The following is a 57671-nucleotide window of genomic DNA, read 5'->3' on the forward strand; positions in this document are numbered from 1 at the left end:
CCGTTGTCACCGACCCGTTGAAGAAGGATCGGAAATGGGCACAAATATTCAGAGAAGTCTAACAAATAAACTTACAAATTAGGGATTTACTCACTATGCAAATCAATGCACAATCAGGCATCAACGCGGCTTTATTCGATGTTCAAACGAAAAAAAACACAGCGTTAGAAAAACAACCCTTACCAGCGGCGCAAGACAAAGTCACTTTGTCAGCTGAAGCATTAGCACTGGCAAGTGGTGGTGGTCAGGTACAAACTTTAGGAACAAGCTGGCCAAAATGGCCAACTATTCCAGCCTAATAAGTTGAGGTTTGCGTGCATGATATAAAAAAGCTGGCTTTCAACCTTGTTGTAATACTGCTTTGTGGGTTTTTTCTGGCTGCCACTTTTATCTTGCGTGACGAACAGCTTCATGTTTCTGCTGTAACCCTAGTATCGATATTTGTGATTGCATTTTTGTCCAGAGATAAAAATGCAATCTATCCCATTCTTGCCATCGTACTTTTTATCCGTGTTGCTGAGTTTTTGCTGGGGTTCTTATTAATAGATTCACTGGCACTGACCTATTTGCTAATCACCGGTCTGGTGGATTTACTTTTTGCATTTTTACTGGTGCATTATCATATGGACCCTGCGCTGCATAAGATGTTGAAATCGCAGCCGCAGCGTGGTCATTACCCTCAGGTTTATCTGATTGCTTTTCTGCTGGCGTTTTCGTCTTTATATCATGTACTTGGCTCAGCCGAGCTGATGATCCATTTGATGGATAAAACCGTTTTTGGCGAAAACGTGCCGTTTTTCTTTAGCACTGGCCCAATGGTGGCAATTGTTATCCGGTTGCTCGTTGATTTAACGGTCTGGAGTTTATTGTTGGCACCAGGCCGTATTCGTTTACCTGCCAGGGTGCAACGCTGGCTAAACCCTTAAGTCCAACGGTCATTTTGCCGTTCTTGGACTAAAGTAGCCTTATAAATCAAAAATTTCCGCTGTATTTTCGGTTATGCTTGCAGCTTCTGGCCATGGTTTTTTCAGGAGCGGTTTATGTCTCATCGCGCTTATCTGTTTTCTCTTCGGATTGGTCATGCCTTACGCGACACCGCGGCAGAAGGTTATGGCCGGCAGCAACTGACAAAAGATCTGCTGGCTGGCCTAACGGTTGGCATTATTGCCATTCCTCTGGCGATGGCACTGGCTATTGCCAGTGGCGTGCCCCCGCAATATGGCCTTTATACCGCTATTATCGCCGGTTTTATTATTCCGTTATGTGGTGGATCACGTTTTAGTGTGTCCGGCCCTACCGCCGCTTTTGTGGTGATTTTATATCCGGTGGCACAAAAATATGGTCTCGGTGGCTTGCTGATTGCAACTGTCGGGTCTGGTGTATTGTTGGTGATGATGGCGATGCTGCGGCTTGGCCGTTTTATTCAGTATATTCCCGAAGCCGTGACCCTTGGCTTTACCGCTGGCATAGCTGTAGTAATAGCTACTTTGCAAATCAAAGACTTATTTGGGTTGCAGCTGGCAACTATGCCTGAACACTATATCGAAAAATTACATGCACTGATGCTCGCGGCCGACACGGCCCATTGGCCCAGTATGCTGGTGGCGGCTGTCACCTTATTAGTGATGTTTAAATGGCCTGCACTGAAGTTGCCGGTGCCGGCACATTTACCGGCTGTACTTATTGGTACCCTGACCGCATTGCTGTTGAACTGGTTTGAGTTACCGGTGGAAACTATCGGCAGCCGATTCCAATACACCATGCAAGATGGCAGTAGCGCCAGTGGTATTCCGGATATGTTGCCAAGCTTTAGCTGGCCCTGGCAGCAACCCGGAGCCGATGGCCAGTTATTGGCCTGGAGCTCGCAGATGGTGAAAGATTTGCTGGCCGCTGCTTTTGCCATGGCGATGTTGGGGGCAATTGAATCTTTATTATGTGCTGTGGTGCTCGATGGTATGACAGGTCGGCGTCATAGTGCCAACAGTGAACTGCTGGGGCAGGGTATTGGCAATATCATAGCGCCATTTTTTGGTGGTATTACTGCAACTGCGGCTTTGGCCCGTTCTGCCGCTAATGTTCGGGCTGGTGCTCAGTCGCCGGTTGCGGCCATGGTGCATGCATTGGTGGTGTTGCTCGCGTTGTTGTTATTATCCAAATGGCTGGCGTATTTACCGATGGCGGCGATGGCTGCGTTGTTATTAGTGGTGGCCTGGAATATGAGTGAAGCAGGCAAAGCGCTGCACCTGATCAATACGGCACCACGCAGTGACATCTGGGTTTTTACCGTGTGTTTTTCCTTTACCGTGCTGTTTGACATGGTGATAGCCATTACCAGCGGCATCATTATTGCGGCGCTGCTGTTTGTCAAAGAAGTGGCCGAGATGACCAAAGTCACAGACGTGACTGAAAGCCCAAAACTGGTGCCGGAAAAACTGGCGGAAGGTCATAAAATATTTCGCATCAGTGGCCCGCTGTTTTTTGCTGCGGCCGACCGGGTGTTTGGTGAGTTGTCGCAGTTGAGTAAACATCAGCAAAGTGTGGTGCTGCTGATGGATGGTGTGTCGTTGCTGGACGCCGGTGGTTTGGTGGCGCTGGATAAATACATCAGTGCCTGTGACAAAATGAACTGCCATATTATGCTGGTGGATTTACAGTTCCAGCCTCTGAAAACCCTGGCCAAAGCGCGGATCAGGCCGGTGGAGGGGTTGTTGTCGTTTTATCCCACCTTGCATGAAGCTTTGCGGTTATTACCGAAAAAGGAGCTGCATCCGGAGCATAGTTTGCAAAACACCCTAACCGAATCAGGGCTTTAGTATTGGTCTTTTCCTGCTGATCACAGTCTTTGTTGTGATCAGCAGGTTTGATGCTTGGCTCTGATACATCCTCTATCTGTTCAGTTTAATCCGAAGTGGCCTCTGATACTGGGCTGATTTATCCCATTCTCACTGCTGTTTTTTTAAAAACAGCAACTGCTGATCTCCCTGGCAACAGATCGAAAATTCATTGAATTTCAGCTAGCCTTAGCCGCAGGTAACAAAGCTTGCCTCTGTGCTGTTGCTTTTAGTGATTAATTAATATTAATTCAAAAAAACAGCATAATAATTCTTGAAAGTGCATGATTGACCCAGTACACTGGCCGCAGTTTGTCGCGAAGCCAGTTTTATTTTCGCTTTTTTTGGAGATCGACCGCTGATGTCGTCTGTAGTGTCTGACAAAACCCAAATCCGTAGTGCAGTGCTTGGTGCTGCAGGTTATAGCGGCGCCGAACTTTGTGCGCTGTTAACCAGAAATCCTCACTTTGAGCTCTGCTTTGCCTACGCCTCTGCCGGCCGCAAAGCAGAGCCTTTTTCTTCGTTATACCCGCGCTTCCAGCAGCAGGTAGATGTGTTGGTTGAGCCCTGGACAGATGCCGAAATTGCCCGCATCACAGGCAAAGTTGACGTGGCTTTTTTAGCTTTACCGCATGAAGCCAGTGAAGAAGTAGCGCCAAAATTAATGGCAGCCGGCATTGTGGTGGTGGATTTATCCGGCGCCTTCCGCTTAAAACAAGCGGATTTATATCCAAAATATTATGGTTACGAACATCAGCATCCGGCACTGTTAAATGAAGCTGTTTATTCACTGATGGAATGGCTGGATAAACCATTACCTCAGCTGATTTCAGTGCCGGGTTGTTACCCAACCGCCTGCTCTTTGGCTTTATTGCCTTTGTTAAACGCCGGTTTAGTGGCCGATGGTTGTATTCCGGTGATTAACGCCACCAGCGGAGTGTCTGGTGCTGGCCGTAAAGCGGCTTTAAACACATCATTCTGTGAAGTAGGCCTCAATGCCTATGGTTTTTTTAAACACAGACACAGACCTGAAATTGAGCAGAATTTAGGCCGTAAAGTGGTGTTCACGCCCCATCTTGGCAATTTTAAACGTGGCATTCTGGCCACCAGCGTAGTGACGCTGAAGGCTGGTGTGACGGCTGAGCAGGTCAAAGCTGCTTTTGCACAGGCTTATGCCAATAAACCGCTGGTGCGGTTAACCGCCACCTCACCTAATGTAGCCGATGTGGAAGGTTCGCCATTTTGCGACATTTTCTGGCAGCAGGATGGCGAGCAATTAGTGGTGGTTTCCGCTATTGATAACCTGCTTAAAGGTGCCGCAGCCCAAGCGATGCAGGCCGCCAATGTGAAGTTTGGCAAGCCGGAAACTGCAGGTTTATTTGCCTTTGAAAAAGCAGGAGCACTGTGATGAGTGCTCAAACCCAACACAACGCAAAGACGCCGCTGGTATTAAAAATGGGCGGCCGGCTGCTGCAGGACAATAATGCGTTAGATGCGTTATTAAAAGTGGTGGCACAACTTTCCAGCCAATACCCAATAGTGCTGGTGCATGGCGGTGGCGACCAGGTAGACAGCTGGCTGGCAACTTTTGGTTTTAGCACCCAAAAAATTGATGGTCAGCGGGTATCACCTAATGAGCAAATGCCAGTGATCGCCGGGGCTTTAGCTGGTGCTGTGAACTGTTTAATGGTGTCACGGGCGCAGCTGCAGGGGTTAAAGGCTGTAGGTTTAACCCTGGCAGCAGGGCAAAGCCTGAAGTTTGATGTCAACGAAAAACTCGGTGCCGTTGGTATTGCCAAAGCCAACGACGCTACTTTGCTGAACACCTTGCTCAATCAGGGTTTTGTGCCTGTGTTTAGTTCTATCGGCCAAAGCGACAACGGCGATTTACTGAATGTAAACGCAGACTTAGCTGCCGCAGCTATTTGCCAGTTGGTGCAGGGGCAGCTGGTGTTATTAACAGACGTGCCGGGCATTCTGGACGCTGATGGCAAGCTCATCAGTGCTTTAGATGGTAATGCAGCGCAGGCGTTGGTGGACAGCGGTGTCATTAAAGGTGGCATGAAAGTAAAACTGGATGCTGCGCTTGAAACTGCCGCTGCACTGCGACGATCCATCGTTGTTGCCGGCTGGCAGCAACCAGAAGATTTATTAAAACTGATGCAACAACAAGCAGTAGGAACCTGCATCAGTGAATAAGGGGCTATATCGTTGTAATAACAGGCCCTCAATCCCACTGAAATCCGCTTTCACGAAGGTCTGAATCATCGGCCTTCGGGCCGATTTCCCCAATAAGGAAGCCGCAGCGCGGTCAGACAGTGTGAGTTATGAGTCAATTAAAACAGCTGTTATGTTTAGCTGAACTGGATCAACAACAATTAGCGGGCTTGCTGGATTTAGCCCAGGACATTAAACAAAACCCCGCCAACTACAGCAAGGTGCTTCAAGGCAAAAGTATTGCACTGTTGTTTGAAAAACCAAGTTTGCGTACCCGCGTTAGTTTTGATGTGGGCATCAACAAACTTGGTGGGCACAGTGTGTATCTGGACCAGCAAAACGGCGCTATGGGCGTGCGTGAGTCGGTGGAAGATTTTGGCAGCAATCTCGCCTGCTGGACCGATGCCATAGTGGCGCGGGTGTATTCGCAGCAAACGCTGATTAAACTGGCGCAAAGCAGTAAAAAACCGGTGATTAATGCACTGAGTGACTTGTATCACCCTTGTCAGGCGCTGGCGGACTTACTGACGTTAAAAGAGCAGTTTGGTGATGTCAGCAAGGTGCATCTGGCTTATGTTGGTGATGGCAATAATGTCTGTCATTCGCTGATGTTAGGTTCGGCCATTATGGGCATGACATTAACTGTGGTCACACCGCCTGGTTTTGGCCCTGATGCCCATGTACTGCTAAGGGCACAGGCGCTGGCACAACAAAGTGGCGCTAAGCTGACGCTGAGTCAGCATGTGTCTTCGGCGGCCGGTGCTGATGCACTTTATACCGATACCTGGATGTCGATGGGCAATAAAGCCGATCCGGCGCAGGTTGAAGCGGCTTTTGCCCCTTATCAAATCAATACGGCTGTGATGCAGCGGTTGGGCGTAAAGAACTTTATGCACTGCCTGCCGGCTCATCGTGGTCACGAAGTCACCAGCGAAGTGCTCGACAGTGACTATTCTTTGGTGCTGCAGCAGGCGGAAAACCGTATGCATGCGCAAAATGCTGTTTTAGTAAGTTTATTTGCCTGAGGCCGAACATGAATAATGCAAAACAAAATGTGAAAAAAGTAGTACTGGCGTATTCCGGTGGTTTAGATACTTCGGCCATAGTGCCCTGGCTTAAAGACAACTACGACTGTGAAGTGATTGCTTTTGTTGCCGATGTGGGCCAGGGCGCTGAAGATTTAGCCGGTGTGGAAGAAAAAGCCATTAAATCCGGTGCCAGCAGCTGTTATGTGGTGGATTTACGCGAGCAGTTTGTTAAAGAAGTGATTTACCCAACACTGAAAGCTGGTGCAGTGTACGAAGGCCAGTATTTACTGGGCACTTCGATGGCGCGGCCTATTATTGCCCGTGCTCAGGTGGAGCTGGCGTTAAAACTGGGTGCTGATGCTCTCTGCCACGGTTGTACCGGTAAAGGGAATGATCAGGTTCGTTTTGAAGGTGCTTTTGCCGCACTCGCGCCACAGCTCAAAGTGATAGCACCATGGCGTGAGTGGGAATTTAATTCCCGTCAGTCGCTGCTGAATTATCTGGCCGAAAAAAACGTGCCGACCACAGCAACGGCCACCAAAATTTATAGCCGTGACGCCAACTTATTCCATATTTCACACGAAGGCGGCGAGCTGGAAAACCCATGGAACGAGCCGTCTGAGCAGGTCTGGATGTGGACTAAATCGCCGGAGCAGGCGCCGGATAAAGCTGAATATTTGGAGCTGAGTTTTGAAAAAGGCGAATTAACTGCGATTAACGGTAATGCAGTAGGCGCAATCGAAGCCATTGAACAGCTGAACGCCATTGGCTCTGAGCATGGTGTTGGCCGTATCGACATCGTTGAAAACCGTTTGGTGGGGATGAAATCCCGTGGCTGTTATGAAACACCGGGCGGCACCATTATTGTGGCGGCACTGCGCGCGCTGGAATCCCTGGTGTATGACCGCACTTCATTAAAGTACCGTGAAGAAGTGGGTTTAGAAGTAGCGCAGCTGGTGTATGACGGCCGTTGGTTTACCCCACTAAAAGACGCGTTATTTGCCGCTTCCAATTCGCTGGCGGAACAACTGACCGGTGATATTGTGGTGAAACTTTATAAAGGTCAGGTGACTGTTGCCAAACGCCGCTCGCCAAACAGCCTGTATTCCGAAGCTTTTGCCACTTTTGATGGTGATGAAGTGTATAACCAGAAAGATGCTGCCGGTTTTATCCGTTTGTATTCTCTGGCCAGCCGCATCCGGGCGTTACACACCAAGTAAGATTGCTTCGGCGAGCTTAAGTGAAGCAGCGGTTTCGGCCGCTGTTTTTATACTCAGCATTGTGGAGAGTACAAGATGGCCATGTGGGGCGGACGTTTTCAGGAAGCCAGTCTGGATGAGTTCCGGGCTTTTAATGACTCATTAAGTTTTGATTATCTGTTGGCGCAGCAGGACATTGCCGCGTCGCGCAGCTGGGCTATTGGCCTGGCCGAAGCTGGTATTATCACTTCCGAGGAAGCAGCTTTATTGGATGGTGCTTTGGCTGAACTGGCGCTTGAAGTTGAAGCCAACCCAGAGCTGCCGCTGCAAAGTCAGGAAGAAGATATTCACAGCTGGGTTGAAGCTAAACTGGGTGAAAAAATTGGCCATGCCGCGAAAAAGCTGCATACCGGCCGTTCGCGTAATGACTTGGTCGCCACTGACTTAAGGTTGTGGAGCAAGCTCAATGCCGGTTTAGTGCGTGATGCCCTCAAATCTGCTATCGGCGCTTTACTGGCATTTGCCGATAAACATCAGGCGCTGGTGATGCCGGGTTTTACCCATTTGCAACGGGCACAGCCGGTGATGGTCAGTCACTGGGCTTTGGCTTATGTTGAAATGTTTCGCCGCGATTTAAGCCGGCTGGACGATGCTCTAAAACGGATGGATGTATGTCCGCTCGGTTGTGGTGCCCTGGCCGGCACCGGCGTCTTGCTCGACAGAGTCACACTGGCACAACGTTTGGGTTTTGCCGAAGCGGCGCGTAATAGCCTGGATGCAGTGTCGGACCGGGATTATGTAGTAGAGCTGTCAGCAGCGGCCAGTTTGTGTTTAACCCATTTGTCGCGTTTATCTGAAGATGTGATTTTCTTCTGCTCCGGCGAAGCTGGCTTTTTTAAACTGGGAGATGCTATTTCTTCCGGCTCTTCGTTAATGCCACAAAAGAAAAACCCAGATGTATTTGAGCTGCTGCGTGGCAAAACCGGCCGGGTGCTGGGGCATTTAGTGGCTATTTTGCATGTGCTCAAAGGCCTGCCGCTGGCCTATAACAAAGATATGCAGGAAGACAAACAAGGATTTTTTGATCTGATGTCTACCTGGCAACAATGTTTATTGGTGCTGGCCACCGTGCTGCCGCATTTGTCGGTGAATGCCGGCCAATGTCGCCGTGCCGCTGAGCTTGGCTACAGCAATGCCACAGACCTTGCAGATTATCTGGTGAGTAAAGGTGTGGCCTTCCGTGATGCGCATGAGCTGTCCGGCGAGCTGGTACTCAAAGCTTCAGCCCAGCAAAAACCGCTGGAAGCTTTGTCACTGAGCGAATTGCAGGCAGTGTCAGCACTGATTGGTGATGATGTGTATGCTGCACTCACCATCGAAGCGGGTCTGGCGAAAAGAGCGGCCTTGGGTGGCTCATCACCACAACAGGTTGCGGCTGCACTAAAGGCCGCACAAAATTGGTTTGCGGCGTTATAAAACCCGGTAACCGCAGGAAACAAAAAACCGGCATTGATGCCGGTTTTTTGTTTCCTGCGGTTGCTGCTAAAAGCAACATCCCACTAAAAGGCCTGATGCTTTAACGGAAAATATCAATTTCCGCAGGTTTTTGCTGATCTGCAGGTAAATCAGGATTGGTAGGCGCGGCATATTGAGTCGGTTCAGTGCCCTGGCGGAAAAACTCAAAACTGCTGCTGTTGTCGGTGGCCTGGCTTAATAAACCGGTTTTGTTGTCAATCCGCACCGACACTATACCCACAGGAGCGGGCGGGAATTTTTCCGGCAGATCTTTTAGCGCCAGTTCTGCAAAGTTTTGCCAAACCGGCAAAGCAGTGCGGGCACCAGACTCACCACCGGCAACCTGATCCACACCCAGATTGCTGTTCCAGGCAGTTTTACCCAGCACACTTTCAGCGTCATCAAAACCAACCCAGCTGGTGATCACCAGATCCGGGGTAAAACCGGAAAACCAGGTGTCTTTCACATCATTGGTGGTACCGGTTTTACCGGACAAATCACGGCGTTTTAATGCCCTCAGATTTTTGGCGGTACCGTCCCAGCCGTCACCACCCCAAATGGCGCTTTTCATCGCTTCGGCAATTAAAAAAGCGTTTTGGGCAGAAATTACTCTGGGGGCAAACTCAGCTGTGGCTTTTATTTCAGCTTCGGCTGGCGCTGCATTGTCTGTATCAGCGGCCTGGGCCGCTGCCTGCAATGTGGCTTCGGCTTGTGCTACTGCCGCGCAGTCATCACATACCTGTACCGGCTTATGCTCATAAATCAGATTGTTCTGATCATCCAGAATTTTGGTAATGATATAGGGTTTAACCAAATGACCACCGTTGGCAAACACGGCATAACCAGTCGCCAGTTCCATCGGCGTTAATGAAGCTGAGCCCAAAGCCAAAGTCTGGTTGCGTGGCAAATCCGATTTATGAAAACCAAATTTAGCTAAGTGATTGATGGTGTTATCAATACCTACTCCGCTGATAAGTCGCACCGACACCACGTTTTTTGATTTAGCCAGCGCCTCACGCAAGCGGATAGGGCCGTCATAAACGTCAGGTGAGTTTTTTGGCCGCCAGGCGGTGCCTGAACCTGCATCCCATTCATGGATGGGGGCGTCATTAATGATGGAAGCCAGGGTATAACCATGCTCCAGCGCCGCCGAATAAATAAATGGTTTTATATTTGACCCTACCTGACGGTTGGCCTGAGTCACGCGGTTAAACTGTGTTAAACCAAAACTGTAACCACCAACCAATGCCCGCACCGCACCATCATTTGGATCCAGCGCCACCAGCGCACTACTGGCCTGAGGCAGCTGGCTTAACCGCCAGTTGCCCTGTTGCTCACGCACATAGACCAGCATACCTGGCGCCAGGATCTGGCCGGCATTTTTCGGTGGATTGGCCTGACGCTCATTGCTGATAAAAGCACGGGCCCATTTCATACCGTCCCAGCCCAGCTCAATTTTACGGCCACCGGCCAAAGTTAAAGCGGCTGACTTTTGCTGCACTGCTGTGACGACCGCAGGTTGTAATTTTTCAATGGCATCCTGCTCATCCAGATAGGCCAAAATGGCTTCATCCGACAAACGTTTATCTTCAGTAAAACTAAAACTACCGTCCGGGTTGTCTTGTTTAGTGGCAGGCCATACTACGGCTACGGGGCCACGGAAACCGTGGCGCTCGTCGTAGTTGTGCAGGTTTTGTTGCAGTGCAGCAACAGCACGGGCCTGCTGCGCAGAATTCACCGTCGTAAATACCTGAAAGCCTTTGGAGTAAGCTTCTTCTTCACCATAAGTGTCCACCACTTCCTGGCGCACCATTTCGGCCAAATAGGGGGCTGAGGCGGTAATTTGCGCGCCATGTAATTTGGAAACAATAGGGGCCTGCACGGCTTCATCATGTTGTTGTTGAGTGATGTAACCCACAGTCAACATCCGGCCCAGCACTATATTACGACGGGCGCGGGCACGGCTTGGGGAGCGTACCGGATTTAATACGGAAGGTGCCTGTGGCAGGCCGGCAATAATAGCGATTTCAGATAAAGTCAGATCCTGAATGTTTTTGCCAAAATAAACCTGAGCTGCAGCGCCAACACCAAAAGCACGTTGACCCAATTCAATCCGATTCAGGTACAACTCCAGAATTTCATCTTTGGTCAGCAGCTCTTCAATATGAAATGCTAAAAAGATTTCTTTTATTTTGCGGATTATTTTCTTTTCCCGGCTGAGGAAAAACAATCTGGCTAACTGTTGGGTAATAGTGCTGGCACCCTGACTATAATCGCCAGTGGTAGCAACCACTGTTGCAGCCCGGAACACGCCGATCAGATCTATGCCCGGATGTTCGTAAAAACGTGCATCTTCGGTTGCAAGTACCGCCTGGATCAATAAAGGTGGTATTTCATTGATCTTCAGAGGGATCCTGCGCTTCTCACCAAATTGTGAAATCAGCTCACCGTCCTGGCTAAATACGCGCATCGGCGTTTGCAGCCTGACATCTTTGAGTGTTTCCACACTGGGCAGGTCATCTTTCAGATAGATATAGCTGCCAAATATCAAAGTTACGCCAAGGATCGCGCAGCTGAGGGTGATAATTACCAGTTTTTTAAGCCAAGACACTGAATAGCCCCAATTTTTACTCCCATTTACCAAAATAGGCTGCTAGTATAAATTTATTAGCAGTCGTTAAAGCGCTTTAGATCCGTTTTAAAAACGACTAAGCTAGAAATCAAAACCATAATAATCATAAATTTGATACGGCCGCAGGAAGCTATGATAAATCGCCTGTTTCATACAAAAAACCCTTTAATTCTGGGGGTAGACATTGGTGCCCACACCGTGAAGGCTGTATTACTCAGTCAGCATGGTCCGCATTATAAAGTAGAAGCCTTTGCAATTGAACCTATGATTAAAGGATCGATGAACGAGCGCGAAATCCAGGACATCGAAGCCGTAGGCAACGTCATCAGTAAAATCCGCAAAAAGATTCCAAAATCAGTGAAGTTTGCTGCTGCTGCAGTGTCGGGTTCGACCGTGATCAGCAAAGTTATCTTTATGGATGCAAATTTATCCGATAACGAACTGGCCAGTCAGATTGAAGTTGAAGCTGATAGCCTGATCCCATATCCGCTCAGTGAAGTGAGTATGGATTTTGAAAAACAGGATTTAAATCCAAACGACCCGTCTAAAGTAAACGTGTTGCTTAGTGCCGCCCGTACTGAAAGTGTGCAAACCCGCGTCAGTGCGCTGGATCAAGGGGACTTTACCGCCAAAGTTATCGATGTAGAAAGTTATGCGTTAAGCCGCGCTGCTGAACTTTGTTATAAACAGCTACCCAGTGATGCCAAATCCAAGCTGGTTGCTGTGGTGGATATCGGTGCCACTATGACCTTACTCAGCATCATGGAAGGTGGCAAAGTGTTATACACCCGTGATCAGATGTTTGGTGGAGAACAATACACCCGCAGTATTGTTTCTTATTATGGTAAAACTTACGAAGAGGCCGAGCAGGCCAAAGTGAATAATGATTTACCACCCAACTATACCTTTGAGGTGCTAGCCCCGTTCCAGACCATGTTATTACAGCAGGTCAGGCGTGGTATTCAGATGTATCTGACCACTTCAGGGCGTGACAATATCGATTATCTGTTGATTTCAGGTGGTACCAGTTTAATTGAAGGTGTGGATAAGTTACTCACCGACGAGCTGGGCATTCACACTGTCGTGGCTAATCCATTCTTAAATATGGAAACAGCGACTTCAGTGGACCGTGAATTACTCAATCAGGTTGCCCCTCAATTGATGGTTGCCAGTGGTCTGGCGTTACGGAGTTTTTCGACATGGCATATATAAACCTATTGCCGTGGCGTGAAGCGCAGCGGAAACAACAACAAACACAATTTATGACGATGCTCAGCATGGCGGGCATCTTGAGTTTTGCCGCAGTGTTTGGGTTAAGTGCAGTGTACAGCGCCAAAATTGAAGGTCAGAACAGTCGCAATGCGTATTTGCAGGGTGAAATCACCGTACTGGAACAACGTATTGTTGAGATCCGCGAGCTGGATGAGAAAAAGAAAAATCTGCAAAAGCGGATGGAGCTTATCACCCAGCTGCAAAGCAGCCGGAACCTGGGTACCCAGATCATGGATGAAATTGCTGCCGTGGTGCCTGCCGGTGTGTATTTATCCAATCTGCAAAAACAAGGTCCTTCATTGCTGCTGGTGGGTAAAAGCGAGTCGAACAACCGTTTGTCTAACATGATTCGTTCTGTTGAAAGTTCTGAGCTGTTAAAAGATCCGTTGCTGGAATTTATAGAAGCGGGTAAAGACCAAAGCCAGATCCTCAGTGATTTTAAAATTCATCTGACGGTAAAAGGTTTTGAAGCGGTGCAGGGTGAAGCCAAACCGGCGGCTGTGAAACCGGGCACTCCAGCACAGGGGACAGCAAAATGAGCATGAATTTTAATCTGGACGAGCTGAACAACCTTGATATGTCGGATATGGGCTCATGGCCCTTAGCCGGTAAAGTCATTGTGATTGCGGTGTTGTCTATTCTGATTGCCACTTTAACTTTTTTCCTGCTGGTTGATGACAAAATCACCGCACTGGAAATTTCAGAAGCGAAAGAACAAGAATTACGTCAGGTATACAGAGTGAAATACGCCTCAGCGGTGAACCTGGAACTGTATAAAAAACAAATGGTAGAAATGGAGCAAACCTTTTCTTACCTGTTAAAACAGTTACCGGCCACTCATGAAACTCCTGGTTTGCTGGACGATATTACCTATGCTGGTACTTCTACCGGTTTAACTTTTGTCAAAATCAACTGGTTGCCTGAAATCGAAAAAGACTTTTACACCGAACTGCCGATCAAAATTGACGTGGTGGGTGATTACCACCAGTTTGGTAACTTCGTCAGTGAAGTTGCAAAACTGCCGCGTATTGTGTCTTTGCATGACTTCTCGGTCAGTACAGACAAAGAAGAACGTCTGGTGTTTAACGTGGTGGCCAAAACCTACCGGTACAAGGAGGCTCAATAATGCGTCGTTCCTTACCGGTATTAATCAGTTTGTTTTTGTTGCAAGGCTGTTATGATGATTTGACCGATATTCAACAGTTTATGAATTCAGTCAAAGCCAGCACACCGGCAAAAATACCGCCGCTGCCTGAAGTAAAACAGTTTGTGCATATCAGTTATAAATCAGCAGACAGCCGCAGCCCGTTTAGTGCGCCACGGCCTGAAGCTGTACAGGAAAAATATGCGCAGATCCAGGACTGTCTGAGTCCGGATCCGTCCAGGCGCAAAGAGCCGTTAGAAAAATACGCTCTGGATAATCTGAAGATGCGCGGCACTTTGGGTGATCAAGACGATATCTGGGCTTTGATTGAAGCTTCGGACAAAACGTTACACCGGATCAGTAAAAACAATTACCTGGGCTTGTTCCATGGTCGTGTGATTAATGTGGATCCGGCGCAAGTGGAATTACTGGAACTCATTCCTGATGGTGCAGGTTGTTGGAAAGAACGAACCACAGTACTGCAGATGGCTGAACCAGCAGCTGTAGCCAGCAAATAAGGTATGCGAGAGAAGCATGGAAAATACAACTAAAACAATCAAAAAAGTACCAGCCAGCCGTCCTTGGTTACTGGGTTTGCTGTTGCTGTCTGCCTCTCCGGCGATGGCAGTTCCGCTGCTGTACGATGTTCGTTATAACCCGTTAAGCACAGGCGAAACTGAAATCGAATTTGTGTTCGATGAAGATTTACAGGCTGAGCCTTCAGTGCAGGTGTTAAACGATCCGTCACGGATTGAGCTGACCTTCGACGAAGCCGATTACGAAGAAAAGCTGGCTGAAGTGGTGATTGATAAAGCCGGTGTGCAAAAAGCCAAGTCTGAATTTTATAACGAAGGTTTTAAAACTTCGGTTTATCTCGATTACCTGAAGCTGTACCGCACCCGCGTCAAAGGTAACGTGTTTTATCTGCAGATTTCTGACAATCCAACCGAAGCTGGCCCGGGTCAGACTGCGGATGTAACTCCTACCTATATCAACAAAGTCAACGCCATCGATTTTCGTCGGGGTGAAAAAGGCGAGGCCCGGGTGCTGGTGTTCTTAAAAGAGAATACTGCTGCGGTCGACGTTTCTGAAAAGCTCGGCAAAATTGTAGTTGAATTCCACAACACCGACATTCTGGAAGAGTTGTTATATCAGCTGGACGTGATGGACTTTGGCACTGTGGTGAAAGGGATCGAAACCTTTAAAGAAGGTGCGTTAACCCGCTTGGTGATTGAGCCGACTGAAGCCTTTAAGTTTAACTATCAGCAAGTTGACAACATTTTCAGCTTAAGTGTGGAAAAAGACGAATCTGCCGTTGGTTTTATGGCCGGCGGTAAAGAATACAAAGGCCGTGCTATCTCTTTAAACTTCCAGGATATTCCGGTTCGTACCGTGCTGCAGATCATCGCCGACTATAACGGTTTTAACCTGGTCACCAGCGACTCGGTCAACGGTAATATCACCTTACGTCTGGACGGTACCCCCTGGGATCAGGCGCTGGATATAGTACTGAAAGTACGTGGTCTGGATAAACGTATGGATGGCAACATTCTGATGGTGGCGCCAACAGACGAACTGGCAGAACGTGAAGCCAAAGAGTTACAGGCCCGCAATAAAGTGGAAGAGCTGGAAGCTTTATACTCAGAATTTATTGCAGTGAACTATGCCAAAGCGGCTGACTTAGCCAACCTGTTGAGCAATAAAGACGCTTCATTATTAACAGCCCGTGGTGTGGTGTCGGTAGACGACAGAACCAACACTATCCTGTTAAAAGACACCGCCAAGGCCATTGAAAACGTACGCCGTTTAGTCGAGCGTTTAGACGTACCGGTAAAACAGGTGTTGATTGAATCCCGCATGGTCACGGTCAAAGACAGCGTGGCGGACGAACTGGGTATTCGCTGGGGTTTTAACGACCAGCAGCTTACCAAAGGTGTAGGTGGTAGCTCCGAAGCGGCCAATGATCTTGCCAACGGCGTGATTCCAGGTCTGGGAGACAGATATAACGTCAATCTGCCGTTAAATTCAGAGTCTGCCGGCCGTATTGGTTTCCATATTGCCAAGTTAGGCGACGGTACGCTGATTGATTTGGAACTGTCGGCACTGGAAGAAGAAAACAAAGCGGAAATTGTGGCTTCACCCCGTATTTCGACAGCCAACCAGAAAAAAGCCCGTATTGAGCAGGGTGTGGAAATTCCATACGTACAGTCAGCATCAAGCGGTGCTACTACAGTGGAATTTAAAAAGGCGGTATTAAGCCTGGAAGTAACACCTCAGGTTACACCGGATAACAAAATTATCCTGGACCTGGTGGTGACGCAGGATACCGAAGGTAAAATTGTACCCACAGCAACAGGTAACGCTGTGGCCATTGATACCCAGCGCATTCAGACTCAGGTGCTGGTAGATAACGGTGAAACCATAGTGTTGGGTGGTATTTACCAGCAACAAACGGTCAATACTGTGCAAAAGGTACCTTTCTTCGGCGATATTCCATACGTTGGCGCAATGTTCCGCCGCTCACTGGATAAAACCGAGAAGAAAGAACTCCTGATTTTCGTCACGCCAAAAATTCTGACTGAAAACAAATAAAGTCTTGCTCTGAGCTTCACAGGACCCAGCCGGGTCCTGTGAAATTTAGCTTGCTAAGCTATCGGCAAAACTGACATAATTCAGCGCTTCAAATTTTCGTGGGAGCTTTTAGGTCCTGACATCAACCCTCATTTAGTTAGCTGATTAGCATTACGACATATGGCAGAGAAACGCAATATCTTCCTTGTTGGCCCTATGGGCGCAGGAAAAAGTACCATTGGCCGTCATTTAGCAGAAATGCTGCATCTCGACTTCTACGATTCAGATCAGGAAATTGAGCGCCGTACCGGTGCCGACATTGCCTGGGTTTTTGATTTGGAAGGCGAAGAAGGCTTCCGCATTCGTGAAGAAAACGTCATTGAAGACCTGACCGAACTGCAGGGCATAGTCCTGGCAACTGGCGGTGGCTCGGTGTTGAGCAAAGAAACGCGTAACCGTTTATCAGCTCGTGGCATTGTAGTTTATCTGGAAACGCCGATTGAAAAGCAGGTTGCCAGAACCCAGCGGGATAAACGCCGCCCGTTATTACAAACTGAAGAAGCACCACAACATGTGCTGGAACGTCTGGCTGCTGAACGTAATCCGTTGTATGAAGAAATCGCCGATTTCACTATCCGGACTGACGAACAAAGCGCCCGTTCTGTTGCCAATCAGATTGTTGAACAACTGGGTTTTTAATTTTTCCAGCTAAGGGGACTGTCGATGGAAAAAGTTGCCGTTCAACTTGGCCAGCGCAGTTACCCGATAGTGATTGCGCCTGACCTACTTACCAGTGCGCACCAGGTGCCGGAGCTGTCGATGCTCTGGCGCTATAAAAAAGTTGCGATTATCTCCAACCCTACGGTCGCTACTTTATACCTGCCACAAATCCGAACCTTGTTTGCCGGCCAAACCGTCAGCGAAATTTTGCTGCCCGATGGCGAAGCTTATAAAAATCTGCAGTCTTTTGAGCAGGTGAATTCATTTTTACTGGAACAGCGCATGCCGCGTGACGCACTGTTAGTCGCGCTTGGTGGTGGGGTGATTGGCGATTTAACAGGTTTTGTTGCTGCCTGTTATCAACGCGGCACCGCATTTTTGCAGATCCCAACCACTTTGTTATCGCAGGTTGATTCATCAGTGGGTGGCAAAACAGCCGTCAACCATGCACTTGGCAAAAACATGATTGGTGCTTTTCACCAACCGCAGGCCGTGCTGATCGATACCCGCGTTTTAGCCTCATTACCTGCACGAGAATTCAGCGCAGGTATGGCTGAAGTGATTAAATATGGTTTGCTTGGTGATGCGGCCTTTTTCAGCTGGCTGGAACAACAACAACAAGCCATCCGCCAGTTGCAGGAACCGCAGCTTAGTCAGATGATCCGCCACTGTTGTCAGATGAAAGCCGATATTGTCAGCCGGGATGAAACCGAGCAGGGCGAAAGGGCGTTATTAAATCTGGGTCACACCTTTGGACACGCCATTGAAGCCTGGTTGGGTTATGGTGAGTGGTTGCATGGTGAAGCTGTTGCCGTTGGTATGATGATGGCATTTGAACTTGCTGCCGCCCGCGGTTGGGTGCAGTCTGATGATGTTGCCAGAGTCCGTGCATTATTACAGGCTTTTGCCTTACCTGTTGCGCCGCCGGCCGGTATGAAGATTGCGGACTTTATGCCTTATATGAAAACAGACAAAAAAGTAAAAGACGGCCATATGCGCTTTATCTTGCCAAAAACGCTTGGGGTCGCCATCATCGTTGACGATGTCACAGAAACAGAATTACAGCAGGTTTTTGCCGGATAAATGTCTGAATTACAACAAAAGTTAACTCATATGAAAGGCTTATTGCCTTCACAGCGGCAGTGGCTGGAACGATTGGTATTCCAGCTGGAGTTTAATCCTTATCAGCGTATTCATATGGTGGGCGGGCCAGGCACCGGCAAAACCACCTTAACGCTGGCCATTGCCGACTTGTTATCCAGTCAGTTTAATCTGGCTTTGATTAAAGCTGAACCTGAGTTAACCGCCGCCAGAGTGCGCCAGCATGTGCTGGAGCATTGGTTTGGTGTCTGTAAAGACGCCACTAAATCTATGTTGCAGCTGGTGGGCGACAGAGAACTGACAGAGCCACTGGCGTTAGTGATTGACCAGGCTGAATATTTGCCTGAAGAACTCTGGGCTGAACTTGCCGAATTGCCTTGTCTGGTGATTGCAGCTACCGAACATCCGGCTGAGGCCGCTGAACTAAATCTGCCGCTGCCGGCGCTTGGTCTGGAAGACGCTCAGCTGCTGCTCGAAGGCAGTGGTTTAAACACCCTGACGGTTGCCGATCGGATGGATACTGCGCTTGGCAATATGCATGTCTTGCTGGACCCTTCATTAGCCCGCCGCCAAACACCCAAAACTGAAGTTAAAACAGCGTCGCTGGCCAAACCTTTATTGGTATTTACCGGCGGCATGGCGCTGATAGCTGCTGTGGTATTTTTCTGGTTCTGGACCGAACAACAGCAACAGCCAGCCGGTTTGGGTGAGCTGACTTATCTGCCGGAAGAACAAGAAGTTGCACCTGCACCAGTGGCAGCAACTGCTGTGCCTGCAGCAAATAAAGCTGTGGTGGAAAAGCTGGTGGGCGAACTGGAACAGGTGGGCAGTAAAACTGCATCGTCCAGCGCTGCTGGTATGGCAAAACCTGTTGATTTTGCTGCCGCTGAGCAAGGGCAGGCTGTAGCCACTGAGCAGCCTGCAGTTGAACCCACAATTGAAACGCCAGAAGAGCCAAAGCTCAAAGAAAACACTTCAGCACAGGCTGAAGATAACAGCCCATCAGTGGTAACAGAGCCAGCTCCAGCCCAAAATGAACAGCCGGAGACAATTCCGACCCAGGTGCCTGATTTAACTCAGGGCAGTGCCGAACAAGCGCAGCCTGAAACAAAGCCTGAGCAGCAACTGGCCGCTGAGGCCGAGTTATCTGTTGCCGATGAAATGACCGAAGAAGTCAGTGGACAGCAACAGCGCAGCACCGAGACTTTGGCAGAGCCCGTCGCTGAGCCGGAAGAGGATTTAGCGGCACAAGCCCAGGCAGAACTGAAAAAAGCATCTGCGACCACCCAGCCAAGTGCCGGTGGTTATGCCTTCCAGGAGTCTGAGTTATTGTCGATGTCTGGTATGGCACTGCAGCTGGTAGTGTTTTCAAACGAAGCGGCATTAAAGTCGTTTTTGGCCTCAGAGCCATCTTTGCAAACCTATACCTACCAGCGCACCAAAAATGGTCAGCGCCAGTTGGTGGTGGTGATGGCGCCTTTTGCTGATGCGGTTGAAGCCAAAGCCCAGATATCCGCTTTACCCAAGGCGTTGCAACAGGCTTTTGTCAAACCACTGGCCGATATTCATAGTGAAATCAGTGTTCAATAAGCAGGCAGGTTCACTTTGAATAAAAATCCGGTGAAAAAGCAGCGCGCTTTTTTAAAGTGGGCGGGCGGCAAATATAACCTGATGGAAGCTATTGTCGGGCATTTGCCGGAAGCTGATGTACTGGTGGAGCCTTTTGTTGGTGCAGGTTCGGTGTTTTTAAATACCAACTATTCCCGTTATCTGCTTAATGATATCAATGCCGATCTCATTCATTTGTATCAGTTTTTACAGCAAAAACCACAGCAGCTGATTAGCGACGCCCGTTTATTATTTGCCGAAAGTAATAATGAAAAATCGGCATTTCTGGCGTTGCGCCAGCTGTTTAACCAAACAGCAGATCCTTACCAGCGTTCATTGTTGTTTCTGTTTTTAAATAGGCATTGTTATAACGGTTTATGCCGTTATAACCAGTCAGGCCTGTTTAATGTGCCATTCGGCAAATATAAAAAACCTTATTTCCCTGAAGCTGAGCTGGAAGCTTTTGCTGAAAAAGCCAGTAGAGCGACATTTGTTTGTATGGACTATCAGCAGTTGTTTGCGCAATTGCCGGCGAAGGCTGTGGTGTATTGCGACCCGCCTTATGTGCCTTTGTCAAAAACCGCCAGTTTTACCTCTTACGCCAAAAACAGTTTTAATCTGGATGATCAGGCCGATTTAGCGAATTTGTCGGAGCAGGCGCAGCAGCGTGGTCATTCGGTGCTTATCAGTAACCACGATACCAGCTGGACGCGCAAGATTTATCAGGGTGCTGAATTACATTCGATTCAGGTGGGGCGTTCCATCAGCCAGAAGGGCAGTACCAGAGGCAAAGTGACCGAGCTGTTTGCTTTGTATAAAAGTAGTGCAGGGCGCTGAAAGGTTCAGACTGCTAGTCTAAAACCAGTTTGACTGTGATGAGCAGCACAGCGACAAACAACAGCGTCGTAATAATACCGGCCACTATATAAGGCACAGGACTGCTGCTGTTGAAGTCTTGTTGTCGTTGTTGTTCAGATTGCACACCAATCAAAGCGCCCGCCACAGCCTTAAACACTTGTTTCAGGCTGGGTTGCTGTTTCATGATGCTGATTTGTGGTGGAAACGGCTGAGCAATTCGAGTAAATCAATAAAATGGAATTGGGTTGAGCGGCTATGGCCACTGAACCAGGACGACCAGCTCGGTTGTGGTGCCTGATCACATTGTACTGTGATGTGCTCGATGCCTTGCTCAGAGATTGAAATGATTTTATTGCACGACGCAATATGGGGTTCACTTTGTGCCGGCAATAACAACACCACTGCGCTTAATCCAAGCAACAGGCCGGTAATTTTGATTAAAGTTGGTGTTTTCATCAGTCGCAGATCCATCGGTTGACTGGCGAATAATACAGCAGTGATACAAATTGAACAAGCCATTGCTATGTTTTCCCAGATAAGGGAACTGAAAGCCAGGCTGCATCTTTAACACCTCTCAGCAGCAGCCGCGGCTGGCGCTGCTTTGAGGCGTTTGATCGTGATATCAGAAACTTTTGGTCAGGGTTGCAACCAGACGGCCATCACACAAATTACATTCAGCCGAACTGTCGATATCAGTGTCGGCATATTTTAACGACAAAGAGGTACCAAGCAGCGTGGTGCTGGCGCCAATGCTCCAATCCAGATAACCATCCCCTGAGACAGGGCCAGCCGCCAGGAAAGTGCTGTACTGGGTGTTGTTTTCAAACTGGTTATAAGATGCGTGCAGTTGCAGCGTCAGATTATCGAGCAGTGGGTAGTTATAATCGGCTGAATAATAATAAAAAGTGTCCACATCAGTGCCGAAATAATCGTTGGAATAAGCCAAGCCAAGCGTCAGATCTTTATAAATAAATTTGCCGTAAGCTTCATAAAAATTAAACTGGTCAGTGTCGTTATTGCCATTGGGGTAACGGTACTGCATCACACCCAGATCGGTGCTCCATTCTTCAGACAACTTGCCTGTCCAGCCGGCCAATAAATCCAGCTCCATCGAACCCTGACCAAAACTGATATTTGAGCCCCAGGTGGACAGGTAAAAACCATTTTCGGCGCTTAACGTCAGGCCACCCTGTAACGCCATACCTTCATTGGTTTGCGAAATACCCCGGAACAAATAATCGGATGTCAGGCTGACATTGCCACTGAGAGTAGGCTCAGCCTGGCTGGAAAAACTTTGGCTTGCCAGCAGCAATAATGCGCAGGTTAGTGCAATAGGAAGTGGCTTAGTGAACGGTGTTGCAGTTTTTTTCATGAGATTTGCCCTTGTCTGAAAGTATCACCTTTGGCTATTCCATTTTTATGCCACAGAAAAATGTTTATAGGATTCAATGCTCTAGTTTAGCTGCTTATTGCACAAATGCTGCCACTGCGCTGATTTGGTGCGTAATTGCCTGTTTTATGGGCGCTTTGTGACAGGCAGTGGCTGCTTTGACAACACAAATCGGTTACATTAAGCGCCAATTTTATTTGCCATAAGCGGAGATAAGTCTGATGCAACCATTTTGGCTGGCGCCTTCAATTTTATCGGCTGATTTAGCCAGGCTGGGTGACGATGTAGCGCGAGTGCTCAGCGCAGGCGCTGATGTGGTGCATTTTGATGTGATGGACAATCACTATGTGCCCAATCTGACTTTTGGCCCTATGTTATGCAGCGCTTTGCGCAATTATGGTATTACCGCACCTATTGACGTGCATTTAATGGTGGAACCGGTGGATGCACTGATCCCACAATTTGCCAAAGCCGGTGCCAGTATTATTACCTTTCATCCGGAAGCTTCCAGACATATCGACCGCAGCCTGCAGCTCATTCGCGAACAGGGTTGTCAGGCCGGTTTAGTGTTTAACCCGGCAACGCCTTTAACCTACCTTGAACATGTGATGGACAAAGTGGACGTGATTTTGCTGATGTCGGTGAACCCTGGTTTTGGCGGTCAGAGTTTTATTCCGTCAACACTGGATAAACTGCAAAAAGCACGGCAACTGATTGATCAAAGTGGTTTACCGATCCGTCTTGAAGTAGACGGTGGTGTCAAGGTGGACAATATCGCCGAAATAGCCGCTGCCGGCGCCGATATGTTTGTGGCAGGTTCGGCCATTTTCAGTCAGCCTGATTATGCCGCTGTGATTGCACAAATGCGCGCTGAACTGGCCAAAGTTGCCCGTTAAGCACACTGTAATTTCAGTGGCTGCAGGGTATAATCGCGACAATTTTTTAGTTTGATCCCAAGGTTTGGATCATCAGCAACGGATTTTTTATGACAGCAAGCAAGAAACCCATTGTATTAAGCGGTGCTCAGCCTTCGGGACAGCTCACTATTGGTAACTATCTGGGGGCTTTACGGCAGTGGGACCGCATGCAGGACGATTATGACTGCCTGTATTGTATTGTTGATTTGCATGCCATTACGGTGCGTCAGGAGCCAGCTGCCCTTCGCAGTGCATCACTCGATTCTCTCGCGCTCTATCTGGCCTGTGGCATAGACCCACAGCGTTCAGCGGTATTTATGCAGTCGCATGTGCCTGAACACAGCCAGTTAGCCTGGGTATTAAACTGCTACACCCAGTTTGGTGAATTAAGCCGGATGACGCAGTTTAAAGATAAATCTGAGCGTCATAACAATAACGTTAATGCCGGTTTGTTTACCTATCCGGTGTTAATGGCCGCTGACATTCTGTTGTATCAGGCCAATCAGGTGCCGGTTGGTCATGATCAAAAACAACATCTGGAACTAGCCCGTGATGTTGCCATGCGCTTTAACGCCTTGCACGGTGATGTGTTTACCGTGCCAGAGCCTTATATTCCGCCTGTGGCTGCCCGGGTGATGAGCCTGCAGGAACCAACCAAAAAGATGTCAAAGTCGGATGAAAATCCGTGGAACTTTGTTGGTTTGCTGGAAGATCCAAAAATGATCAGCAAAAAGTTTAAAAAGGCGATGACAGACTCGGAAGACCCACCAAGGGTGTATTTTGATATTGATGCCAAGCCGGGTGTTGCTAACCTGCTGAGTATTTTGTCCGGCGTGACCAACAAGTCGGTGGAAACTCTGGTAAACGAGTACGAAGGCAAAATGTACGGCCATTTAAAAACGGACGTGGCTGATGCGGTGATTGCGCTGCTGGAGCCAGTGCAACAACGTTATACCGAGATCAGGCAGGATCAGCAGCTGATGAATGACGTGATGCGTGCCGGCGCTGCTAATGCCCGTCAGCGCGCAGCGGCAACTTTAGCCAAGGTGAACGAAGCCGTAGGCTTTGTGATGCCATAACAGGCTGATGAAGCAATAAAAAAGGAGGCTAAGCCTCCTTTTTTATTGCTTAAAATCAGTGTCAGAACGCATTAACACCGGGCTATTCCAGGCCATTGCAGGGACCTTAGCTGCCGTGCTTTTTGGTTATTCTTTTGGCCTTTTGGTTTTATCCCAGACTTTAGATTCATTACCCTGCCATAAACGCACAATGTTCTGCCGGTGCCGGATCACAATCAAAATACTCAGCATCAGCACAGGAATGGTATATAAAGGTTTGATAAACCAGGTAAAAATGGGAGCCAGGCTCACTGTTACAACAGCGGCAAATGATGAATAACCTGTGGCGCCGACCAGAATCATCCAGGTGGCAATTAATAAACCCGCCAGATCAAGACCTATGGGCATCATAGTGCCAAAAGCGGTGGCAACAGCTTTGCCGCCCTGAAACCCAAAAAATACCGGATAAATATGCCCCAGGCAGGCGCAGATAGCGATCATGCCCAGATAAAAAGCTTCAATGCCGAGAAAATAAGAACCCCAGACCGGAATAGTGCCTTTAAGCACATCAAACACCAGCACCAGCGCAGCGGGCAGGGTGCCGCCCAGGCGCAGCACATTGGTGGCACCGGGATTGCCGGAGCCATGACGGCGCGGATCAGGCAGCCTGAACAGTTTGCTGACAATAACGGCTGATGAAACCGAACCGCACAAATAAGCAGCTATCATCATCAGGCCGATACTGGTTGTTATCAATGGATTTCCTCAACACCTGGTTTTGCGTTAAGATCGCGTCGGATTTACGAAAGCGGTCAGATTATCGGCTTTTTTACGCTTTGCCTATCCGACCAGCCTACCTGAACCCTAAGATAACGCAATGCGGAAGCCAATATAATGGATATGGTATTTATAAAACAGTTACAAATCGATACGGTGATTGGGGTTTATGAATGGGAAAAAACCATCACCCAACGTCTCGAACTGGATTTGGAACTGGCCACTGATATCCGTCAGGCCGCTGCTGGCGACGATATTCGTCTGACGCTGGACTATGCCGTGATCAGTGAAAAAGTAACGGCGTTAGTTTGTGCACAACCGCTTGAACTGATTGAAACAGTCGCTGAAAAAGTAGCTCAAATGTTATTAACCGACTTTGCCACACCAGCAGTGCGGGTGCGGGTTTGTAAACCGGGTGCAGTGCCTGCTGCCGCCAATGTCGGTGTTGAGATTCGCCGGGGCGCCTGGTAATGGCGCAGATTTATATTAGTGTTGGTACCAATCACAACAGAGAACATCATATCCGGATGGCGGTGCAGGAGCTGCAGCAGTTTTTTACCAGCCTGCAATTGTCGTCCGTGTATGAAAGTGAAGCTGTCGGTTTTAAAGGCGATGCTTTTTACAATATGGTTGTTGGTGCCCAGACTTCACTCAGTGTTGCCGACTGCGTCGCTGTGTTTAAAGCCATCGAAGACCGGCATGGCCGGGTACGTGGTGGTGAAAAATTTTGTGGCCGCACCCTCGATCTGGATTTATTAACCTACGATCAGGTGATTTGCCAGCAACCGGTAGAATTACCCCGGGGTGAAATTACCGAAAACGCCTTTGTGCTCTGGCCGCTGGCCGAAATAGCCCCGACAGTGCTGCATCCGGTATTGGCTGTCAGTTATCAGCAGCTGTGGCAACAATATCAAAAACAGCAAAAAATCTGGCCTGTGCCTTTTCAGTTTTAGCCCTGCTGTCATCTATTAAGACAGCGACAACGTAAACAGGAGGTTTCGATGTTAAGGTGTCTCACAAATAGTTACAAATCTGTATTAAAAACATCCAGGCGGCTGTCTCGAGTTTGACGACGAGCTATGGTATTTTATACAGCTGTTTTAAAGAGAATTATTGTTATTTCTCTGCCTGAATTCTTTTAACGTTCGACATAAGCAAACTGGCGACCCGAATGAAAGCACTTAAATCTATCCTGATTGCGTTTGGCCTGCTGCTATTGGTATTGGCAATTGTTGCCGGTATCAAAGCTGAGCAGATTTTTACCATGATCAAAAGTGGTGAATCTTTTGTCCCCCCTCCAGAGTCTGTCAGTGTGTATCAGGCTAAGCTGCAAAGCTGGCCACAAACCTACACTGCCATCGGTACAGTGGAAGCGGATGAAGGCATCACTATTTCAGCCCAGGTGCCAGGTAAGGTAAAACGTATTGCCTTCCAGAGTGGTGCTTATGTGCAGGCTGGCGAAGTGCTGGTTGAACAGGAAGCGGTCAACGAAAAAGCCCAGCTGGATGCCGCTCAGGCCAGATTAAAGCTGGCACAGGCCAGTTACCAGCGTCTGGTAGAACTGCGTAAACGCAATATCGCCAGCCAAAGTGAGCTGGATACTGCGGTACAGCAGGTTGAGTCGGCTAAAGGTGATGTGGATGATTTGCGCGCCACCCTGGAGAAAAAACAAATTCGTGCGCCTTTTGATGGCCGGGTGGGTATTCGTCAGGTCGATTTAGGCACCGACTTACAGGTGGGCACTGCCATAGTTTCGCTGCAAGCCACCAACAGAGTGCGGGTGAATTTTCCGGTTCCACAAGGTTGGCTGTCACAAATCAGCCGTGGTTTAGAGGTCAGCGTGGCCGTTGGTGATGCTGAAGGTTCTGTTGTTTCCGGCAAAATTACTGCTATTGGTACTGAGATTAACCCAACGACCCGCAACGCCATAGTGCAGTCTTCATTAGACAATGCCGACAATAAACTGATGCCGGGCATGGCGGTGTCAACCACAGTAACTTTAAGCGAGCCGTTACAGGTGTTGGCTGTGCCTTCTACCGCCATTATCTATGCACCTTTTGGTGACACAGTTTTTGTCGCGGACAAAGATGAAAAAACCGGTGCGCTTAAAGCCAGACAGCAGTTTGTGCGGTTAGGCCAGTCCAGAGGTGATTTTGTTGAAGTGCTGGATGGTATTAAAGCCGGTGAAAGTGTGGTCAGTGCCGGCGCTTTTAAACTTTTTAATAATCAGGCGCTGGTGATCACCGACCAACCAACGCCGGAATTTAAAACAGAGCCAACACCGGCGGACAGTTAAGCCAATTTGCTGCAGACACTGCCATTTTTTCAGGTGAATAATGAATATTACCGATATTTTTATTAAAAAACCGGTGCTGGCCATAGTGGTCAGCCTGCTGATTTTATTGGCCGGTTTTCAGTCGCTCAGCAATTTGTCGGTGCGTCAGTATCCGCGCAGTGACATTGCTGTGATCAAAATTACCACTGTTTATGTGGGAGCCAACGCTGAACTGGTGCGGGGTTTTATTACCACGCCGATAGAGCGGGCTATCGCCTCAGCTGGTGGTATTGATTATGTGGAATCGCAGAGCACTATGGGTGTGTCCACCATCAGTGCTCATCTGCATTTAAACTACGATCCGCTTAAAGCCATGACCGAGATTACCGCAAAGGTGAATCAGGTGCGCGGCGAGTTACCGCCAGAGGCCGAAGTGCCTTCCATTGCCATCGAAGCGGCGGACAGCCAGTTTGCGTCGGCTTATTTAAGTTTCAGCTCGGACATTCTGGAACAAAACCAGATCACCGAATTTTTAACGCGCTCGGTACAACCGCGGTTAATTGCGGTTTCCGGTGTACAAAAAGCGGAAATCCTCGGTGGCCGTACCTTTGCCATGCGCATCTGGTTAAAACCGGAAAAAATGGCCGCTTATAACATTACCCCAACCGATGTACGCCAGGCGCTGGCCAATAACAATGTGCAGGCTGCTATTGGCACTACCCGCGGCTCCTACACTCAGGTGAATTTAAGTGCCAATGCCGACATGAACAATGTGGAAGACTTCCGCCGTTTGGTGGTGCGTCAAAACAGCGAAGGGGTGGTGCGGCTGCAGGATATCGCTGATGTGGTACTTGGGGCAGACGATTATAGTGTAGAAGTGAACTACTCCGGTCAGACCGCGGTGTTTATGGGTGTTTTTGTGGCGCCCAATGCCAATAGTCTGGAAGTGATTAAAAAAGTCACCGAAGAGATGGAAGCCATCAAAGCCGAATTGCCGGCGGGTTTAAGTGGTGAAGTGTCCTACGACGCCACTAAATATATTCAGGCTGCCATTGATGATGTGATTAAGACCCTGGCCGAAACCCTGATCATTATCATTATTGTGATTTTCCTGTTCCTGGGTTTTAGCCGCTCTGTGCTTATTCCGGTGATTGCGATACCGCTGTCGCTGATAGGCGCGTTATTTATTATGAAAATCTGTGGTTTTTCGCTGAACCTGCTGACGCTGTTATCAATAGTTCTGTCGGTGGGTCTGGTGGTGGACGACGCCATAGTGATGGTGGAAAACATTGAACGCCATATCCAGGAAGGTTTAAAACCCTTTAAAGCTGCCATAGTGGCGGCGCGTGAACTGGCCGGCCCCGTGATTGCGATGACAGTCACACTGATGTCGGTTTATGTGCCTATTGGTTTGCAGGGTGGTTTAACCGGCACCCTGTTCCGCGAATTTGCCATTACGCTGGCCGGTGCTGTAGCCATTTCCGCTGTGGTGGCTATTACCTTATCGCCAATGATGGCGTCCAGAATGCTAAAACCTCACACTGAGCTTAAAGCGCCTTTGTCGAAAATTTTTGACCGTTTTAGCGTGTTTTACAGCCGCAAACTGAATCAGACGCTGCAAAACCGCTGGGGTGTGTATTTGTTCTGGATTGGTATTACCGCTATGACCATTCCGCTTTATAGCATGTCGGCCAAAGAGCTGGCACCGACAGAAGATCAGGGTGTTATTTTTGGTATTGTTGATTCATCGGCCAATGCCACTATTGACCAGTCGGCGTTTTATGGCAAACAGGTGAATCAGGTATTTATGAAGGTGCCTGAAACCGACTTTACCTTTCAGATCAACTTCCCAACCGGCGGTTTTAGCGGCATGGTGGTGAAACCCTGGGGTGAGCGTGAGCGCACTACAGCGGAAATTTTGCCTTCAGTGCAGGAAGAACTCAGCAAAATAGCCGGTGTGCGTATTATGCCAATTACCCCGCCGGCTTTACCTGGTGGTGGTCAGTTCCCGGTGGAGTTTGTCATTGCTTCTACCGCCGACTCGCGCGAAATTTACAATTATGCGTTAAAGATGCAGGAGCTGATGACTAACAGCGGTATGTTTGCCTTCCCACCTATGCTGGATATGAAAGTGGACCAACCTGAATATCAGCTGCATATCGACCGCGAAAAAGTGGCCGATTTAGGCCTGGATATGCGCACCGTCACTCAGGATCTTGGCACCTTATTGGGCGGTGGTTATGTCAACCGCTTTAATATGGCTGGCTTAAGTTACAAAGTGATACCGCAGGTGAAAAGGACAGGCCGTTTAACGCCGGATGATTTAAGCAAACTTTATATCACTGGGCCGGATAACAGCATGATCCGCTTAGATCAAATTGCCACTATGACCCACAGCACTGTGCCGCGTAGCATCAACCGGATGCAGCAGTTAAACGCGGTGAAAATCAGTGGTGTGACGTTAAAGCCGCTGGATGAAACCCTGAGGTTCCTTGAAGCTGAAGCGGCAAAAATTTTGCCATCAAGCTACACCGTAGATTACACCGGTGAATCCAGGCAGTTAAAACGTGAAGGCAATACCTTCCTGCCGGCCTTTTTAACCGCTTTGATGATGATTTTCCTGGTGTTAGCGGCGCAGTACAACAGCTTCCGTGACCCTGTGGTGATTCTGGCTGGTTCAGTGCCGCTGGCGATGTTTGGCGCTCTGGTCTTTACCTTCCTGAAAATCCCGGCGCCTATTCCGCACTTTACCGATGCTTTTACCAGCACGCTGAATATCTACTCGCAGGTGGGTTTAGTGACTTTGGTCGGCCTGATTGCCCGCAACGGTATTCTGGTGGTGGAATTTGCCAATAAACTGCAGGAAGAAGGCCTGAGCAAAATTGAAGCTGTGCGTCAGGCCTCTGTGCTGCGTTTAAGGCCGGTACTGATGACCAGTATTGCCACAGTGGCCGGTCATACCCCGCTGATTTTTGCCGAAGGTGCAGGTGCTGAAGCGCGTAACTCTATTGGTATCGTATTAGTGCTCGGCATGACCATAGGTACCATCTTTACCTTGTTTGTGTTGCCATCGATTTATGTGCTGCTCGCTAAAGATCATCAGGCTGATCACGTCAAAGAAGAAAAACTGCAGGCCGATGCGGTGTAACAGCTGCACTTCAGTTGTAACCCAATAAAAAACGGAGCCGTCAGGCTCCGTTTTTTTATTGGGCTTTTTTCCCCGCACACCGTTTTTAAATGTAATTTTATTGCGCTTCAGGTAGTGAATGGTCGCCCGCAGCTTTCAGCGCCTGCATGCTGTGACTGATGGCATCCAGCCTGGCCTTTGCCACTGCGCTGCGCATGGCCTCGCCCTGAAAACCTGCTGCGACCAGCGTTTTAATATCCACGGTTTTGGCGGCATTTGCCAGGGCGCGTAAATAATCCGCCTGCGGATAAGACGCCTGTTCAAAACCGGTGCGGCCGCGCAAATCGGCGATACAACACAGCAACAACAATTCCAGCCGCTCCGGTTTGCGCCATAAATCAATGCCATCAAACAGCTTTTGGATGGTGACAGGGCGCAGCTCCAAAGCTTTGTGTACCAGCTGATGGTATTCACTGGCCAGCAGCGCTAGATCCCGGCAGTCGTTGGGAATACGCAGACGCTGACACAGGGCGCTAATCTCTGGCAACCCCAACACTTCATGGCCGTGGTGTGACGGCCAGTGCTCTGGTGGAGTCACGCCCTTGCCGAGATCATGGCACAAAGCGGCAAAACGTACGTCCAGCCGCTCCGACAGTAGCGAAGCCTGCTGCAGCACCAGCATACTGTGAATGCCGCTATCAATTTCCGGATGCCATTTTGGCGGGTTGGGGATGCCCCAGAGTTTATCAAGTTCCGGCATCAGCACGGCCAGGGCGCCCACTTCATGCAGTAACTCAAAATAAGCAGCCGGTGTTTGCTCCAGCAGTGCTCTGGACGTTTCCTGCCATACCCGCTCCGGTGTCAGATGTTGCATCTCACCCTGCGCCACCAGCTCGGCCATCAGTTGTTTGGTGTCGTCAGCCACGCTAAAACCCAGCGGAAAAAAACGGGCATAAAAACGCGCGACTCTGAGCACCCGCAGTGGATCTTCAACAAAAGCCGGCGACACGTGGCGCAACAGTTTTTGCTGTAAGTCCTGCTGCCCGCCATAAGGGTCAAATAACTCACCGCTTTGTTCATCAAGCGCCATTGCATTAATGGTTAAGTCGCGGCGCATTAAATCCTGTTCCAGCGTCACATCGGGCGCAAAATAACAGGCAAAACCGGTATAACCCTGGCCTTGTTTACGTTCAGTGCGGGCCAGCGCGTATTCCTGCTTGGTTTTGGGGTGTAAAAACACTGGAAAGTCTTTGCCGACACTCTGATAACCTTGCGCCAATAATTGTTCCGGTGTGGCCCCGACAACCAGATAGTCGTTGTCTTTTACTTTCAGGCCCAATAACTGGTCGCGCACTGCGCCGCCCACAAGATATATCTTCACATGCTTTCCTGACTGCGGTTTTTTTGCCATTATAACCGGCCAGCAACAATTGTCGCGTCAGTCACAGTCAGGATGTTATGTACACCGGATTTTTTGGCCTGAACAGCCAGCCGTTTTCAATCGCGCCCAACCCGGAATTTATGTATTTAGGGGCCCGTCATACTGAAGCTTTGGCGCATTTGCGTTATGGCCTGGGTGATGCCGGTGGTTTTGTCTTGTTAACAGGCGAAGTCGGCACCGGTAAAACCACAGTGTCGCGCTGTTTAATGGCAGAGCTGCCGGAAAAAACTCAGGTGGCTTTTATTCTGAACCCGACTTTGTCTGAGCTTGAGCTGCTGGCTGCTATTTGTGATGAGCTCAAGATCCGTTATAAAAAAACCGACGCCAGTTTAAAAAATCTGACCGACAAAATTACCGCCAAATTGTTAAAAAACCACGAGGCGGGGCTCAATACCATTTTAATTATTGACGAAGCGCAGCACCTGCAACCGGCTGTGCTGGAGCAATTGCGGCTTCTGACCAATCTGGAAACCAACACCAAAAAGTTATTGCAGGTGATTTTAATCGGCCAGCCTGAGCTGCAGCAGCTGTTGCAGCGCCAGGACTTACGCCAATTAGCACAGCGTATTACCGCCCGTTACCACTTAATGCCGCTGACATTAATGGAAGTGCAACATTATGTGCAGCACAGGTTGCAGGTGGCCGGTTGCAGCAGGCCGGTGTTTACCGACGGTGCACTGAAAAAATTATTTATGTTATCCGGTGGTATTCCACGGCTGGTGAACCTGATTTGTGATCGCGCTTTGCTGGGTGGTTATAGTCAGCAAAAAGCTTTGATAGACGCAGCGCTGGTGCAACAAGCGGCGGCGGAAATTCTGGCGGTGCGTAAGACTGAGCCAGCCAAAACCACGCCCTGGTGGTTCTGGGCGTTACTTTTTATCGGTTGTATCGGCCTTGGCGCTTTGCTTGCCATTGGCCTGGACCTTGGGCTGAATGCAGTACCGGGTTCCGGCCTGAATAAATCTGGAAGTTAACTGATGTCGTTATTGATGGAAGCGTTAAAACAGCAACAAGGTCAGCAGCCGATGCCAGCTCAGCCTGTTGCTTATTCTCAGCCAGCGCCAACACCCAATGCACAGGGCTGGAAAATGCTGGCTTTGTTGCTGTTGGTGCTGGTGGGCTTATTAGCTGGTTTTTTACTGGCGCAATATCTGCAAAAACCGCCAACAGCGCCGGTTGCCGCTGTGGTTCCACTACAGCCAGCCAGCGCCGGTCAAATTTTGACTGATTTATTGACGGTGCCGCCAGGTTCTGCCAGCACACAGGCCGATAGCAGTGCGGATGAAAGCCGCCTCGATGACAGTGCTGATCAGAGCAGCGAAGAGCCGCAACTGCTGGTATCAGCACAGCCGCGCTCGAAGCGACAGACGCAACAAGGGCTGGATGAACAGGTGGCTCTGGTGGCTGGTGAGCGCACTGCCCCGGAACCTCAAAACGATGTTGTGGCTACAGACTATGCCGACGAATTTCAGGCCCAGCCAGAGATGGCAGAAGCCAGCCTTGCTGACGAAGTTGCCCCTATGGCGCAACCTGAGCTCAGTGCCAATGAAGTGTCGGATGAACTCAAAAGCAAATTTGCACTGGCGCTGGAAGAAACAGGCTCAGCGCCAAGACGGCAGTCGGTGACAGAGCATGCGGCGCCGGCGCGCGATATCAATAGTCTGGATGAGCTGTTAAAACGGCAAATTCCACCCTTGCGTTTTGAAGCCCATGTCTATGCCACTGAACCCAAACAGCGTTGGGTGAAAGTAAACGGCAAAGATTTACAGGAAGGGCAGTGGGTGACAGCCGATATTCAAATTAAAGAAATTACGCCGCAGTATGTGTTGCTGCAAACCGGCCGGCAGCTGTTTAGTGTGGAAGCGCTTAGTGAATGGTCGTACCGTTTACCGGGGCGTTAATTCGGGTTATAGATAATGCTGTAACTCCAGCTGATATTTTTTTAAGTCAGCGCAGGATTCAATCACTTCTTCACTTTGTTTACTTAAATCCAGCAGCTTGGCCGGCAAATGATGTCGGTGCAGGCTGTGGTAAAACAGTTTTAGCTTGGGTTTATCCGGATGCACACTGTGATTTTCCAGTACCAGCCCAAGCTTGCCAGATTTAAGCCGCACCACAGTGCCAGGGCTGTACAGGCCCACACATTGCAAAAACTCGCTACAAAGTTCGCTGTCCAGCGTTTTACCTTCGGCTTTTTTCAGGCTGGCTGCGGCCTGTAATGAATTTTTTCCCGCTGCTGTCAGCTTGCTGTAGCTGTTCACAATAGCCAGCATTTTGCCACCCAGGCTCTGCTGCTGCCCAAGACTTAAACAATGTTCCTCAATCATTTGTAAAAGTTCAGCCGGGCAATCCTGCTGTTGCTGCAACATCGGAATGCTGTAGCTGGCAGCATCAGAATCCAGATAAGGCTGGTTTGGATAGAGCAGCTGTAAATGCAGAGCGCCGCTGTCGTGCAATAAAGCGCCCAGTGTATAAAGCTGAGCTTGTTCTACCGGCAATTTGAGCCTTGCGGCAAAAGCTGCCATTAAACAGGCACAGCTTAAACTGTGCTGCAACAAGGTGTCATTCTGTTGGCTGACCTGCTGCAAAAATAACAAAGCCTGACTGTTGCGTTTGGTGCTTTCCAGCAAGCGGTTGCTGACGCTCGACAGCTCATGAAAATCCAGCTCCTCCTGCTCTAACAGTTTGGGAAAACTGGCCTGCAGGCTATGTGCACTGGCGCTAAAAGCCAGTTCAGCTTTATTAATTTCCTGCTCAAAACTAATGCGGGGGGGCTTTGGAGGTGCCGGGGTTTTTGGCTCTGCCGGCGTTTCTGTTGGTGCAGCGGCAGGCGGTAATTGTTTGGCCGGGTCGATGGCAACTTCCAGCACGCCTTTTTGTTTGAGCAAAGCCAGAGCTTCCGGGCTTCGCACCCAGCCCGCGTCTTTCACCACAACGTCGCCGCGCTGCCGGGTCACCGACACCACATAACTGCCCAGTTGAAGTTCATCAATGGCGACCCGTTGCAATGCCATGATGCCGCTGTCCTTGAATAAAAAGAAGAATTTTGCTGAACATAGGCTGCTTCAGCCTGAAATGCAATGACCTGCAGGGGGCTTGCTGAAAAAATTCCGGTCCGTGGAATTTTCCTTCTGTATCAACGGCAATTGCTGCTGCATTACCGCTGTACCATAGATCCCTGTATATCACCGCCAATTGCTCCTGCATTGCCGGTGTACCATAGGTCCCACTATATCACCGCCAATTGCTCCTGCATTGCCGGTGTACCATAGGTCCCTCTATATAAAAAAAAGCCCGAAGCAAATGTTTCGGGCTTTTGGTGTTGATGCAGCCGGGCAATTGCCCGGATTGATTAACCGGCGTTATCGCTCATGGTCATTAATGAGGCATTACCGCCTGCCGCTGTGGTGTTTACAGTGACAGTTTTTTCGGTGACTAAACGATGCACTAAACGCTCGTCGGCCGGTGTGGTAATCAGCGGCGAAATAGCGCCGTCACGGGCGGCAATCAGCTCACCGGTCAGGGCTTTGACTGCACTGCCAGCTTCGACAATAGCTGCGGCGATGATGTTGTTGCTGATCAAGGCCTTGAGCTGCGACAGCTTCACCACGGTAAACAAAGTTGGCGTCAGACCAGCATTGAGCAGCACTTTACGGCAAGCATCGGCTTCAGCAACAAACTGATCTTCCACCGCTACTACCACAGCGTTACCTGTTGCCAGCGCCGTCATCAGGCTCAGCATCCAGTATTTAAAGCAGGCGCTTTCATCACGCACTGCCGCCACTACACCACGGGCTTCCAGGAACAATTGGTTTGATTCACCTGTAGGTCCTGGCAAAGTCAGTGGCGCGGCCAGCTGCTTTTCAATGTCATTGAGTAAATGACGGGCCGACTGGATCACCTGCTCTAAGTCTTGCTCTTGTTTCACTACCACTGAGTTAGAAGCCAGCTGCGCCAGGAACTGACGAATAACAGAGCTGCGGCTATTGATATCGAGTGCTGCCCAGGCCGGTTGGGCTTTTTTCGCTTGTTGCAGTGTGCTGTGAAGCGCAGCGTCGTTGCTGCTGGCACTTAACAGGGCCTGGCGTTTGGCATCGGCCAGCGGCGCTTCAGTCACGTTCAGGTTGTCTTTCACCAGACGGCTTAAGTAGAAAGGACCACCGGCTTTCGGGCCAGTGCCTGACAAACCACAACCCCCAAATGGCTGCACGCCAACCACAGCACCAATCATATTGCGGTTGATATAAATGTTACCGGCTTTTACTTCACGGGCGACTTGCTGCGTCACTTCGGCAATACGGCTGTGCACACCCATGGTCAGGCCATAACCTGTGGCGTTAATCTGCGCTATGACGTTATCGAGCTCATCAGCCTTAAAGCGGATGATGTGTACCACAGGGCCAAAAACTTCGCGCTCTAATAAGCTTAAGTTTTTGATTTCATACAAACGTGGTGCAAAGAAAAAGTGGCCTTCGCCTGTTGGGGCTTTGCAGGCGTAATGCAGCGTTGCTTTACCTTCCAGGTATTGCACATGATTATTCAGGCCGGTTAAGGCTTTTTGGTCAATCACAGGGCCAACGTCAGTGCTTAAAAACGCCGGGTCGCCTACATGCAGCTCCTGCATCGCACCTTTAATCATGTGGATAATTTTATCGGCCACATCTTCCTGCAGGAACAACACCCGAAGCGCGGAGCAGCGCTGACCGGCACTCTGGAAACCTGAAGACACCACATCGTCCACCACTTGCTCCGGCAGCGCAGTCGAGTCAACAATCATACAGTTCTGACCACCGGTTTCGGCAATCAGCGGCACCGGCTCACCACCACGTTCGGCCAGCTTACGGGCAATCCAGCTGCCGGTTTCGGTAGAACCTGTGAACATCACTGCCTGAATACGGCTATCCGGCACAATATGCTCACCCACAGCGCGGCCAGGGGCAATCACCAGCTCCACCACACCTTGTGGCAGGCCGGCTTCACGCCAGAGCTCAATAGCTCGCACCGCAATTAAACTGGTTTGTTCGGCAGGTTTAGCCACAACTGTGTTACCTGCGGCAACAGCGGCCGACACCTGGCCTAAGAAAATCGCCAGTGGGAAGTTCCATGGGCTGATACAAAGCACCACACCACGGCTGTGTTGTGGTTTTGCGAACATTTCTTCAGCGCGGGCTGCGTAATAACGGCAAAAATCAACGGCTTCGCGCACTTCAGCCACGCTGTCGCCCACAGTTTTACCTGCTTCTTTGACACAAATGGCAATCAGCTCGTCACGGTTGGCTTCCAGTGCATCAGCCAGTTTACGCAGGCTGTCAGCACGTGCTGCCACCGGTGTTGCTGTCCAGGCCGGGAAAGCAGCTTCTGCACTGTCCACCAGCGCTTTCATTTGCTCTGGCGTGGCGTGCTGGTGATAACCAATAATTTCGGCGTGGTTGGCCGGGTTACGTACCGCTTTGGCACCTTCAACCGCAGGCTGAGCCGTTGCTTTGGCCAGCCAGTTATTCAGGTTGTTACGCAGTGGCGTTAACGCATCAATTTCTGTTAAATCAATACCTTTAGAGTTTTTACGCTCGCTGCCATAGAGGTTAACCGACAGCGGAATTTGGGTATTACGTTTTTGTTTCCAGCCACGCACAGTTTCCACCGGATCTTTGAGTAAAGATTCCACCGGAATGTTTTCATCGACGATGTTATTCACAAACGAGCTGTTGGCACCGTTTTCCAGCAGGCGACGGACTAAATAAGCCAATAAGTCGGAATGTTCACCCACTGGCGCGTAAATACGGCACGGCACTTTATCGTCGGCGACCACCTGGTCGTATAACGCATCACCCATACCGTGCAGGCGCTGGAATTCATAACCGGTGCGATCCGGTGCCATTTCTAAAATAGTGGCGACTGTGTAGGCGTTGTGGGTAGCGAACATTGGGTAAATGCTGTCGCGGTATTCCAACAACTTGCGGGCACAGGCCTGATAAGACACGTCGGTTGAAGGTTTGCGGCTAAATACCGGGAAATCGTCATGGCCTTCGGTCTGACTGATTTTTACTTCAGTGTCCCAATAAGCGCCTTTTACCAGACGCACCATCAGTTTACGGCCCACTTTCACCGTCAGCTCGCGCAGCCATTCCACTAAATGAATACAACGTTTGGAATAAGCCTGAATGGCCAGACCAAAACCTTCCCAACCGGCTAAGTCGGCATCTGAGAACACGGCTTCAATAATATCCAGCGATAAATCCAGGCGGTCGGCTTCTTCAGCGTCCACCGTAAAGCTGATGTTGTAACCTTTGGCGGCCAGAGCTAACTCTTTGAGTTTTGGCACCAGTTCGTTCATCACGCGGTCGCGGTGTGAAAATTCATACCTTGGGTGAATCGCCGAGAGTTTGACTGAAATGCCAGGGCTTTTAAAAGGCCCACGATTTTGCGCGGCTTTACCAATGACGTTAATGGCCATCATGTAACTTTGGAAATAACGTTCGGCGTCGGCCATGGTGCGGGCGCCTTCGCCCAGCATGTCGTAAGAGTAGGTAAAACCTTTGTTTTCCAGCTCAACAGCACGTTCTACCGCTTTGTCGATGGTGGTGCCCATCACAAACTGGGTGCCCATAATCTGCATGGCATAACGCACCGCCTGACGAATAACTGGCTCGCCTAAGCGGCCGCAGGTGCGCTTGAGTAAACCAAACTGGTGTTTTTTCTGCTCGTCACTGTAGTTCACCAGCTTGCCGGTTAGTAATAAACCCCAGGCTGAAGCATTTACAAACAACGACTCGCTGTTGCCTAAGTGTGAGCTCCAGTCGCCTTGCGATAATTTGTCGCGGATCAGGCGATCGGCAGTATGGCTGTCTGGCACGCGCAATAAGGCTTCGGCCAGACACATCAGCACCAGGCCTTCTTCGGTGGATAATGAAAACTCATTTAACAGCGCGTCGACGCCGCCTTTGCCAACCTGGGCTTTACGGATATTCACCACCAGCTGGCGGGCTTTTTCCCAGGCGCGTGAGCGGGCCTGCACGCCGATGTCGGCCAGCGGTAATAACAAATCCAGTACTTTTTCTTCGTCAGCGCGGTAAAAGTTGCGCAGAGTTTGGCGCAGCGGGTTGGTTGCGGTCAGATCGCCGTTAAATAACATAATAATGATCCCGGTTGATACAAAAATAAATGCTGCATTCTAGTGAAAACACAGCCGTATTTGGTGGTTTAATTCCGGCTATAACCCTATATAATTCGGTTTAACTACTAACTAACCAGAAAAAATACGGTTATGACCCAATCTGATAAAACCAGAACACTCGACAGGATAGACCGCACAATTTTAGACACTCTGCAAAAGGATGGCCGCATTTCCAATGTGGAGCTGGCCAAAAGAGTGAATTTAAGCCCAAGCCCTTGTATTGACAGGGTGCGCAAGCTGGAGCAGGAAGGTTTTATTGAAGGCTACGGCGCTAAGTTATCGGCCTCTAAACTCGGTATGGGCACAGCGGCTTTTATTCAGGTGACGCTGGACCGCACCACAGGCGCTGTATTTGACCAGTTTCGCGACGCAGTGGTGAATATTGCCGAAGTAGCCGAATGCCATATGGTAGCCGGCGGTTTTGATTATCTGCTGAAATTGCGCCTCTCCAGCATGGAAGCCTACCGCGCCGTGCTTGGCCGTATTGTTGATTTGCCGGGTGTGTTACAAACCCACACTTATGTGGTGATTGAAAAAGTAAAACAGGACTCGGGTTTGCCGTTGTAGCTTTGCTTTTTCGCGGGTGCAGGCTGACTTTCGGTGCGAACCGGCGCAGGCTGTTGATTTTTTCACTGTCTGCTGTTGTGCGACCTGCTGGTCGTATCGACTTATTTAATGCCTGCGATATGGCGCTTAGGCGGGGTTTCGCCTCTTTCGGTTTGATGCTCTTATGTTAAATAAGGATGGGGGGCTATCAGAATAGACCTGAACCAGACAGATGCTGCTTTTGCTGCTTTGTAAATGCAATAAAGTTGCCAGCTGTGGTAAGTCGCCAAAAACTGATCGCTGAGTTTACTGCACAATATACAGATCAAAAGTCAAATTTAAGGACAACGAATAAGTTTTTAACTTCAAAGTGTTTTACTACTATTGATATATAAAACAATTACTTAAGTAAAAACCAGTGCAGGAAACCAGGATTAACCACCCACACCGGCAACGGAAAATAACAATGCTGCTTTGTGGCACGCTCAGAGTGTAGCGACCACTGAGCTGTGATGTTAAGGGATCATGCCACAACGCCATACCCGCACTGTTTTTGTTTCGGTGCGACAGTTGGTTTCCACAGTTCTGGTTTTTGTTTGGGTGTCTATTCTGTCTGAGATCAGCGGAATACTCCCGCTATACCAACCTGAACGAAATGAAGTTTCGTTGTAGTTGTTGTAACTCCGGGCCCAGTACGTTTGAAAAGCAGTTTTAAAATCGCTGGCAGGGCAGCTGCTGGTTACTGCCAACACTAAATTGCTGCTGGCGTTCATAAAATAGTCGGTTCCATGCACAGGCGGGTACCACAGATAATCATTGACACTTAAATCTATCCGTCCGCTATAACCACAGTGCCTGTTAGATTCGGTATAAGTTTCAGTAATATAGTCGCAAACCCGAACCTGTCTTTCTTCATAGTCCCAGTAACCGCCACCACCAGGACAACTGGGGGCAGCAGCAACATCAGCCAATAAAAAGGCCAATAATCCGGCCGCAATTTGTATTTTTTTCATGGTTTCTCCTGTTGGTGTCATTACAAACCAGCTTGTTTTAACTGGCTTTCACTAAACACTGAGCGCAACTGCTCAAGCGCTTCGTGATTGGTTCTGATAGGGCTTGGCGCATAAGGGCTTACCGACGTGCCCGGCAGAATCTCTTCGGCGGCGGAAAAAATGGCAGGTGAAAGTCTGGCTATCTCCTGGCGCTGGAACTCATCGAGTTGACCTATCTTGTTTAACCTGGTGCTCAGTTGTTGTGCTTGCTGCTGAATGCGCACTTGCGCTTGCGAACGTTCATATCGCAGGTAGTTTTGATACTGTTGCGGGCTTAGTATTTTTTTAAGTTCTTCGTTGTATAGCTGGCCGCTTTGCTGCGCCTTTTGCAGATAGTCTGCATTCAGCTGCTCAGCATCACCTTGTGGTTGCCTGGCCAGTTGCTGCAGTTCATGCCAGCTTTGTAAATCAGCTTTGGTTTTGGCTTGCAGCAGCTCACTGAGTTTGTTTTGTTGTTCAGCGTCCAGGCTTAGCATGCTGCCAAGCTGACTGACCGCCGGAAGTACGGCATGCAAATAAAGGCTGTCTTCAAGCTCGGCCATGCCGGATTTTTGTGTTGTTCCGTTATCTGCAGCAGTGTTTTGCGTGACTGCAGCGGCCCCGGCTGAGGCTGCGGTGTTGGTAGTAGATTTAATGTCTACAGCTGGCTGACCGGCAAACTGTGGTTCTGTATCGCGACTTGTAACATTCTGCTGTGGTGAACTGCTCTGAGCAGGACTCAGCGCCTTGCTTTGGAACTGTTCTGCGCCGGCAGCTGTGGAATTGTCGTCAAATAACTGTAAAGCGAACAATGTCAGCAATGAACCACTGGCAAAGCCTAAAAAGCCTGAAAGGATAGAATTCACAAATAACCTCTTGCTGTAACTGAGGGGCAAGTTGCACCACAACGGCTATGTAGCCTTGACTCTGATAAACGGCAGAAAACACTAACCGCAATCAGTGATTTACAAATAATTTACTATTAATAAATTTGTGATATTAAATTGATAATTTATGATGGCGTGCAAAACCGCAGGTGCTGACAGGCTCAAAAAGCAGAGCAGAACCACAACACACAAAAGCTGAATGCAAAAAGCCGAAAAGAAAAAACAACAATGTTGTTGCCCTGTGCAAAGTGACAGGCGGAGCGGTGAAACTGTTTAAAAATAATCAAGATTCAGGATGCAAAATAGGTGTGTAGGTGGTTGCTGTAACTTAACAGCAAGATGATGTGTGAATGGCATCTGTGGCGCGGATTTGGTCTCATCGGATAACGCACTCCCTATTCTGGTTTAAGAGGGTGAGTCCAAAACAAAGCGGTGAATCATCATACAAATAACGTAAAATCGCGGTCAGGTTTTGCATTTTGTCTTTTCTGGCCAGATAGCATCAGGCAGGGAACAAAACCTCACTTTCATATTTTTCAGCAGCCTAAGATTGGTGTATGGCTGCAGGTGCTTGGTATAAGGAAATCAGATGTATCAGGGTAGTTGTTTATGTGGGGCTGTTGTTTTAGAAGTCACGGCGGGTATTCAATCTATTATTCATTGTCATTGTTCAAAGTGCCGGAAAAGCAGTGGCACTGCTTACGCAACAAATGGTTTTATTGCTAAAAGTGCGCTTGTGATTAAACAAGGGCAAGAACACATTCGGTATTATGAAATGACGCCCGGCAAAAAGCGGCATTTTTGCAAAGTCTGTGCTTCGCCAATTTTTAGCAGCAATGAGGCTGCCCCTGAATTGTTAAGGTTAAGGTTGGGCATCTTAGACTCTGATATTGCTGAACGTCCGATGTCACACAACTTTGTATCTTCCAGCGCCAACTGGGATGATCTGGACGCAATATTGCCAAGATACGATGGTCATGAGCCAGGACGCACTCCCGGAACCTGAGCCGCATTCACCATAGCGCCAGTAACTGTGGCCCGGGGCTTTGGGCGGGTACCTGGCCTTTTTAACAGCAATAAAATCAGGCCAGCAAACAAACCTGTTGCTGCAAGGGCTGGCTGATGCCGGCTTCAGCCGCCTTGCTCGTTATGTTGTGAACACCTGACTAAAAACTTAATAATTGCCCTTCGATACTGCTGTGAATTTGTTCCTGTGCCAGTCGTTGTTGCCAGCTTTTGCTGATGGCGGCCAGCTCACCACTTTGTTGTAACTGCTGCGCTGCCTGTTGCCAGCGTGCGACTTCGCTGGCCGGGCTTTGCCGCGACATTAATAACCAGACTTCAGTTTCAAAAAAGTGCAGCGCAGCCCGGTATTGCTCAGGTGCCAGCCCGGCTTCGCGCAGCAGGTATTGCATGCCCTGAGGTTCAAAAGCAATAGCATTTAACCTGCGACTGCCAAGCCTTGCCAGATTCTGCGCATGGCTGGATGAGCTTTGTAAATTGGTAAAGCCCTGCGCCAGCAGCCATTCTTCCCGCACATCACCCCGCACCACCCCAATACTTTCCAGTGCTCTGGCGTCATTCAGATGCTGCAGTTGTTGTGGGTCGTCCCTGTGCATATACAACACCCATTTTTTGCGCGCCAGCGGCATGATCCAGTGATAGTTATTTTCCCGCTCCAGGGTGCGGGAAAAACCATATAACAACACATGAGGCTGACGTGATGCCGTTAATAAAGCTCTGGATTCCGGCATCAGTTCAATATGGCTGTTATCACCGCTGATTTTTTGTAACGCACGCACTATATCAGTGGCATAACCTGTGAGCCGGCCATGACTGTCCAGATAACTGGAGGGTGGCTCGACCACGGTAATGATCTGTGGTGTTGCTGCGGTTTTGGCAAGGTCGGCGGCGAATACAAAGTTTGGCAGCTGAACAACTAACAGCACAAGACTGCAAATTAACGGCAAGGCAAAGTGGCACATAAAGCAAATCCTTCTGCTTAGGGTGCTTGCAGTTTAGTATCTATAAACGGAACTTGATAGGAGCAAAGCACTGGTAAGATGTCAGGAGCCTTTTTAGGTGAGTGAAAGTTTTGTTGCTCTGGCTGAGTTTATCAATAAGCCCTGTGATGCCGTGCTCTGGTTTTGTCCGGACAGCACTATCGCGCAGGCATCCACTTAAGCAACGCAGCACCAAAGCGGCCGAGCTTTGCAATGCACAGACATCAGATTCTAAATTTTAGAATATTATATCAAATTTAATCCAATTTATTAAAATTAATAACCCATCTATAGTTACACCATCGACAGAACGATGACTGTCGAAAGCAAATAACGCAGTCATTTTTAACGAATTAACTAAGGTGGAACTGATGAACAATTCAATGCTGAAAAACTTATTAACTACCGATGCGGGTTATGGCGCTTTACTGCTGCGGGTACCTGTGGGGCTTATTTTTGTCGCTCATGGTGCGCAGAAGCTGTTTGGCTGGTTTGGTGGTTATGGCCTGGAAGGTACTGGCGGCTGGATGGAAAGTATTGGTCTGGCGCCCGGTGTGTTGATGGCTTTTCTGGCCGGTGCTGCTGAGTTTTTTGGTGGTCTGGCATTGATTGCCGGTTTTTTAACCCGTCCGGCTGCTTTTGCGCTGAGTATTGCCATGCTGGTCGCCATTTTTAGTGTGCACTTTGCTAATGGCCTTTTTATGAGCAACAACGGTTACGAGTTTGGTTTGGCCTTGCTGGCGGCCAGCGCTTCGTTGATGTTCAGCGGCGCTGGTAAAGCATCTGTCGATGAGTTTCTGGCAGCCAAACTGAAATAACAGCACCACCAAAACAAATAAAAACAAGCAATAAACATCAGCCTGGCTGGCAGCCAGGCTGATGATGTCACGCCCACTAAAGGCTAACTGGCCCGGAATTAGGGCAGAGGAGTTCCTGATGTTTGAAATTATTCGTGCCAATGAACGGGGCGCCGCCCATTTTGGCTGGCTGAAAAGTAAACACACTTTTTCTTTTGGCAATTATTACAACCCTGAGCAAATGGGTTTTTCTGCACTTCGGGTGATTAACGACGACGAAGTGGCACCTGGTGCCGGTTTTCAAACCCATAGCCATCAGAATATGGAAATTATCAGTTATGTGCTCAGTGGCACCATAGCGCACAAAGATTCGGCGGGGAATGAAAAAACCTTGCCAGCCGGTGAGTTTCAGCTGATGAGTGCCGGCCGCGGTATTTCTCATAGCGAATTTAATGCCAGTCACAGTGACAAACTGAAGTTTTTGCAAATTTGGATCCAGCCAAATCAGCAAAACGGTGAACCCGGTTATCAGCAAAAAGACTTTGGCGACGCTGTGGGCTTAACAAGGGTGATCACGCCGGATGGGCGCGATGGCACTTTGCAGATCAAACAAAATGCCAGCCTGTCGCAACTGATTTTGTTGCCTGAGCAGCTGCTGGCACTGCCGGTGCAGCCTGGCAAAGCGTATTATCTGCATCTTATCAACGGCGAGTTGCAGTTACTGAAGCAAACTTTATTGCCAGGTGATGGCATTAAAATGCTGCAACTGACTGAGCTTGCTGTAAAAGCCGGCAGTGATCAGGTGCGGGCCCTGTTTTTTGAACTGCCGGCTTAAGGCGGGCGAAGTGCCAAACGCAACATATCAAGACCGGGGCTGTGCGCCGGTCTTGTTATTGCAGATTGCGGTTTAAAGATGCGGGCTTCGTGAACTTCACAACAGTTCTGCGTCCGTCCGTCGTTGTCGTCAACAACACCGCAGATAAACTGCAGAGGCCATAAAAATGACGTTGGAAATGGGCTTGATGCTGGCTTTAGTGGTGCTGTTATCCGGCATTTCCAAAGCGGCATTTGCCGGTGGTTTGGGTTTATTGGCGATGCCATTGCTGCTTCTGGTGTTTGATGCCAATACAGCGCTTGGACTGTTGTTGCCGCTGTTAATCATGCTGGACGTCTTTACCATTCGCCGTTATTGGCAACGCTGGAACTGGGCAGTATTACGCCAGTTATTGCCGGCTGCTGCGCTTGGGGTGGCTGTGTCAGCCTTATTGCTGGGCGCTTTGTCTGCCACACAGCTGCAATGGGTGATAGGCGGTGGTTCTGTACTTTTTGCGCTGCGTTATTTTAGTGGGGTGCAAAGCAGCAGCTTGCTGGCCAGCCGGCCTATGGGCGTGCTGATGGGCTTTATCAGTGGCGTGAGTTCTACCTTGTTACATGCCGGCGGGCCGCCGCTTGCCATGCATTTATTGGCGCGCAAACTGCCTTCAGCTGAATATATTGCCACTTCGGCGCTGTTTTTTGCGCTGCTGAATCTGTTAAAACTACCGGCTTTTATTGTGCAGCAACAACTCAACTGGACCTTGCTGCTGTGGGCTTTGCCTTTTATGCCCTTGTGTTATATCGCTATCCGGTTCGGTTATTGGTTAAAGCAGCGCCTGGCGGATCAACATTTTTTACCTTTGGTACATCTGTTATTGCTGCTGGCCGGGTTGAAGTTATTATGGCCGGCAGGTTAAAGCCGAAGCTGATGGCAGTTTAGTTTTGTAGTTGTGCAGATAGTCGTTTAGTTATCGGCACAGCCAAATGTTCAGGAGTAGATTGATGGCACGTTCCACCATAGAGCAGTGGCGCATGTTTAAAGCTGTGGCCGAGCAGGGCGGTTTTCAGCAAGCGGCCGATGTAATTTATAAAAGCCAGTCCAGTATTCACCACGCGGTGCATAAAATGGAAGAGCTGCTTGGCGTGACGTTATTTCACACCGAAGGACGCAAAACCCAGTTAACGGCGGCTGGCGAGCAGCTGCTACGCCGGGTGAATTATTTGCTGGCCGAAACTGAGCGTATGGAAAACGTGGCGCTGAATTTAAAAAGTGGTGTGGAGTCGAGCCTGCCGATAGCGGTAGACGAGGCTTTTCCACGTGATGTGTTGTATCAGGCGCTGGCGGCGGTTTCCAGCGAATATCCGCTTATTCGCATTGAGCTGATGGAAACCATCTTAACCGGTGCCAATGAGCTGCTAAGCCAGGGCAAAGTGGAAATAGCGTTATCACCTTTTACCTTGCCCAATAATTTGAGTGAAGATATTTGTCAGGTGGAATTTATTGCAGTGGCGGGCGCGGCGCATCCGCTGAATGTGCCTGCACGCATGCTAAGTCTGGAAGAATTAAAAAACTGCCGGCAAATAGTGCTGCGTGATTCAGCGCTGGAGCAGAAAAAAGATGTTGGCTGGCTGGGCTCCGAGCAGCGCTGGACTGTCAGCCATGTTGGCACTTCCATTGAATTGCTGCGCAAAAACTTAGGTTTTGCCTGGCTGCCGCGCACTGCAGTACAGCCTTATCTGGATGATGGCTCTTTAGTGCCGCTGCAATTGCCACGCGGCAGTAGCCGCAGCAGCACTTTTTATCTGAATTTTAATGACGCCGACACTTTGGGCCCGGTCGCCCGCTGTTTTATTGGTCATTTAAGGTATTTATTGCCTTAAACCAGTGTGCGGTGTGGCTAACAACAGCAAAAACAAGCAGCTGTACCCGGTTGGCCGGTTTGTACTTTTTCGTTGAATGTTATATACCCAACAGGTTCAGCCAGACAACAACAGGTCATCTTATGGCAGATTTAGCACAGGCGCTGGCGACACAGCTGGCCAATATTGAAAAACGCAGTGGCAAAACACTGGCTGAACTGGCGGTGATTATTCAGCAAAGTGGTTTGCAAAAACACAGTGAGCTGGTAGCCATGCTGAAAACCGAACTCGGCATGGGCCATGGTGATGCCAATACACTGGTGCATACAGTAAAGCAATCGGGCGGTCAGTCCGCGGCGGCTGAACTTAGCGATAGTCAGGTGCTGGATGCTTTATATACCGGCGCTAAAGCAGCGCTCAGACCCATTCACGACCAATTACTCGAAGCGCTTCGCCAATTTGGCGATTTTGAGGCTGCGGCGAAAAAAACATATGTCAGTTACCGGCGCAAAAAACAATTTGCCATGATAGGCCCGGCCACTAACACTCAGCTGGAAATAGGGCTGAATATCAAAGAATTACCTGAAAATCCACGGTTAAAGGCGTTGCCGGCCGGGCAAATGTGTAATTTTAAACTGCGGTTAAGCACAGTGGCTGAAGTGGACGCTGAGTTGATTGGCTGGTTAAAAGCGGCATATCAGGCGGCAGGTTAAAAGCGGCTGATCAGGCCGCAGCTTAAGCTGGGGGGCGCAGTATCGGCCTCAGCAACTGCCAAACAATAAGGGAGCCCGTGGGCTCCCTTTTTATTTAAACAGCGTTTCTTGTTTAAACAGCATTTCTTGTTTAAACAGCATTTCTTATAAGCGCAGCACTCCTGGCTGCTCAGCGCCAGGCGACTGCTTTGGCGCTGGTATTTTAGTGTTACATCCAGCGGTCTTTACGACGACGGTTTGGCATAAACACCGGCAAAATTAAGCCAAGTAATAAACCAGCGGCCAGAATACCACCGCCTATCACCATTTTATTTTGTGCCAGTTCCGGATTTTGTTCAGCCAGCTGCCGGGTCAGCGCTGCTGTGGTTTGTTTGGCCAGCTCTGCTTCTTTGATAGCCTGATCGCGCGCTGCTTCAGCCGCGCTCAGCGCAGTTTGCATGCCGCTGCGTTCCTGTTCAAACTGTGCCACCATCATTTCCTGCTGGCGCAGCTGCTGCTTTAAACTTTCCAGATCAGACTTAGGGCTGGCGCTGTAGGTAATATATTCACCACTAAGCCAGCCTTCGGTACCGGCATCATCACGAATTTTAATAAAACCATTGGCCGGGTTCTGACCGATATAAGTGACATTCTCACCGGCACGCACTGTGGAAATAGTGCGGTATTCATTGCCCGGGCCCGAGCGCACCGCTGTACTTAAAGTGTCGATAATAAAAGCAGGTTTTTCATTACTGGCTTTGGCGGCTGGTTGGGCTTCGGTCGTGACTGGCTGCTGATTTACTTCAGCCTTGGTTTCTGAGTTGTTTTCAGTGGCTGTTGGCGCCGCTACTTCGGGACTTTGTGTGGTTTGTTGTGACAACACCACAGGGCTCAGTGTCAGGGCCGCGCCCAATAACATAAAACGGCATAAATCAGACATAAATTGTTCACATCCAGCATCAGACAGCAATAATGCCTTGGATCATAGGGAGTTGTTAACGGCTTGACAAGCAAAAACACTTGCTGGCTCAGGGCTTATATCCTATGTTGCCGACATCAACCACAGCCAGAGCAGAAAGAGCAGCAGATGAGTATCGAAGTGGAATTAAAGTTATGGCTGACTGAAGCCATGTCGCCTTCTTTATTAAGCAGAATTCAGCAAAGCTGGCAGCAACTGGCGGTCAAAGTGGAATTGGCGGAGCCAGCGCAATTACTGAATGCCTATTTTGAAACGCCGGATCAGTGGTTTCGCCGGCATGACAGCGGCCTGCGCAGCCGGCTGAAAAAAGGCCGTTTTGAACAAACCATCAAACTGGCTGGCCAGCAGCAGGGCGCGGCCCATATCAGGCCTGAATATAATGTGCCTTGTGACTCAGTGGTGCCAAAGTTGTCAGCTTTTCCGCTGCAGATTTGGCCTGAAGGTACAGATGTGGATGTGTTGCAGCAGCAATTACAGGAAATGTTCCGCACCGATTTTATCCGCCACAGTGCACTGTTGACACTGGCCGATGGCACTGTGCTGGAAGCCGTGCTGGATCAGGGCGAGGTTGTTGCCGGCAACAGCAGCCAGCCTATTCTGGAGATGGAGCTGGAACTGGTCAGTGGTGATGCCCGGCAGCTGTTTCAGCTCGCCAGGTTATTGTGTCAGCAGTTGCCGCTGACGCTTGGCTTTCAATCCAAAGCCGAGCGTGGTTATCTGCTGGCGCAACAACAGGTGCTGAGCTGGCAACAAAGTGGCCCGGAGCAGCCGTTGAGCACACAGTTAAGGGCATTTTTACAAAATTTATGGCTGCAACAACAAAGTCAGGCGCTGCCCGCTGAACTGGCGGCGTCTTTTACCGCCAGACTCCAGCAACAATGGCTGGATTTGCAGCAGACCTTAGCGCAGCATGTGTTGGCGCAGCAGGTGTTAGCGGAGCAGGCTTTAACGCAACAACAAGCTCTCGTGGCAGCAACAGCGCAGCAGTCGGTGCAGCTCAAAGCCTTGCTGGTAGAAGCAAAGGCGCTGGCTGCCGCACCTGGCACCGGTATGACCTTATGGTTATTGGACTTATCTGAGCTGCTGTTACAACTGCCGGCAGAGTCAGCAGCGCATAACAATCAGCACAAAAAGGAGCAGCAATGAGCCAAGCCAGCGCACTGCCTGAACTTCCCGACATACTTAAAGCAGAAATTCAGCTGCAATATCAGGCCATTATGGCGCAGTTGTCTCAAATCGAGCCTGCGGTGACATTAAAGCCTGCAGAGCAGCGGCAATTACAACATCTGCTTGGCTGCAGCAGTTTTGCCGGCCGGGTTTTACTGCAACAGCCGGCATTGTTGCCGGCATTGTTAGGTGCGACGCAGCGCTCTGAAGCGCCCTTAGCGCTGCAACTCCCGGACAATCTGACTGAAGCTCAGGTGATGACGACGCTCAGGCTTTATAGAAACGCCCGGCTATGCCGCATTCTGGCTGATGATGTGCTGCATCAGCAGCAGGTTGAGCAGTCGCTGCAGCGGGTGTCACAGCTTGCCGATGAGTTAATTAACGCCGCTTATCAGTTTGCCTATCAGGAAGTGGCGCGCCAGTGGGGCCAACCGCTTGATAGTCAGGGCCGGGCTATGCCTTTGCTGATTTTAGGCATGGGCAAACTGGGTGGTGGCGAGCTTAATTTTTCCTCGGACATCGACCTTATTCTGGTGTATCCGCAGCATGGCGAAACTCAGGGCGGCCGGCGCAGTTGTGATCACGCCCAGTTTTATACCAAAGTAGGGCAAAAGCTGATTGCGCTGTTGCATCAGGTAACAGCTGACGGTTTTGTCTATCGGGTGGATATGCGCTTACGTCCTTTTGGTGACAGTGGCCCGCTGGTGCTGAGTTTTGCCGCTTTTGAAGATTATTACCAGGCACAGGGCCGCGACTGGGAACGTTACGCCATGCTCAAAGCGCGGATCTTAAATCCGGTGGAGCCATACGCCAGTGAGCTGCAGGCCATGCTGAGGCCTTTTGTCTACCGGCGTTATATCGATTATTCGGCCATTGAATCACTGAGGCGGATGAAGCAGCTGATAGAGCAGGAAAACCGCCGTAAAAACCGCACCGACAATATTAAACTGGGTGCCGGCGGCATCCGCGAAGTGGAATTTATTGTGCAAACGCTGCAGCTTATCCGTGGTGGCCGTATTCCACAGTTACAGCAGGTGTCGATTTATCTGGCGCTGCAGGCACTGGCTGACAATGACATTTTGCAAAGCGAACAAATGCAGCAGCTGAAGGCCGATTATTCGGCGCTGCGCCAGGTCGAGCAGTTGCTGCAGGGCATGGATGATCAGCAAACCCAGACTCTGCCGCAGGATAGCTTGTTGCGGCAAAGGCTGGTGCTCTCCTGTGGTGATGCCAGCTGGCAGGCCCTGGAGGCTCGTATCAGCGCCACTATGGCTCGTGTGCATCAGCAGTTTAAGCAGGTCATCGCCCATGAAGATAAAGCCGAGCCGGAAGATTTATTAACCGGCAGATTGTTGTGGGAAAGTGAACTGCCAACAACTGAGCTGGCTTCCGAAGTGGATTGGCTGACGCAGGAAGACGCCACAGCGCTGATAGAAAACCTGCAGCAATTTAAGCTCGATTGCCAGAAAAACAAAGTGGGGCCGCGTGGCCGTGAGTTGCTGGCTAAATTAATGCCGATCTTGTTGTCGGGGCTGGCAACAGAACAAGCTGGCCCTGAAGTGCTAAGCCGTGTTTTGGTGGTGTTTAAACAAATTGTCAGCCGCACCGCTTATCTGGAGCTGCTCTACGAAAACCCACCGGCGCTGCAGCAGCTGGTGAAACTTTGTGCCCGTAGTGGCTGGTTGTCATCCCATCTGGCACGTTATCCGATGTTATTGGACGAGCTGATTGACCCGGAGCAGTTGTACCAGGTGGCCACAGTGGCGGATTACCGCGACCGGCTCAGGCTGCAGCTGCTGCGGGTGCCGGAAGATGATCTGGAACTTTTAATGGAAACGCTGCGCCAGTATAAACAGGCGCAGCAGCTCAGAATTGCCGCAGCCGATATCAGCGGTATGTTGCCTTTGATGAAAGTCAGCGACCATTTAACCTGGCTGGCCGAAGCCGTGATGGAAAAAGTGGTGGAGCTCGCCTGGCAACAGATGGCGGAAAAATACGGTTATCCATCAGGGCTTGGGGCCGGCAGTGATAAACAGTTTGCGGTCATTGCCTATGGCAAACTGGGCGGGCTGGAGCTGGGTTATGGTTCAGATTTAGATTTAGTGTTTTTACATCAGTGTGATGCCAATACGGAAACCAACGGTGATAAAGCAATAGATTCACGGCAGTTTTATTTAAAACTGGTACAACGGATTTTGCATTTATGCACCACCCGCACCGCCAGTGGTGTGCTCTACGATGTAGACACCCGGCTGCGGCCTTCTGGCAATGCCGGTTTGCTGACTGTGCATATTGAAACCTACCGCGATTATTTATTGCAGGACGCCTGGACCTGGGAACATCAGGCGCTGGTGCGCACCCGGCTGATTTATGGTGATGCGGCCATAGCACAGCGTTTTGAGCAGATCCGCGCTGAAGTTCTGGGAAAACAGCGTGATTTGACGCTTCTGAAAGAAGAAGTGTTGTCGATGCGGCAAAAGCTCAGGGAACATCATGGGCTGGACAATACCGAAGTAAAACACACAGCAGGTGGTGTGGTGGATCTGGAGTTTATCAGTCAATATCTGGTGTTGGCTTATGGCGCACAGTATCCGGCGCTTTATCAGTACAGTGACAATATCCGTATTCTGGACGCTGCTGCAGCCTGTGGCATTATGAGCCTGAGTGAAGCCAGTGCCTTGCAGCAGGCCTATCAGGATTTACGGGGTGTGAGTCACAGGCTGACATTGGAGCCGGCTGATGTGACTGATATGCCGGATCTCAGTTCGGCTTTGGCTCAGGTAAAGCAGAGCTGGCAACAGGTGTTTGCAGCGCTCTAGCGGCGTCATTGAGTGCGCGGCAGTTTTGCTGCAAAAAGTTATTGGTTTTGTCCGTCATCACGGCAGCGCGCTCTTTTGGACACATATAAAGCAGCACAGGTTTTTCAAAATCCGGGGCTATGGCCGAAGCAATTTCTTTCAGGGTTTTTAAATAATCACCTTCGCTGTGGAAATAATGTTTCACTACATAGTCGCGTGGCAGCGTCCAGATCAGTTCAATATCTTCAGCACTGGCATAAGCAATTAAATCTTCACGGATCTTATTGCCAGCTTTAAAACGGCGCTGCATGACTTTACCTGTCCAGCCATCTTCCAGCGGCGGCACTGTGTTGGTGCGGGCGGCCAGAGTTTCAGCTAAAGAACCACTGGTATCGGTCAGGCTGATAATAAATTCTTTGGATAAGTCTTTGGTGGCATCCAGCGAAAAGCGGATTTGTTCATAAAAGTTGGTAAATTCCTGCGCTGCCGCCATTTTAATATTGCCGGTGGTATGGGTGGTGTTTTTAAACAAATCGGGTTTACTCAGCAGGAATACTGCCAGTGCTATTAAAATAGCAGCTGCAGATAAGTGTTTGATCCAAAACCACATAAGTTTAATCTCCCGCACCAGAGGCTGCTGTCATACTAGTCAAAGTCGAAGACTGTGCCAACTTATTTTCCAAACTGCGGCGCCAGGCGGGCGCTTTATCAGCAACAGCCTGAGCCTGATTGCAGCGTGAAATTACTGCTGTTTAATAAAAACCTTTATCTTCCGGGTTGGGTCTGGTTTTAAAACGCCGGTGCAACCACATATATTGCGCCGGATGTTTTAACACTGCCTGTTCTACCCACTGATTCACCCGGCGCACATCGGCGCTGTCGTCACCGCTTGGGAAATTCTGCAGTGCAGGCAGAGCTTCTACCAGATAACCACCGCCATCAGGCAGGGCGCTGGTATAAATGGGCACCACACTGCAATTGGCGGCATTGGCAAATAACAAGGTGCCTGTGGTGCTGGCGGTTTGGGCCACGGCAAAAAAGGGCACAAACACAGCCCGGTTCGGGCCATAGTCCTGATCCGGCAGATAAAAACACACTTCACCTTCGTTCAGCGCCTGGATCAGGCCTTTGACATCTCTTTTGCCAATCATGTATTTGTTGCTGCGACTGCGGCCACGATACATAAAATATTCCATCACCGGATTATTGTGGGGCCGGTAAAAACCGACACTTGGATGCGTCAGACCAAAAGCGCGGCCTGCGGCTTCCAGGTGCAACATGTGGCTGGCCAGCAATAACACCCCTTTACCTTTGGCAAGCTCAGCCTGAATATGTTCATAACCTTGAAAATGGGCCAGCTTTTTAAAACGCCAGTCCGGCCACCACCAGGCGATAATGGTTTCCACAGCGGCGCAGCCACTGTGTTCAAAATTCTCAAGTAACAGCTGTTGCCGCTCGGCAGCGGTTTTTTCCGGGAAACATAATTCCAGATTACGTGCCGCCACTTTACGGCGTGATTTCAGTACTTTGAGCATCAACCGGCCGAGGCTCCTGCCAAGGGCCATTAACCAGCGGTAAGGTAACCAGCTCAGCACATAAGCCAACGCCAGACCCAACCATAATAACCAAAAACGTGGATGCAACATCGACCACTGAAAAGGTGGGGCTTTAATCACAACAGATCCTCGACAGAAAAAACCGGGGCATTGTAACGGAAATCAACAGACAAAACAGGAGGGAGACAGGTCCAGCCTGTTGGCCGGACCTGTGCAGAGCAGATTAAGCGCTCAGAGCTTTGTTCACTAAATCTAAATCGGCTTCGGTCAGAGTACCGGCTGCTTGTTTTAATGACAACACAGCCAGAATGTAATCGTAACGGGCTTTGGTCAGATTACGGCGGGCATCAAACAGGTTGCGGGTGCTGATCAGCACGTCAACAATAGTGCGGGTACCAACCTCAAAACCAGCTTCGGTGGCTTTTAATGCACTTTCCGCAGAAACGACGGCCTGCTCCAGTGCTTTAATACCGGCAATAGCGGCGCCGACGTTGTTATAGTTCACGCGGATTTGACGCAGCACTGAACGATGACCCAGTTCTAAGTCTTCGCTGGTCGCCACATAATTGGCTCGTTGTACATCAGTATTGGCAACCACAGCACCACCTGAATAAATTGGCACTGCGAGGTTCACAGTCACAGAGTTGCTGTCTGTTTGTGGCGTGCGGTTTGAATCATCAATACCGGCTTTAGCCGTCAGGCCCACAGTTGGGTAGTGGCCACTTTCGGCTAAATCAATATTGTTTTGTGCAATTTCAACGGCCAGTTTACGGGCTTTTAAATCCAGATTGTTTTCTTCAGCAATGGCGACCCAATCCACTGCATTGGCAGGCTGTGGTGCCGTTGCTTTAAAAGCAGTGGTGTTTAGCGCCGCTAAATCTGAATGATAAACGCCGGTAATTTCCTGCAGTGCTTCTTTGGCATTTTCCAGTGCATTGGTGGCGGAAATTTCACGGGCCACCACGCTGTCGTATTGTGCCTGCGCTTCATGCACGTCAGTAATAGCAGTTAAACCTACAGCAAAACGTTGTTTGGTTTGTTCCAGCTGACGTTCAACCGCACGTTTTTCAGCCACCACAAAGGTTAAATCGTCGTTGGCACTTAACACATTAAAATAAGCCTGAGATACACGCACAATCAGCGCTTGCAAGGCGGCGTTGTAATAAGTCTGGCCTTGTAACGCTTGTTTTTCTGCGTTAGACAACCGCTCCCAATCTGCCCAGTCAAAAATGCTTTGTGTCAGTGTCAGGTCGGCACCGGTACTGGTGCTGCTGCCGCGAACTACTGTGTTCTGGTTGGTCACTTGTTCGGCTGAGCTGCGGGTAATACCTGCAGCCAGGCTGATGGTTGGTAAAAATTGCGCTTTGCTGACATCAATGCCGGCAGCTGCTGCGTCACGTTGAGCGGCTGTTTTTAATACCAGTGGGTCTTTTTTTAATGCCAGTTGATAGATATTTTGCAGATTTTCAGCGCTAACTTGCAGGCTCAGCAGACCAAAAGCGGCACAAATCAGTGAATTTAACAAGGTTTTCTTCATAACCCAATCCTATGGAAAACTAAAAGTGAACGAATAATATCGTGTTAGCGTACACTAAGTCACAATTAATGCGTAAAAGTTATACGCCCAAATGTAACAGAATGTGAGATCTAATATGTCTGAAATCAAGGGCATCCATTATCCGGCATTTACGCAGGACGATTTGCAGATTATCGACCAGCATACCGTTTTTCAGGGTTTTTTCCGGATTAATCAGTACCGGATCAAACATAAACTCTTTGCCGGAGGCTGGAGTGAAACCTTTAGCCGCGAGATGTTTGAACGGGGTCATGCTGTAGTGGTACTGCCTTATTGTGTAAAAACCGACAGTCTGGTGCTGGTAGAGCAATTCCGGCTTGGCGCAGCAGCAAGTAGTAGCACACCATGGCTGCTGGAAGCTGTGGCCGGTATGATTGGTGAAGGTGAAGCTTTTGAAGAAGTGGCACGCCGTGAAGCACAGGAAGAAGCGGGCCTGACTTTAGGCCGGTTATGGCCGATGCTGAGTTACTTAAGTAGCCCGGGCGGCACCACAGAGCGCATTCATTTATATCTCGGGGAGATTAACGGTGAAGTGACAACTGGTGTCTTTGGTTTGCCGCAAGAGCATGAAGATATCAAAGTGCATTTTGTCAGCCGGCAGGATGCGATGGCGCTGCTGCAGCATGGAAAAATTGATAATGCCGCAACGCTGATTGCACTACAATGGTTGGAATTACATCTGGCACAGGTGCGTGCCGCTTGGGAGTTGTAAACGCAGATGTCGCTGGCGGCCAAAAAAACAGCATACAAACCATATGTTCCTGATTTTCTTACTTTATGTGAGCGCAATTACGCACAACTGCGTTTTTTATTGCCGGGGCTGCAGGCGGCAGTTTCACCGCGCATTGGCGACAGTCAGGTGATCCAGATCACCGAGCAGGAAGGTTATCGTATTCGGCTGCTGGAGCTTTGCAAATTTACCACTACCATCCGGATCGAACATTTAAGTCAGTCGGTGGCAGCCTGGTTAAGACCCCAGTTTGAAGTGCGGTTATACCATGATGCCCGTCTGGCCGAAGTAGTCGCCTGCCAGCAGATCCGCCGTTTTAAAGCTGTGTACGACTACCCCAATACTGACATGATGTTGCCCGATGAAAAACGCCAGATTAACTTGCTGCTGCGCGATTGGCTTACCTTGTGCCAGCGTCAGGGCTATCGGCGGGTTGAGACACTGAACTGATGTTGTTAAGTTATACTTTTGCGCCACAAGCCACTTACCGCTTGTTACAACTTTCCGACTGTCACCTGCTCGCCGACAAACAAGGCGAATATCAGCATATTCAACCTTATCAACATCTCAAGCAGTTGTTATTGCGTTATCCGGCGACAAATTTTGACGCTGTGATTTTAACCGGCGATTTAACTCAGGATCACAGCCTGGCTTCATATCAGCATCTCGCTGAGCTGCTGCACAACTGGCAACAGAACAAAGCAACACCGGTATTTTATTTGCCGGGTAACCATGACGATCCAGCCTTGATGACACAGGCTTTTAGCAAAGCGCCTTTTTATCATCACAGCTGGTTAAATTTGCAGGGCTGGACCCTGGGGTTACTCAATACCAAAGGGCCAACACCAGCAGGTGAATTTGATGCCACAAGGCGCAGTGCTTTGGCGTTGCAGTTAAATCAGCTCAGTACCCCGGTCTGGTTGTTTTGCCATCATCAAGCTGCGCCTGTTGGCAGTTTTATTGATACGCTCGGCTTGCAACAGCCGGAATTGTTCTGGCAGTTGTTGGCGCAATATCCGCAAGTCAAAGGGCTGGCACATGGCCATTGCCATTATGCCTACCAGCGGCTTTTTCATTTACCGCAGGCTGGAGACAGGCAGCTGCAGATTGTCGGTTGTCCGGCAACATCAGTACAATTTAAACAAACAGCAGACTGGCAAACCGAAGATTTGGGGCCTCAAGCTTGTGTCTGGACTTTTTCCGCCGGTGAAATACCGGCCGTTTCCTGGGAGTTTATCGGGCTGTGAGCAGTAAGTTAGTGGTGTATTTACATGGCTTTGCCAGTTCGTCGCAGTCGGAAAAGGCGCTGTTAACCGCCGATTATTTTGCCCGCGAGCTACCACAACACCGTTTATTGGTGCCGGATTTGCCTTATACC

General features: G+C 49.5%; 54 protein-coding genes (1 of these 54 cut by a window edge). 38 read left to right on the plus strand and 16 right to left on the minus strand.

Annotated elements, in window-relative coordinates:
* The first annotated feature begins 95 nt into the window (after nt 1-95).
* From N3Z11_RS04385 to argH, 8 genes are all read left to right on the plus strand, one after another.
* Nucleotides 96-299, plus strand: coding sequence for a hypothetical protein (locus N3Z11_RS04385; protein ID WP_260655937.1), 204 nt, complete (start codon nt 96-98; stop codon nt 297-299).
* Nucleotides 300-443: 144 nt separating this feature from the next.
* Nucleotides 444-926, plus strand: coding sequence for a hypothetical protein (locus tag N3Z11_RS04390; RefSeq protein WP_260655938.1), 483 nt, complete (start codon nt 444-446; stop codon nt 924-926).
* A 114-nt stretch (nt 927-1040) separates the two neighbouring features.
* Nucleotides 1041-2813 (plus strand): C4-dicarboxylic acid transporter DauA, encoded by a 1773-nt coding sequence (gene dauA / locus N3Z11_RS04395; protein ID WP_260655939.1) that lies wholly within the window; start codon nt 1041-1043, stop codon nt 2811-2813.
* Nucleotides 2814-3192: 379 nt separating this feature from the next.
* A complete protein-coding gene (argC, locus tag N3Z11_RS04400; protein WP_260655940.1) occupies nt 3193-4239 on the plus strand; it encodes an N-acetyl-gamma-glutamyl-phosphate reductase in 1047 nt (348 codons plus the stop codon).
* Nucleotides 4239-5030: an acetylglutamate kinase gene (gene argB, locus N3Z11_RS04405; RefSeq protein WP_260655941.1), complete on the plus strand. Its 792-nt coding sequence runs from the start codon at nt 4239-4241 to the stop codon at nt 5028-5030. The genes argC and argB overlap by 1 nt, the downstream gene beginning before the upstream one ends.
* A 128-nt stretch (nt 5031-5158) precedes the next feature.
* Nucleotides 5159-6073 (plus strand): ornithine carbamoyltransferase, encoded by a 915-nt coding sequence (locus tag N3Z11_RS04410; RefSeq protein WP_260655942.1) that lies wholly within the window; start codon nt 5159-5161, stop codon nt 6071-6073.
* A gap of 8 nt (nt 6074-6081) precedes the next feature.
* Nucleotides 6082-7296: an argininosuccinate synthase gene (locus tag N3Z11_RS04415; protein WP_260655943.1), complete on the plus strand. Its 1215-nt coding sequence runs from the start codon at nt 6082-6084 to the stop codon at nt 7294-7296.
* Nucleotides 7297-7371: 75 nt separating this feature from the next.
* Nucleotides 7372-8751, plus strand: coding sequence for an argininosuccinate lyase (gene argH / locus N3Z11_RS04420; RefSeq protein ID WP_260655944.1), 1380 nt, complete (start codon nt 7372-7374; stop codon nt 8749-8751).
* Between the two features lie 100 nt (nt 8752-8851).
* Here the strand turns inward: argH and N3Z11_RS04425 are convergent, their stop codons facing one another.
* Nucleotides 8852-11401, minus strand: a complete 2550-nt coding sequence (locus N3Z11_RS04425; protein ID WP_260655945.1) for a penicillin-binding protein 1A — start codon at nt 11399-11401, stop codon at nt 8852-8854.
* Between the two features lie 153 nt (nt 11402-11554).
* Between N3Z11_RS04425 and N3Z11_RS04430 the strand changes: the two genes are divergently transcribed.
* From N3Z11_RS04430 to N3Z11_RS04470, 9 genes are all read left to right on the plus strand, one after another.
* Nucleotides 11555-12634, plus strand: a complete 1080-nt coding sequence (locus N3Z11_RS04430) for a pilus assembly protein PilM (RefSeq protein ID WP_260655946.1) — start codon at nt 11555-11557, stop codon at nt 12632-12634.
* Entirely contained in the window at nt 12622-13233 is a 612-nt protein-coding gene (locus tag N3Z11_RS04435) for a PilN domain-containing protein (RefSeq protein ID WP_260655947.1), read from the plus strand. Before N3Z11_RS04430 ends, N3Z11_RS04435 begins: the two co-directional genes overlap by 13 nt.
* A complete protein-coding gene (locus tag N3Z11_RS04440; RefSeq protein ID WP_260655948.1) occupies nt 13230-13820 on the plus strand; it encodes a type 4a pilus biogenesis protein PilO in 591 nt (196 codons plus the stop codon). The genes N3Z11_RS04435 and N3Z11_RS04440 overlap by 4 nt, the downstream gene beginning before the upstream one ends.
* A complete protein-coding gene (locus N3Z11_RS04445; protein ID WP_260655949.1) occupies nt 13820-14356 on the plus strand; it encodes a pilus assembly protein PilP in 537 nt (178 codons plus the stop codon). The genes N3Z11_RS04440 and N3Z11_RS04445 overlap by 1 nt, the downstream gene beginning before the upstream one ends.
* A gap of 16 nt (nt 14357-14372) precedes the next feature.
* Nucleotides 14373-16430, plus strand: coding sequence for a type IV pilus secretin PilQ (locus N3Z11_RS04450; protein WP_260655950.1), 2058 nt, complete (start codon nt 14373-14375; stop codon nt 16428-16430).
* A 159-nt stretch (nt 16431-16589) separates the two neighbouring features.
* Nucleotides 16590-17108: a shikimate kinase AroK gene (gene aroK, locus N3Z11_RS04455; protein WP_260655951.1), complete on the plus strand. Its 519-nt coding sequence runs from the start codon at nt 16590-16592 to the stop codon at nt 17106-17108.
* A 24-nt stretch (nt 17109-17132) separates the two neighbouring features.
* Nucleotides 17133-18212: a 3-dehydroquinate synthase gene (gene aroB / locus N3Z11_RS04460; RefSeq protein ID WP_260655952.1), complete on the plus strand. Its 1080-nt coding sequence runs from the start codon at nt 17133-17135 to the stop codon at nt 18210-18212.
* A complete protein-coding gene (locus N3Z11_RS04465) occupies nt 18213-19820 on the plus strand; it encodes an AAA family ATPase (protein ID WP_260655953.1) in 1608 nt (535 codons plus the stop codon).
* Between the two features lie 15 nt (nt 19821-19835).
* A complete protein-coding gene (locus tag N3Z11_RS04470) occupies nt 19836-20675 on the plus strand; it encodes a Dam family site-specific DNA-(adenine-N6)-methyltransferase (RefSeq protein WP_260655954.1) in 840 nt (279 codons plus the stop codon).
* Nucleotides 20676-20688: 13 nt separating this feature from the next.
* Here the strand turns inward: N3Z11_RS04470 and N3Z11_RS04475 are convergent, their stop codons facing one another.
* The 3 genes from N3Z11_RS04475 to N3Z11_RS04485 all read right to left on the minus strand — a co-directional run bounded on the left by N3Z11_RS04475 (nt 20689) and on the right by N3Z11_RS04485 (nt 22068).
* Entirely contained in the window at nt 20689-20880 is a 192-nt protein-coding gene (locus tag N3Z11_RS04475; protein WP_260655955.1) for a DUF2970 domain-containing protein, read from the minus strand.
* Nucleotides 20877-21152 (minus strand): hypothetical protein, encoded by a 276-nt coding sequence (locus N3Z11_RS04480; protein WP_260655956.1) that lies wholly within the window; start codon nt 21150-21152, stop codon nt 20877-20879. The genes N3Z11_RS04475 and N3Z11_RS04480 overlap by 4 nt, the downstream gene beginning before the upstream one ends.
* A 166-nt stretch (nt 21153-21318) precedes the next feature.
* Nucleotides 21319-22068 (minus strand): TorF family putative porin, encoded by a 750-nt coding sequence (locus tag N3Z11_RS04485; RefSeq protein WP_260655957.1) that lies wholly within the window; start codon nt 22066-22068, stop codon nt 21319-21321.
* Between the two features lie 239 nt (nt 22069-22307).
* Between N3Z11_RS04485 and rpe the strand changes: the two genes are divergently transcribed.
* Complete coding sequence (rpe, locus tag N3Z11_RS04490) at nt 22308-22982, plus strand: ribulose-phosphate 3-epimerase (protein WP_260655958.1); 675 nt, start codon at nt 22308-22310, stop codon at nt 22980-22982.
* 89 nt (nt 22983-23071) lie between these two features.
* Nucleotides 23072-24082 carry a tryptophan--tRNA ligase gene (gene trpS / locus N3Z11_RS04495; RefSeq protein ID WP_260655959.1) on the plus strand — a complete coding sequence of 337 codons (1011 nt, stop codon included), beginning with the start codon at nt 23072-23074 and terminating at the stop codon, nt 24080-24082.
* A 126-nt stretch (nt 24083-24208) separates the two neighbouring features.
* Here the strand turns inward: trpS and plsY are convergent, their stop codons facing one another.
* Nucleotides 24209-24817 carry a glycerol-3-phosphate 1-O-acyltransferase PlsY gene (gene plsY / locus N3Z11_RS04500; protein WP_260655960.1) on the minus strand — a complete coding sequence of 203 codons (609 nt, stop codon included), beginning with the start codon at nt 24815-24817 and terminating at the stop codon, nt 24209-24211.
* A gap of 138 nt (nt 24818-24955) precedes the next feature.
* Here plsY and folB point away from each other — a divergent pair, with 138 nt between their 5' ends.
* From folB to N3Z11_RS04520, 4 genes are all read left to right on the plus strand, one after another.
* On the plus strand, nt 24956-25309 hold the full coding sequence (gene folB, locus N3Z11_RS04505) for a dihydroneopterin aldolase (RefSeq protein WP_260655961.1): 354 nt from the start codon (nt 24956-24958) through the stop codon (nt 25307-25309).
* Nucleotides 25309-25791: a 2-amino-4-hydroxy-6-hydroxymethyldihydropteridine diphosphokinase gene (gene folK, locus N3Z11_RS04510; RefSeq protein ID WP_260655962.1), complete on the plus strand. Its 483-nt coding sequence runs from the start codon at nt 25309-25311 to the stop codon at nt 25789-25791. Before folB ends, folK begins: the two co-directional genes overlap by 1 nt.
* A gap of 218 nt (nt 25792-26009) precedes the next feature.
* Complete coding sequence (locus N3Z11_RS04515) at nt 26010-27134, plus strand: efflux RND transporter periplasmic adaptor subunit (protein ID WP_260655963.1); 1125 nt, start codon at nt 26010-26012, stop codon at nt 27132-27134.
* Nucleotides 27135-27174: 40 nt separating this feature from the next.
* Nucleotides 27175-30261, plus strand: a complete 3087-nt coding sequence (locus tag N3Z11_RS04520) for an efflux RND transporter permease subunit (RefSeq protein WP_260655964.1) — start codon at nt 27175-27177, stop codon at nt 30259-30261.
* Nucleotides 30262-30358: 97 nt separating this feature from the next.
* Here the strand turns inward: N3Z11_RS04520 and N3Z11_RS04525 are convergent, their stop codons facing one another.
* Nucleotides 30359-31621 (minus strand): multifunctional CCA addition/repair protein, encoded by a 1263-nt coding sequence (locus N3Z11_RS04525; RefSeq protein WP_260655965.1) that lies wholly within the window; start codon nt 31619-31621, stop codon nt 30359-30361.
* 77 nt (nt 31622-31698) lie between these two features.
* On the opposite strand from N3Z11_RS04525, the gene N3Z11_RS04530 reads away from it, so the two are divergent.
* Nucleotides 31699-32655: an AAA family ATPase gene (locus tag N3Z11_RS04530; protein ID WP_313771330.1), complete on the plus strand. Its 957-nt coding sequence runs from the start codon at nt 31699-31701 to the stop codon at nt 32653-32655.
* Nucleotides 32656-32658: 3 nt separating this feature from the next.
* Entirely contained in the window at nt 32659-33582 is a 924-nt protein-coding gene (locus N3Z11_RS04535) for a general secretion pathway protein GspB (protein WP_260655966.1), read from the plus strand.
* 6 nt (nt 33583-33588) lie between these two features.
* Here the strand turns inward: N3Z11_RS04535 and N3Z11_RS04540 are convergent, their stop codons facing one another.
* From N3Z11_RS04540 to putA, 3 genes are all read right to left on the minus strand, one after another.
* Complete coding sequence (locus tag N3Z11_RS04540) at nt 33589-34695, minus strand: HD-GYP domain-containing protein (RefSeq protein ID WP_260655967.1); 1107 nt, start codon at nt 34693-34695, stop codon at nt 33589-33591.
* Entirely contained in the window at nt 34670-34888 is a 219-nt protein-coding gene (locus N3Z11_RS04545) for a hypothetical protein (protein ID WP_260655968.1), read from the minus strand. The genes N3Z11_RS04540 and N3Z11_RS04545 overlap by 26 nt, the downstream gene beginning before the upstream one ends.
* Nucleotides 34889-35033: 145 nt before the next feature.
* A complete protein-coding gene (gene putA / locus N3Z11_RS04550; RefSeq protein WP_260655969.1) occupies nt 35034-38813 on the minus strand; it encodes a bifunctional proline dehydrogenase/L-glutamate gamma-semialdehyde dehydrogenase PutA in 3780 nt (1259 codons plus the stop codon).
* Nucleotides 38814-38945: 132 nt separating this feature from the next.
* On the opposite strand from putA, the gene N3Z11_RS04555 reads away from it, so the two are divergent.
* Nucleotides 38946-39422, plus strand: coding sequence for a winged helix-turn-helix transcriptional regulator (locus N3Z11_RS04555; protein WP_260655970.1), 477 nt, complete (start codon nt 38946-38948; stop codon nt 39420-39422).
* Nucleotides 39423-39916: 494 nt separating this feature from the next.
* Here the strand turns inward: N3Z11_RS04555 and N3Z11_RS04560 are convergent, their stop codons facing one another.
* Together N3Z11_RS04560 and N3Z11_RS04565 are read right to left on the minus strand one after the other, a co-directional pair.
* On the minus strand, nt 39917-40414 hold the full coding sequence (locus N3Z11_RS04560) for a hypothetical protein (protein ID WP_260655971.1): 498 nt from the start codon (nt 40412-40414) through the stop codon (nt 39917-39919).
* Nucleotides 40415-40434: 20 nt separating this feature from the next.
* Nucleotides 40435-41298: a hypothetical protein gene (locus N3Z11_RS04565; protein WP_260655972.1), complete on the minus strand. Its 864-nt coding sequence runs from the start codon at nt 41296-41298 to the stop codon at nt 40435-40437.
* Nucleotides 41299-41908: 610 nt separating this feature from the next.
* Here N3Z11_RS04565 and N3Z11_RS04570 point away from each other — a divergent pair.
* Entirely contained in the window at nt 41909-42325 is a 417-nt protein-coding gene (locus N3Z11_RS04570) for a GFA family protein (RefSeq protein ID WP_260655973.1), read from the plus strand.
* Between the two features lie 160 nt (nt 42326-42485).
* Here N3Z11_RS04570 and N3Z11_RS04575 read toward each other — a convergent pair whose 3' ends face one another.
* On the minus strand, nt 42486-43304 hold the full coding sequence (locus N3Z11_RS04575; RefSeq protein ID WP_260655974.1) for an ABC transporter substrate-binding protein: 819 nt from the start codon (nt 43302-43304) through the stop codon (nt 42486-42488).
* 389 nt (nt 43305-43693) lie between these two features.
* Between N3Z11_RS04575 and N3Z11_RS04580 the strand changes: the two genes are divergently transcribed.
* From N3Z11_RS04580 to N3Z11_RS04600, 5 genes are all read left to right on the plus strand, one after another.
* A complete protein-coding gene (locus N3Z11_RS04580) occupies nt 43694-44140 on the plus strand; it encodes a DoxX family protein (protein WP_260655975.1) in 447 nt (148 codons plus the stop codon).
* A 118-nt stretch (nt 44141-44258) separates the two neighbouring features.
* Nucleotides 44259-44954, plus strand: a complete 696-nt coding sequence (locus tag N3Z11_RS04585) for a pirin family protein (protein ID WP_260655976.1) — start codon at nt 44259-44261, stop codon at nt 44952-44954.
* 166 nt (nt 44955-45120) lie between these two features.
* The gene (locus N3Z11_RS04590; protein WP_260655977.1) at nt 45121-45852 is read left to right on the plus strand and encodes a sulfite exporter TauE/SafE family protein; all 732 of its coding nucleotides are present in this window, start codon (nt 45121-45123) and stop codon (nt 45850-45852) included.
* 85 nt (nt 45853-45937) lie between these two features.
* Complete coding sequence (locus tag N3Z11_RS04595) at nt 45938-46816, plus strand: LysR family transcriptional regulator (protein ID WP_260655978.1); 879 nt, start codon at nt 45938-45940, stop codon at nt 46814-46816.
* Between the two features lie 122 nt (nt 46817-46938).
* Nucleotides 46939-47508 (plus strand): DUF4287 domain-containing protein, encoded by a 570-nt coding sequence (locus tag N3Z11_RS04600; RefSeq protein ID WP_260655979.1) that lies wholly within the window; start codon nt 46939-46941, stop codon nt 47506-47508.
* A gap of 208 nt (nt 47509-47716) precedes the next feature.
* On the opposite strand, the gene N3Z11_RS04605 is transcribed toward N3Z11_RS04600, so the two are convergent.
* On the minus strand, nt 47717-48427 hold the full coding sequence (locus tag N3Z11_RS04605; protein WP_260655980.1) for a TIGR04211 family SH3 domain-containing protein: 711 nt from the start codon (nt 48425-48427) through the stop codon (nt 47717-47719).
* Between the two features lie 147 nt (nt 48428-48574).
* Between N3Z11_RS04605 and N3Z11_RS04610 the strand changes: the two genes are divergently transcribed.
* Both N3Z11_RS04610 and glnE read left to right on the plus strand, forming a co-directional pair.
* Nucleotides 48575-49612, plus strand: a complete 1038-nt coding sequence (locus tag N3Z11_RS04610; protein ID WP_260655981.1) for an inorganic triphosphatase — start codon at nt 48575-48577, stop codon at nt 49610-49612.
* Nucleotides 49609-52452: a bifunctional [glutamate--ammonia ligase]-adenylyl-L-tyrosine phosphorylase/[glutamate--ammonia-ligase] adenylyltransferase gene (glnE, locus tag N3Z11_RS04615; protein ID WP_260655982.1), complete on the plus strand. Its 2844-nt coding sequence runs from the start codon at nt 49609-49611 to the stop codon at nt 52450-52452. Before N3Z11_RS04610 ends, glnE begins: the two co-directional genes overlap by 4 nt.
* Here glnE and N3Z11_RS04620 read toward each other — a convergent pair.
* The 3 genes from N3Z11_RS04620 to tolC all read right to left on the minus strand — a co-directional run bounded on the left by N3Z11_RS04620 (nt 52394) and on the right by tolC (nt 55524).
* Nucleotides 52394-53041: a toxin co-regulated pilus biosynthesis Q family protein gene (locus N3Z11_RS04620; protein ID WP_260655983.1), complete on the minus strand. Its 648-nt coding sequence runs from the start codon at nt 53039-53041 to the stop codon at nt 52394-52396. The genes glnE and N3Z11_RS04620 overlap by 59 nt on opposite strands.
* Before the next feature lie 142 nt (nt 53042-53183).
* Entirely contained in the window at nt 53184-54107 is a 924-nt protein-coding gene (gene lpxL / locus N3Z11_RS04625; RefSeq protein ID WP_260655984.1) for an LpxL/LpxP family Kdo(2)-lipid IV(A) lauroyl/palmitoleoyl acyltransferase, read from the minus strand.
* A 103-nt stretch (nt 54108-54210) separates the two neighbouring features.
* A complete protein-coding gene (gene tolC, locus N3Z11_RS04630) occupies nt 54211-55524 on the minus strand; it encodes an outer membrane channel protein TolC (RefSeq protein ID WP_260655985.1) in 1314 nt (437 codons plus the stop codon).
* A gap of 115 nt (nt 55525-55639) precedes the next feature.
* Here tolC and nudF point away from each other — a divergent pair, with 115 nt between their 5' ends.
* The 4 genes in view from nudF to N3Z11_RS04650 are tightly spaced (at most 6 nt apart) and all read left to right on the plus strand, a layout consistent with a single transcriptional unit that may run on beyond the window.
* The gene (gene nudF / locus N3Z11_RS04635) at nt 55640-56275 is read left to right on the plus strand and encodes an ADP-ribose diphosphatase (protein ID WP_260655986.1); all 636 of its coding nucleotides are present in this window, start codon (nt 55640-55642) and stop codon (nt 56273-56275) included.
* A 6-nt stretch (nt 56276-56281) separates the two neighbouring features.
* Nucleotides 56282-56743 carry a DUF1249 domain-containing protein gene (locus tag N3Z11_RS04640; protein WP_260655987.1) on the plus strand — a complete coding sequence of 154 codons (462 nt, stop codon included), beginning with the start codon at nt 56282-56284 and terminating at the stop codon, nt 56741-56743.
* Nucleotides 56743-57540: a metallophosphoesterase gene (locus tag N3Z11_RS04645; protein ID WP_260655988.1), complete on the plus strand. Its 798-nt coding sequence runs from the start codon at nt 56743-56745 to the stop codon at nt 57538-57540. The genes N3Z11_RS04640 and N3Z11_RS04645 overlap by 1 nt, the downstream gene beginning before the upstream one ends.
* On the plus strand, nt 57537-57671 hold the 5' end (the start) of the coding sequence (locus tag N3Z11_RS04650; protein WP_260655989.1) for a YqiA/YcfP family alpha/beta fold hydrolase. 441 nt of this gene lie beyond the right edge of the window; only the first 135 of its 576 coding nucleotides appear in the window; the start codon lies at nt 57537-57539; its stop codon lies beyond the right edge, outside the window. Before N3Z11_RS04645 ends, N3Z11_RS04650 begins: the two co-directional genes overlap by 4 nt.

Origin of the sequence: Rheinheimera sp. 4Y26, assembly GCF_025245835.1 — a bacterium.
Lineage (GTDB): Bacteria > Pseudomonadota > Gammaproteobacteria > Enterobacterales > Alteromonadaceae > Pararheinheimera.

Bases quoted from the DNA above. Each gene is read 5' to 3' on its own strand.
- N3Z11_RS04410 (WP_260655942.1), top strand. From the start codon at position 5,159: ATGAGTCAATTAAAACAGCTGTTATGTTTAGCTGAACTGGATCAACAA.
- putA (WP_260655969.1), bottom strand. From the start codon at position 38,813: ATGTTATTTAACGGCGATCTGACCGCAACCAACCCGCTGCGCCAAACT.
- N3Z11_RS04435 (WP_260655947.1), top strand. From the start codon at position 12,622: ATGGCATATATAAACCTATTGCCGTGGCGTGAAGCGCAGCGGAAACAA.
- N3Z11_RS04385 (WP_260655937.1), top strand. From the start codon at position 96: ATGCAAATCAATGCACAATCAGGCATCAACGCGGCTTTATTCGATGTT.
- argC (WP_260655940.1), top strand. From the start codon at position 3,193: ATGTCGTCTGTAGTGTCTGACAAAACCCAAATCCGTAGTGCAGTGCTT.
- N3Z11_RS04590 (WP_260655977.1), top strand. From the start codon at position 45,121: ATGACGTTGGAAATGGGCTTGATGCTGGCTTTAGTGGTGCTGTTATCC.
- N3Z11_RS04555 (WP_260655970.1), top strand. From the start codon at position 38,946: ATGACCCAATCTGATAAAACCAGAACACTCGACAGGATAGACCGCACA.
- N3Z11_RS04570 (WP_260655973.1), top strand. From the start codon at position 41,909: ATGTATCAGGGTAGTTGTTTATGTGGGGCTGTTGTTTTAGAAGTCACG.
- N3Z11_RS04610 (WP_260655981.1), top strand. From the start codon at position 48,575: ATGAGTATCGAAGTGGAATTAAAGTTATGGCTGACTGAAGCCATGTCG.
- N3Z11_RS04485 (WP_260655957.1), bottom strand. From the start codon at position 22,068: ATGAAAAAAACTGCAACACCGTTCACTAAGCCACTTCCTATTGCACTA.
- dauA (WP_260655939.1), top strand. From the start codon at position 1,041: ATGTCTCATCGCGCTTATCTGTTTTCTCTTCGGATTGGTCATGCCTTA.
- glnE (WP_260655982.1), top strand. From the start codon at position 49,609: ATGAGCCAAGCCAGCGCACTGCCTGAACTTCCCGACATACTTAAAGCA.
- nudF (WP_260655986.1), top strand. From the start codon at position 55,640: ATGTCTGAAATCAAGGGCATCCATTATCCGGCATTTACGCAGGACGAT.
- N3Z11_RS04545 (WP_260655968.1), bottom strand. From the start codon at position 34,888: ATGCAGGAGCAATTGGCGGTGATATACAGGGATCTATGGTACAGCGGT.
- N3Z11_RS04540 (WP_260655967.1), bottom strand. From the start codon at position 34,695: ATGGCATTGCAACGGGTCGCCATTGATGAACTTCAACTGGGCAGTTAT.
- N3Z11_RS04605 (WP_260655980.1), bottom strand. From the start codon at position 48,427: ATGTCTGATTTATGCCGTTTTATGTTATTGGGCGCGGCCCTGACACTG.
- argH (WP_260655944.1), top strand. From the start codon at position 7,372: ATGGCCATGTGGGGCGGACGTTTTCAGGAAGCCAGTCTGGATGAGTTC.
- N3Z11_RS04475 (WP_260655955.1), bottom strand. From the start codon at position 20,880: ATGAAACAGCAACCCAGCCTGAAACAAGTGTTTAAGGCTGTGGCGGGC.
- N3Z11_RS04560 (WP_260655971.1), bottom strand. From the start codon at position 40,414: ATGAAAAAAATACAAATTGCGGCCGGATTATTGGCCTTTTTATTGGCT.
- N3Z11_RS04480 (WP_260655956.1), bottom strand. From the start codon at position 21,152: ATGAAAACACCAACTTTAATCAAAATTACCGGCCTGTTGCTTGGATTA.
- N3Z11_RS04515 (WP_260655963.1), top strand. From the start codon at position 26,010: ATGAAAGCACTTAAATCTATCCTGATTGCGTTTGGCCTGCTGCTATTG.
- N3Z11_RS04440 (WP_260655948.1), top strand. From the start codon at position 13,230: ATGAGCATGAATTTTAATCTGGACGAGCTGAACAACCTTGATATGTCG.
- N3Z11_RS04450 (WP_260655950.1), top strand. From the start codon at position 14,373: ATGGAAAATACAACTAAAACAATCAAAAAAGTACCAGCCAGCCGTCCT.
- argB (WP_260655941.1), top strand. From the start codon at position 4,239: ATGAGTGCTCAAACCCAACACAACGCAAAGACGCCGCTGGTATTAAAA.
- folK (WP_260655962.1), top strand. From the start codon at position 25,309: ATGGCGCAGATTTATATTAGTGTTGGTACCAATCACAACAGAGAACAT.
- trpS (WP_260655959.1), top strand. From the start codon at position 23,072: ATGACAGCAAGCAAGAAACCCATTGTATTAAGCGGTGCTCAGCCTTCG.
- rpe (WP_260655958.1), top strand. From the start codon at position 22,308: ATGCAACCATTTTGGCTGGCGCCTTCAATTTTATCGGCTGATTTAGCC.
- aroK (WP_260655951.1), top strand. From the start codon at position 16,590: ATGGCAGAGAAACGCAATATCTTCCTTGTTGGCCCTATGGGCGCAGGA.
- tolC (WP_260655985.1), bottom strand. From the start codon at position 55,524: ATGAAGAAAACCTTGTTAAATTCACTGATTTGTGCCGCTTTTGGTCTG.
- N3Z11_RS04445 (WP_260655949.1), top strand. From the start codon at position 13,820: ATGCGTCGTTCCTTACCGGTATTAATCAGTTTGTTTTTGTTGCAAGGC.
- N3Z11_RS04645 (WP_260655988.1), top strand. From the start codon at position 56,743: ATGTTGTTAAGTTATACTTTTGCGCCACAAGCCACTTACCGCTTGTTA.
- folB (WP_260655961.1), top strand. From the start codon at position 24,956: ATGGATATGGTATTTATAAAACAGTTACAAATCGATACGGTGATTGGG.
- N3Z11_RS04520 (WP_260655964.1), top strand. From the start codon at position 27,175: ATGAATATTACCGATATTTTTATTAAAAAACCGGTGCTGGCCATAGTG.
- aroB (WP_260655952.1), top strand. From the start codon at position 17,133: ATGGAAAAAGTTGCCGTTCAACTTGGCCAGCGCAGTTACCCGATAGTG.
- N3Z11_RS04535 (WP_260655966.1), top strand. From the start codon at position 32,659: ATGTCGTTATTGATGGAAGCGTTAAAACAGCAACAAGGTCAGCAGCCG.
- N3Z11_RS04530 (WP_313771330.1), top strand. From the start codon at position 31,699: ATGTACACCGGATTTTTTGGCCTGAACAGCCAGCCGTTTTCAATCGCG.
- N3Z11_RS04620 (WP_260655983.1), bottom strand. From the start codon at position 53,041: ATGTGGTTTTGGATCAAACACTTATCTGCAGCTGCTATTTTAATAGCA.
- N3Z11_RS04585 (WP_260655976.1), top strand. From the start codon at position 44,259: ATGTTTGAAATTATTCGTGCCAATGAACGGGGCGCCGCCCATTTTGGC.
- N3Z11_RS04595 (WP_260655978.1), top strand. From the start codon at position 45,938: ATGGCACGTTCCACCATAGAGCAGTGGCGCATGTTTAAAGCTGTGGCC.
- N3Z11_RS04465 (WP_260655953.1), top strand. From the start codon at position 18,213: ATGTCTGAATTACAACAAAAGTTAACTCATATGAAAGGCTTATTGCCT.
- N3Z11_RS04430 (WP_260655946.1), top strand. From the start codon at position 11,555: ATGATAAATCGCCTGTTTCATACAAAAAACCCTTTAATTCTGGGGGTA.
- N3Z11_RS04600 (WP_260655979.1), top strand. From the start codon at position 46,939: ATGGCAGATTTAGCACAGGCGCTGGCGACACAGCTGGCCAATATTGAA.
- N3Z11_RS04640 (WP_260655987.1), top strand. From the start codon at position 56,282: ATGTCGCTGGCGGCCAAAAAAACAGCATACAAACCATATGTTCCTGAT.
- N3Z11_RS04580 (WP_260655975.1), top strand. From the start codon at position 43,694: ATGAACAATTCAATGCTGAAAAACTTATTAACTACCGATGCGGGTTAT.
- N3Z11_RS04415 (WP_260655943.1), top strand. From the start codon at position 6,082: ATGAATAATGCAAAACAAAATGTGAAAAAAGTAGTACTGGCGTATTCC.
- N3Z11_RS04575 (WP_260655974.1), bottom strand. From the start codon at position 43,304: ATGTGCCACTTTGCCTTGCCGTTAATTTGCAGTCTTGTGCTGTTAGTT.